This is a genomic window from Bacillus thermotolerans (genome assembly GCF_000812025.2).
GTDB classification, from domain to species: domain Bacteria; phylum Bacillota; class Bacilli; order Bacillales; family Domibacillaceae; genus Quasibacillus; species Quasibacillus thermotolerans.
This window is the reverse complement of record NZ_JWJE02000031.1, coordinates 1-47,282: the sequence shown is the minus strand read 5'-3', so window position 1 is coordinate 47,282 and position 47,282 is coordinate 1. Positions and strand designations below refer to the sequence as shown.

42 protein-coding genes and 1 riboswitch are annotated in these 47,282 nt (G+C 47.9%); of the genes, 31 read left to right on the top strand and 11 right to left on the bottom strand.

Translation table 11 applies throughout. The features are described 5' to 3' along the window. Window positions 1-335: 335 nt before the first annotated feature. Window positions 336-1,364 carry an S-layer homology domain-containing protein gene (locus tag QY97_RS19605; protein WP_052728973.1) on the bottom strand — a complete coding sequence of 343 codons (1,029 nt, stop codon included), beginning with the start codon at window positions 1,362-1,364 and terminating at the stop codon, window positions 336-338. A gap of 410 nt (window positions 1,365-1,774) precedes the next feature. On the opposite strand from QY97_RS19605, the gene QY97_RS12495 reads away from it, so the two are divergent. Together QY97_RS12495 and QY97_RS12490 are read left to right on the top strand one after the other, a co-directional pair. Continuing rightward, complete coding sequence (locus QY97_RS12495; RefSeq protein WP_039234004.1) at window positions 1,775-3,724, top strand: DUF2075 domain-containing protein; 1,950 nt, start codon at window positions 1,775-1,777, stop codon at window positions 3,722-3,724. A gap of 602 nt (window positions 3,725-4,326) precedes the next feature. Then, complete coding sequence (locus QY97_RS12490; RefSeq protein WP_039234001.1) at window positions 4,327-5,010, top strand: hypothetical protein; 684 nt, start codon at window positions 4,327-4,329, stop codon at window positions 5,008-5,010. A 258-nt stretch (window positions 5,011-5,268) separates the two neighbouring features. On the opposite strand, the gene QY97_RS12485 is transcribed toward QY97_RS12490, so the two are convergent. From QY97_RS12485 to msrA, 3 genes are read right to left on the bottom strand one after another with little or no spacing between them, the layout of a single operon-like run. Further along, entirely contained in the window at window positions 5,269-6,336 is a 1,068-nt protein-coding gene (locus QY97_RS12485) for a DUF3900 domain-containing protein (RefSeq protein ID WP_039233998.1), read from the bottom strand. 24 nt (window positions 6,337-6,360) lie between these two features. After that, a complete protein-coding gene (gene pdxR / locus QY97_RS12480; protein ID WP_456297781.1) occupies window positions 6,361-7,794 on the bottom strand; it encodes a MocR-like pyridoxine biosynthesis transcription factor PdxR in 1,434 nt (477 codons plus the stop codon). Window positions 7,795-7,841: 47 nt separating this feature from the next. Beyond that, entirely contained in the window at window positions 7,842-8,384 is a 543-nt protein-coding gene (gene msrA / locus QY97_RS12475) for a peptide-methionine (S)-S-oxide reductase MsrA (protein ID WP_039233993.1), read from the bottom strand. A gap of 167 nt (window positions 8,385-8,551) precedes the next feature. Between msrA and ytvI the strand changes: the two genes are divergently transcribed. From ytvI to QY97_RS12445, 6 genes are all read left to right on the top strand, one after another. Then, window positions 8,552-9,583 carry a sporulation integral membrane protein YtvI gene (ytvI, locus tag QY97_RS12470; RefSeq protein WP_039233990.1) on the top strand — a complete coding sequence of 344 codons (1,032 nt, stop codon included), beginning with the start codon at window positions 8,552-8,554 and terminating at the stop codon, window positions 9,581-9,583. 277 nt (window positions 9,584-9,860) lie between these two features. Continuing rightward, window positions 9,861-10,208 (top strand): DUF4260 domain-containing protein, encoded by a 348-nt coding sequence (locus QY97_RS12465; RefSeq protein ID WP_039233988.1) that lies wholly within the window; start codon window positions 9,861-9,863, stop codon window positions 10,206-10,208. 179 nt (window positions 10,209-10,387) lie between these two features. After that, window positions 10,388-10,586: riboswitch (cobalamin riboswitch) on the top strand. 214 nt (window positions 10,587-10,800) lie between these two features. Then, window positions 10,801-11,892 (top strand): FecCD family ABC transporter permease, encoded by a 1,092-nt coding sequence (locus QY97_RS12460; protein WP_052728972.1) that lies wholly within the window; start codon window positions 10,801-10,803, stop codon window positions 11,890-11,892. 1 nt (window position 11,893) lies between these two features. Next, window positions 11,894-12,694: an ABC transporter ATP-binding protein gene (locus QY97_RS12455; protein WP_039233986.1), complete on the top strand. Its 801-nt coding sequence runs from the start codon at window positions 11,894-11,896 to the stop codon at window positions 12,692-12,694. 45 nt (window positions 12,695-12,739) lie between these two features. Further along, window positions 12,740-13,729, top strand: a complete 990-nt coding sequence (locus QY97_RS12450; RefSeq protein ID WP_039233984.1) for an ABC transporter substrate-binding protein — start codon at window positions 12,740-12,742, stop codon at window positions 13,727-13,729. Window positions 13,730-13,978: 249 nt separating this feature from the next. Further along, on the top strand, window positions 13,979-14,539 hold the full coding sequence (locus QY97_RS12445; RefSeq protein WP_039233981.1) for an MEDS domain-containing protein: 561 nt from the start codon (window positions 13,979-13,981) through the stop codon (window positions 14,537-14,539). 119 nt (window positions 14,540-14,658) lie between these two features. Here the strand turns inward: QY97_RS12445 and QY97_RS12440 are convergent, their stop codons facing one another. Beyond that, window positions 14,659-15,144: a hypothetical protein gene (locus QY97_RS12440; RefSeq protein ID WP_039233978.1), complete on the bottom strand. Its 486-nt coding sequence runs from the start codon at window positions 15,142-15,144 to the stop codon at window positions 14,659-14,661. A gap of 165 nt (window positions 15,145-15,309) precedes the next feature. Continuing rightward, window positions 15,310-16,074: an IclR family transcriptional regulator gene (locus tag QY97_RS12435; protein ID WP_039233977.1), complete on the bottom strand. Its 765-nt coding sequence runs from the start codon at window positions 16,072-16,074 to the stop codon at window positions 15,310-15,312. A gap of 254 nt (window positions 16,075-16,328) precedes the next feature. Between QY97_RS12435 and QY97_RS12430 the strand changes: the two genes are divergently transcribed. The 6 genes from QY97_RS12430 (at window position 16,329) to QY97_RS12405 (ending at window position 24,413) form a co-directional block, all read left to right on the top strand. Further along, the gene (locus QY97_RS12430) at window positions 16,329-18,557 is read left to right on the top strand and encodes a helix-turn-helix domain-containing protein (protein WP_039233974.1); all 2,229 of its coding nucleotides are present in this window, start codon (window positions 16,329-16,331) and stop codon (window positions 18,555-18,557) included. 214 nt (window positions 18,558-18,771) lie between these two features. Next, entirely contained in the window at window positions 18,772-19,908 is a 1,137-nt protein-coding gene (locus QY97_RS12425) for an acyl-CoA dehydrogenase family protein (RefSeq protein WP_039233971.1), read from the top strand. Window positions 19,909-19,935: 27 nt separating this feature from the next. Beyond that, on the top strand, window positions 19,936-20,814 hold the full coding sequence (locus QY97_RS12420) for a 3-hydroxyacyl-CoA dehydrogenase family protein (RefSeq protein WP_039233968.1): 879 nt from the start codon (window positions 19,936-19,938) through the stop codon (window positions 20,812-20,814). Between the two features lie 15 nt (window positions 20,815-20,829). Beyond that, the gene (locus tag QY97_RS12415) at window positions 20,830-21,609 is read left to right on the top strand and encodes an enoyl-CoA hydratase/isomerase family protein (RefSeq protein ID WP_039233964.1); all 780 of its coding nucleotides are present in this window, start codon (window positions 20,830-20,832) and stop codon (window positions 21,607-21,609) included. Window positions 21,610-21,621: 12 nt separating this feature from the next. Further along, the gene (locus QY97_RS12410; protein WP_039233962.1) at window positions 21,622-22,803 is read left to right on the top strand and encodes an acetyl-CoA C-acetyltransferase; all 1,182 of its coding nucleotides are present in this window, start codon (window positions 21,622-21,624) and stop codon (window positions 22,801-22,803) included. Window positions 22,804-22,823: 20 nt separating this feature from the next. Continuing rightward, window positions 22,824-24,413, top strand: coding sequence for a class I adenylate-forming enzyme family protein (locus tag QY97_RS12405; RefSeq protein ID WP_232506293.1), 1,590 nt, complete (start codon window positions 22,824-22,826; stop codon window positions 24,411-24,413). A gap of 626 nt (window positions 24,414-25,039) precedes the next feature. On the opposite strand, the gene QY97_RS12400 is transcribed toward QY97_RS12405, so the two are convergent. The 5 genes from QY97_RS12400 to QY97_RS12380 all read right to left on the bottom strand — a co-directional run bounded on the left by QY97_RS12400 (window position 25,040) and on the right by QY97_RS12380 (window position 31,360). Further along, window positions 25,040-26,545 (bottom strand): tripartite tricarboxylate transporter permease, encoded by a 1,506-nt coding sequence (locus QY97_RS12400; protein WP_039233959.1) that lies wholly within the window; start codon window positions 26,543-26,545, stop codon window positions 25,040-25,042. A 16-nt stretch (window positions 26,546-26,561) separates the two neighbouring features. After that, the gene (locus tag QY97_RS12395; protein WP_039233956.1) at window positions 26,562-27,014 is read right to left on the bottom strand and encodes a tripartite tricarboxylate transporter TctB family protein; all 453 of its coding nucleotides are present in this window, start codon (window positions 27,012-27,014) and stop codon (window positions 26,562-26,564) included. 80 nt (window positions 27,015-27,094) lie between these two features. Next, entirely contained in the window at window positions 27,095-28,087 is a 993-nt protein-coding gene (locus tag QY97_RS12390) for a Bug family tripartite tricarboxylate transporter substrate binding protein (protein WP_039233953.1), read from the bottom strand. A gap of 102 nt (window positions 28,088-28,189) precedes the next feature. Then, window positions 28,190-29,164, bottom strand: a complete 975-nt coding sequence (locus QY97_RS12385) for a tripartite tricarboxylate transporter substrate binding protein (protein ID WP_039233950.1) — start codon at window positions 29,162-29,164, stop codon at window positions 28,190-28,192. 309 nt (window positions 29,165-29,473) lie between these two features. Further along, window positions 29,474-31,360: a sigma 54-interacting transcriptional regulator gene (locus QY97_RS12380; RefSeq protein ID WP_052728971.1), complete on the bottom strand. Its 1,887-nt coding sequence runs from the start codon at window positions 31,358-31,360 to the stop codon at window positions 29,474-29,476. 390 nt (window positions 31,361-31,750) lie between these two features. On the opposite strand from QY97_RS12380, the gene QY97_RS12375 reads away from it, so the two are divergent. From QY97_RS12375 to QY97_RS12295, 17 genes are all read left to right on the top strand, one after another. After that, entirely contained in the window at window positions 31,751-33,547 is a 1,797-nt protein-coding gene (locus QY97_RS12375) for an acyl-CoA dehydrogenase family protein (RefSeq protein ID WP_232506292.1), read from the top strand. 29 nt (window positions 33,548-33,576) lie between these two features. Next, complete coding sequence (locus tag QY97_RS12370; RefSeq protein WP_039233946.1) at window positions 33,577-34,335, top strand: SDR family NAD(P)-dependent oxidoreductase; 759 nt, start codon at window positions 33,577-33,579, stop codon at window positions 34,333-34,335. A 43-nt stretch (window positions 34,336-34,378) separates the two neighbouring features. Continuing rightward, window positions 34,379-34,807, top strand: a complete 429-nt coding sequence (locus QY97_RS12365; protein WP_039233945.1) for a MaoC family dehydratase N-terminal domain-containing protein — start codon at window positions 34,379-34,381, stop codon at window positions 34,805-34,807. A gap of 16 nt (window positions 34,808-34,823) precedes the next feature. Continuing rightward, window positions 34,824-35,231 carry a MaoC/PaaZ C-terminal domain-containing protein gene (locus tag QY97_RS12360; RefSeq protein ID WP_039233942.1) on the top strand — a complete coding sequence of 136 codons (408 nt, stop codon included), beginning with the start codon at window positions 34,824-34,826 and terminating at the stop codon, window positions 35,229-35,231. A gap of 16 nt (window positions 35,232-35,247) precedes the next feature. Then, complete coding sequence (locus QY97_RS12355; protein WP_232506291.1) at window positions 35,248-36,417, top strand: acetyl-CoA acetyltransferase; 1,170 nt, start codon at window positions 35,248-35,250, stop codon at window positions 36,415-36,417. 1 nt (window position 36,418) lies between these two features. Next, window positions 36,419-36,823, top strand: coding sequence for a Zn-ribbon domain-containing OB-fold protein (locus tag QY97_RS12350; RefSeq protein WP_039233940.1), 405 nt, complete (start codon window positions 36,419-36,421; stop codon window positions 36,821-36,823). A gap of 52 nt (window positions 36,824-36,875) precedes the next feature. Next, window positions 36,876-38,456 carry a class I adenylate-forming enzyme family protein gene (locus QY97_RS12345; protein ID WP_039233936.1) on the top strand — a complete coding sequence of 527 codons (1,581 nt, stop codon included), beginning with the start codon at window positions 36,876-36,878 and terminating at the stop codon, window positions 38,454-38,456. An 18-nt stretch (window positions 38,457-38,474) separates the two neighbouring features. Further along, a complete protein-coding gene (locus QY97_RS12340) occupies window positions 38,475-39,125 on the top strand; it encodes an RraA family protein (RefSeq protein ID WP_039233934.1) in 651 nt (216 codons plus the stop codon). Window positions 39,126-39,145: 20 nt separating this feature from the next. After that, window positions 39,146-39,805 (top strand): 4-carboxy-4-hydroxy-2-oxoadipate aldolase/oxaloacetate decarboxylase, encoded by a 660-nt coding sequence (locus QY97_RS12335; RefSeq protein WP_039233930.1) that lies wholly within the window; start codon window positions 39,146-39,148, stop codon window positions 39,803-39,805. A gap of 172 nt (window positions 39,806-39,977) precedes the next feature. Continuing rightward, window positions 39,978-41,162, top strand: a complete 1,185-nt coding sequence (locus QY97_RS12330) for a CaiB/BaiF CoA transferase family protein (RefSeq protein WP_039233924.1) — start codon at window positions 39,978-39,980, stop codon at window positions 41,160-41,162. A gap of 39 nt (window positions 41,163-41,201) precedes the next feature. Beyond that, a complete protein-coding gene (locus QY97_RS12325) occupies window positions 41,202-41,990 on the top strand; it encodes an enoyl-CoA hydratase-related protein (RefSeq protein ID WP_232506289.1) in 789 nt (262 codons plus the stop codon). A gap of 55 nt (window positions 41,991-42,045) precedes the next feature. After that, entirely contained in the window at window positions 42,046-43,050 is a 1,005-nt protein-coding gene (locus QY97_RS12320; protein ID WP_039233922.1) for an amidohydrolase family protein, read from the top strand. Window positions 43,051-43,064: 14 nt separating this feature from the next. Next, window positions 43,065-44,027, top strand: coding sequence for a DODA-type extradiol aromatic ring-opening family dioxygenase (locus tag QY97_RS12315; protein ID WP_039233918.1), 963 nt, complete (start codon window positions 43,065-43,067; stop codon window positions 44,025-44,027). 72 nt (window positions 44,028-44,099) lie between these two features. Then, a complete protein-coding gene (locus QY97_RS12310; RefSeq protein WP_039233914.1) occupies window positions 44,100-45,314 on the top strand; it encodes a Rieske 2Fe-2S domain-containing protein in 1,215 nt (404 codons plus the stop codon). 14 nt (window positions 45,315-45,328) lie between these two features. Further along, window positions 45,329-45,718, top strand: a complete 390-nt coding sequence (locus QY97_RS12305; RefSeq protein ID WP_039233911.1) for a RidA family protein — start codon at window positions 45,329-45,331, stop codon at window positions 45,716-45,718. A gap of 27 nt (window positions 45,719-45,745) precedes the next feature. After that, window positions 45,746-46,417: an RraA family protein gene (locus QY97_RS12300; RefSeq protein ID WP_198402938.1), complete on the top strand. Its 672-nt coding sequence runs from the start codon at window positions 45,746-45,748 to the stop codon at window positions 46,415-46,417. 66 nt (window positions 46,418-46,483) lie between these two features. Next, window positions 46,484-47,209 carry an MFS transporter gene (locus QY97_RS12295; protein WP_083965865.1) on the top strand — a complete coding sequence of 242 codons (726 nt, stop codon included), beginning with the start codon at window positions 46,484-46,486 and terminating at the stop codon, window positions 47,207-47,209. Window positions 47,210-47,282 lie beyond the last annotated feature (73 nt).

Genomic DNA, 47,282 nt, shown 5'->3' with positions numbered 1-47,282 from the left:
CCATGTTATCTCTAGTTGTGTTTCTTAATTATACAAAAAAGTACCCTATAGGTAGACTTTTTTTGGTGTCTACTCTATAGGGTACACTTTAGCCGATCCTCCAATTGGGAATCGGCTTTTTTATGTCTCGAAAATTATAATAGTCTAGTATCGTGCAGGCAAGGTCATTGCAAGGTAACGCGAGGGCTTCAAAGAGGGGAGGCCTAACAAATTTAACATGCTTCGGAATTACTTCAAACCTTGGAATAAAGAATAGTTTAGAAGTGATTCAACACAAAGGCTATGAAATCAACAAATAAAATACCCCATAGGCAGCTACCTATGGGGTATTCATTTTAGAACCATGAACTGCCTATAAAAGTAATAATACTAATTGGTTCATGCTTTTCGTACGCGCTCATCATAACACCATACCGGCCTAAATCGTAATAGATCGTCCAGCCGTCTCCATCGATGTCGTCATACCATTCAGCGTTTGGCTTGCCGAGAACTTGTTGGGCTTTGGCTAGAGTTAAATCCGGATCATACGGCAGGTATTCAATAGCCGTCATTTTAGCATTCGGATTTATATCATCTTCAAAGTAATATATACAACCTCCATAATGCTGACCAAACCCTCCTGCCCAATAAAATTCGTCACGAGGCTGCCCCAGTTTCTTATTAACCATTTTTATCGTTTTTGTATGGTGATAAGGGATGGAGCAAGTACCAACCTGACCGTTCTTCGCTTTCGCTAAAAAGTCTCTTTGAACAGCAAGCTGCCGGAACTTAGGATCCATGGCTCTTGCTAGGAAGACCGAAAACTGGACACGTGTCAGCTGCTGGTTAGGTAAGTATCGGCCTCTTTCATCGATGGTCGTAATCTTATTGGCGGCCATGACGTCAACAGCTCTAAAGAGAGCGGTATTTTGATTAATATCATAAATTGGTCCGGAGTAACTTCCTGAAAGCTTGAACGCTTTCACGAGAGCCAGTGCCATTTCCCCACGAGTCATCGCCCGGTTTGGCTCAAACCTGCTTGATTTCGGGAAAATGCCGGCGTTTGTGACAGCTGCGATTTCCTTATAAGCGTAAAAATTCTTCTTCACATCTCCGAATCCCGGATCTGTTACGTTAGTTGTTTTTAGCTTTAAGGCACGACTCATCATGATAGCTACTTGAGCGCGAGTGACTTTGTCATGCAGCCCAAATGCTCCGTTATTATATCCACTAATAATTCCTTTCGCAGATAAGTATTCTATTTGCTTACTGGCCCAATAGGTGGAGGGCACATCCTTAAAACGGGAGGCTGCTGATGCTTCCTGTCCAAGTGATGTGAATGCGAGAATTGCAGATAAAAAGACTAAAACAGCATACTTTTTCATGGTTACACCCTTTCTGTGTACATAAAGATAATTCCAGAGGCACTATATGAATGGTTAAACTATTTTTCTGCTAGCTCCCAATGAGTCCTTGATTTCTAAATAAGTCTCCATGGCTATGTATTTCTTTAATTATTAAGCATATTTTACTAAATACAAAGACTTATGTATAGTTAATATTTAAATAGTTTAAATAAATGTGGAAATAAGAAATCTATCATGCACATTAGCTTGTTAACGTGTACATAGTACTTTTTTATTGGTGTTACTTGCTTTCATCGGAGGTATTTGGGTATCACAATAAATAAGCCGCGTGTAAACTGAACCATCAGCCCACTGTTGGTTGTCTTACACATTCATTATTCGATCAAGCAAGATTAATGAAGATAGTAAATAAAAAGTGAGGGGACATAATGATTATCTATGAAGCTACAAAAGAAGAGTTTCTAAGTGATGTTTTTGATGATCAATTGGTCAATAATATTTGCAAGAATTATACGGATAAGATTGGGCGAATCAATGAGCGAGAAGTGCGGTCTTGGGATAACTCGATGCAATATATGTATAGAGTATTAAGCGATCAGGAGATTCCTAACGATGCGGGAGTAGCGATTGAGTTCAAAATTCCTCATACATCGAAGCGCGTGGATTTTCTCATATCCGGGTTGGATAGGAAATCGCGTCAATCCGTAGTCATTGTAGAATTGAAGCAATGGGAAAAGGTTGAGAAGGTGCAGGGCAAGGAAGCGATTGTGAAAACGGCTCTTAACCGGGGCCTGCATGAGACGACTCATCCGTCTTATCAAGCCTGGTCCTATGCTGCGTTAATAAAAGACTACAATGAAAATATGCAGCAAAAGGACACGAAGCTTTATCCTTGTACATACCTGCACAATTACTTGAACCAAGGGGCAAAGGACCCTCTTACTGACCCCATTTATGAATATTACATTAAAGAGGCACCCGTCTTTGTTAAAGGGGATTCCGGCAAGCTGCGTGATTTCATTAAAAGGTATATCAAGCATGGGGATAACAAGGAAATTCTGTATATGATTGATAAAGGAAGAATACGCCCGTCGAAGTCACTGCAGGACTCACTAAACAGCATGCTGCAGGGAAATCAGGAGTTCGTGATGGTGGATGATCAGAAGGTCGTTTTTGAAACGGCTTTACAGCTCGCAAATGAAGCCCTGCGGACAAACACGAAACAAGTCTTGGTCGTAGAGGGCGGTCCTGGAACGGGAAAATCAGTTCTCGCCATTAATCTATTAGTAGAGGCAACCAACCGAAGTCTTGTGGCCCAGTATGTAACGAAAAATGCCGCTCCAAGAAACGTCTATGCGACAAAGCTGAAGCAAAACTTTCGCAAGGGGCATATTGATAATTTATTTAAAGGCTCGGGAAGCTACATCCAGGCGCCAAAAGATGAATTTGATGTATTGATTGTTGATGAGGCACACCGGTTAAATGAGAAGTCCGGTTTATTCAGTAACCTCGGCGAAAATCAAATTAAGGAAATCATGAATGCTTCTAAGCTGTCCATCTTTTTTATTGATGAGCGACAGCGGGTGACATTAAAGGACATTGGAAGTATAGAGGCGATTAAGAGGTTTTCAGAGGAGTTAGGCGGCAATATCACAACGATGAAGCTGGAATCGCAGTTTCGCTGCAATGGATCAGACGGCTACATCAGCTGGCTCGATGATGTGCTCCAAATTCGGGAAACCGCTAATGCAAATTATATGGGGACTAACTATGACTTCAGGATATACAAGGATCCAAAAGAGCTGTACGAAGAAATCGAACAGCTCAATAAAAAGAATAATAGGTCACGAATGGTGGCGGGCTACTGCTGGGATTGGGTAAAAGAGGGGAAGGCGAACTCCGACTTTCACGACATCCAAATTCCTGAATACCAGTTTAGCAAGAGCTGGAACCTAAATAACTCCGACACGTGGGCCATTGATGAAGAGTCAGTGAATGAAATTGGCTGTATACACACATGTCAGGGGCTCGAATTCGATTATGTCGGTGTTATCATCGGCGAGGACCTCATTTGCAGGGATGGAGAAGTATTAACGGACCATACAAAGCGGGCAAAGACGGATAATTCCTTACGTGGCCTGAAGAAAATGCTAAAAGAGAATCAGGAAGAAGCGGAAAAGCTGGCAGACGAGATTATCCGTAACACGTATCGAACCTTAATGACCCGGGGGCAGAAGGGCTGCTTTATCTATTGTACCGATAAAGAATTGGAAGAGTACCTCGTGAAGCGGATTAAAGAAGTACAACACAATTATGAAGAAAACGAGTTTTTTAAGGATTTATCGAGGGTTGCTGAGGAGGGAGAAGGTTACAATTAATTAGATATGGAAAGTACATTTTTAAGTTTGCACTAATCAAATTGCAAAAGAAATTATCCATAATCAATGAGTAACAATATATAAAGTAAAGTAGTATTGAGCTAATGTCGGGAAAAGAGTTAAGAAAACAAATCAATTAAAAATTCAATAACGAAAAAGAGTAGCATACTGATTTACTGCTCTTTTTCATATATTTAAGGCTCTGCTATGTATGTGGTATTAAATAGTAAGGTTAAATGTTATTCCGAATCCGGAAAATGTAAATCTGGACAGTCAAAGTTTCCCGAAGTCCTCAAGTTTCATAAGGTGTTATTGAAGAGGATATAACCTTTTGAACCAGTAGAAATTAGGGTCGATATCGTAATTGAATTTCTTAATAAGAATCAGTGCTAATCGAAGGCGGGTGGAGTAATAAGGTAGTTGTACAGTATTCAAGGTGCTATAAGGCTATTTTATGTGAGTTGATGAATTATTATAGTGCACACGGAATAGTAAACTTGGAAGTTATTAGTTGTTTACAACAGAAAAGTAAGTTGCTTTTCACAGACTTCTTGATTTACTTTATTAAATATAATAATCAACAGACGGGGAGGGTGAAGAAGATGGAGCCAGTTGCTTATCTTAAAGACATGCTGGGAATAGAAGAGGGTACAATGGCAGATACAGCAATAGACATTGGTTTGGGAGCAGCACCAGCTATCGGGAAAGTGTATCAGTCATATCAAATGATGAAACTTCAAAAACGAATGAATGAAAACGAACAGCAGTTACAAGTCTTAAAGAGAAAAATCGAACTAAGTGAAAATGAAATTTTCTATAAGCAAGAAGTTTTTCCGCTAATTGTAAAAAAACTAATGGAAGATGATGAAGATTTAAAAGCAAAGGTTATTTTTAATGGTTTAGAACACATAATTGATAATCATTTGAAAGAAATCGAGCGAATTTACCATTATTATGATGTATTATCCGAACTAAGGTATAGTGATATTATGATATTTGTTGAAAAGTACATGCCATATGAAATGAGAAGGTCTTTGGAATTAAATATTAAGCTTCCAAGTGAAAAAGAAATGCGATCAGAAAGGTATAGAGAGCAACAAGCAATCGAAAAATATCAAATCACCAAATTAATTCGATTAGGTTTGTTAGAAGAAGCGATTGTTGAAATAGATGGTGGTAGATTTACTGATGATGATAAAGGAGGAGTTAAATATAAAACAAAGATTTCAAGTTTCGGAAGGCGATTTCTAGAGTTCTTTTCAATCGAAGAATTCGGGGAAGATTAAGTATAATAATTTGCACTGGGAAGGTTGCTTTTTGACGAAAAAATCCTATCCCTCAAAAAGGAGATAGGATTTCTAGCGATAAAAATACTGTTTCAAAAGAGATACTTCGATTAAATAGAAACTTAAAACACCAGCTTTAAGCCTACCTTTTTATATTTTTTGCTGTCAAAACTGTGGTCATAATGCCCCTTGTAACCTCAGTTATCTCAACGTTTTAAATCATTTTTCATTTAAACTTATAACTCTTCAATATTACCCTCAAACCCCACTACCTTGCTTCCTCCGCACCTTCTCAATCACCTCATGCAGATCCTCGGGCTTCAGGAATTCAATAGGGGAGAAGCCTTTTTCAAAGATGACGGAGTCCGCTTCCATGAGGACGACGTAGCGGTTGCCGAGCTTAGCGAGGTGGACGGATTCGCCGAAGTCCGACAGCATGGCGTTCACAGACATGTGGTCGAGCTTCATCTTCAGCTCGAGTTCAGGCGTGTGCTCAGTCAGACGGGTGGCGGCTTCGACGACTTCTTCGGTCGTGAAGCGTTCCTGCAGCTCGCGTTTCGGGCTGTCCGCCCAGACTTCCATCGCTTCCTCGAATTCCGCTCGTTCGGGGCTTTCATCCTCAAAGTCTTCGATCACCGTTTCCCGTACAAAGTCCATGACCTGTGTTTTCACAATTTCAGGCATGGACTGCTCATAATCAATGTACTTTAAGAAGTCCTCGAAGTAGCGGGCGTGGGAGGCCTGGTGAATTTTTAATTCGCCTTCCTCGACCATGCCTTCTTCGGGCATGTACGGGTATTGGATCGACTTCATGTTTTTCGTTGTGATCGCGAGCTCCACGTGCTGGATCAACGACGACGGGTCAGCAATCGAGGCGACCTTTGGTTCGAAGTCGCATTTTAAAATAAAGACGAACGGGTCGTCGAAATACTTTTTCAGCTGGGCCTTCGCGACGATAAAGACGCCGCCGCGTGCGGCAGTTGTCTGCGCGTAAAGCGTCGCAAACTGTTCACTCGCCTCCTGGAACTCCAAAAGCGAGTAGGCGTTTTTCGCTTTGGCGAATAAGTTGTAGTTCGGGTTGGACGTTAAGTCGTGGCCGGGTTCTGCCGTAAAAAAGCCGATTTTCGTCGGGGCTTGTTCGGCTTTGGGGTGCCGGTCGACCTTCCGCTTCGCAATCTTCGTGAACTCCCCGTCCAAAAAGTCCTTTAACGGGCTGTTTTCATAATCATCTTCGCCCAGCGTCTGAAAGAGCTGGGCGCGTTTGTTTTCTCCTTTGTCGTCGACATGAATCACGAAGAAGGATAAATAGTTAATCGTAAAATCCACTCATATCACCTGTTTTTTAATGGTTTACTCGTTTAAGCTCTCTAGAATGATGTCTCGCAGCTTCTCAATGCCTTCCTCGAAATCCTCGGTCGTCGCATAGCCGTAGGAGAGGCGGAGCGCCGGGACGGACTGGTTCGTATAAATGCTGCCCGGGTTCAAAATGACGCCGGCCTCGTATGCCCGCTCGTACAGGTTATGAATGCGCACGCCATTTTTCAGCCGCAGCCACATGAAAAAGCCGCCGGTAGGCACGTCCCATTCCGCGAGGTCGCTCATATACTTGTTGAGCGCATCAATAGCCGCAGCCCGCCGTTTCTTGAGCTCTTCGCGGATAAAGGACAAGTGGTTTTCATACAAGCCGCTTGAAATCCATTCTGCCGCCACAAGCTGGGACAGCGAGCTCGAGCCGTAGTCCGTCTGCATTTTGATCTCAGCGAGCTTATCAATCACTTGTTCCGGTCCAGCGATCCAGCCAATACGGAGACCTGGCGTCAGTGTTTTCGAGAAGCTGCCGATGTATAACACCCGTCCGCTTTCATCTAATGACTGCAGAGTCGGCGGGGGAGGGGCGTCGAGCCAGAGCTCCCGGAAAATATCGTCTTCAATGATCGGCAGGCGCTTCTCCTGACAAATCGAAAGCAGCTCCTTTCGCCGGTCTTCACTCATCAGCGTGCCGGTCGGGTTATGGAAGCACGGGATCGTGTAGAGAATCGACGACGGGCCGCTTGCTTTTTTCTTCGCGAGCGCGTCGGTCTTCAATCCTTCCTCATCGATCGGCAGGCCGGAAAGACTCATGCCGGCTGACTGGAACACCTGAAGGGAATACAGGTAAGAGGGCTGTTCTAACAGGACGGACGAGCCTCTATGCAGAAGGCCGGCCGCAATCAGCTGCAGGCCTTGCAGGGCGCCGGAGACGATCAGGATCGAATCAGGGGAGACGTCCGTTCCTTGCTTCTTCATGTAGCCGCTGATCGCTTCCCGGAGCGGCAAGTACCCTTTCGGCTGTTCGTACCCGAACGGCTCTAAGCTCTCCGCAAGGCGCATCATCACCTGCTGCATGTTATCGACCGGGAAAATGTCCTGGGCGAGCTCGCCTTTGCCTAAATCAATGAACTTCTCCGGCTTTTTCTTTTCCTCGATCTCGACCGCCGGGGCAGAGGGCGGCTTCGGCGGGGTAAAGGCCGCCTGCTTGTCCACGTCAGACGGCGGGCTTGCCGCAAGCAGCGCCCACGTGTTGTTGACGACGATCGTGCCTTTGCCCATGACGCCTTCAATCAAGCCTTCTTTTTTCAGCTCTTCAAGCGCCGCGACGATCGTGGAGCGGTTGACCGAGAACATTTCCGCGAGTTTGCGCTGGCTCGGGATCTTGCTCCCCATCGGCCATTCACCGCTCGCGATGTAGTTTTTTATCGATTGAATGACATGTTCAGATTTCGTTAATTTAGATGCCATAGCTATTTATCTCCCTGTCTTTGATGCTGTTATTATCATATCATTCAGGGAAATTAGTTGCCACGCTCACCGGTCCAGTGAGTTTCAATAAATTCATCACGGCCCGATTTCTCGCGGTCTTTTTTATAATACTCCGGCTGCTTCTTATAGAAGTCCTGATGCTCTTCCTCTGCCGGATAGAAAGTGGACGCTGGCAGGATGCGGGTCACAATTGGTTTATTGAACCGTCCGCTGTCTTCAATCGCTTTCTTTGATGCTTCCGCCAGCTCCTTTTGCTCGGGCGTATGGTAGAAGATCGCCGTCCGGTACGAGTCGCCGCGGTCATGGAATTGTCCGCCGTCATCGGTCGGATCAATTTGCGGCCAGTATAAATCTAAGATGGTTTGGTAAGAAATGAGAGAAGGATCATATGTAATCTCTACTGACTCCATGTGGCCGGTCGTTCCGGATTTCACCTGCTCGTACGTCGGGTTTTCCACGTGTCCCCCTGTATAGCCGGATACCACGCTGTGGACGCCGTCCCACTGGTCAAATGGCTTTACCATGCACCAGAAGCAGCCGCCGGCAAATGTCGCTTTTTCTATATGATTTGTCATATTGTACACCTCTTTGTCAATCAGTTGAAATAATAGTCCATCATACCACTCACCTTAGAAATTTTCCACTTTTCTGCAGAGATAAGAAGTGCTTTAAGAAGAGAAATAGTTTATGATAGAACTATTACATATTTATAAGTTGTGAATGAGGAGCCGACGATGAAAAGATGATCAAAAGATGGTTTACGATTCTTGTTTTAGTTTTACTCATTATTTTCTTACTCCCGTATTCCTTGCCGTTCGTGCTGGCACTGGTTACCGCTATTTTGCTGGAGAACTCCGTAAAATGGTTCATGACGCGGTTTAAATGGCCGCGGTTCCGTGCCGTGCTTGTCACGTTCATTCTGTATGTGCTGTTTATTTTGCTGTTTGTCTGGTTTGTCGTGCAGCTGTTCGTCAGCCAGGTCGTATCGCTGGCACAAAAGGCCCCGGCGTTTGCGAACAATTTCTATGAACAGTCGCTGAAGCAATTTATTCGAGATTCTGAGCAATACTTTAAATCCTTGCCGATTGATGTGTTTGAATCGTTCGAGCAGACACTCGAGGATACGCTCCAGTCAGCGACACAAATGCTTCAAGGACTCGTCGAGTGGCTGTTTGGCCTTGCGGCGGCGATTCCGGGCTTTTTGATCGAGTTTCTCGTGTACTTAATCGCTGTGTTCCTGTTCAGCCTGGAGCTGTCCCGATTACGGATCAAGGCGGAGCGTCACCTGCGGGAAGCGACGAAGGAGAAGATTTATTTAGTCACCTCCCAATTAAACCGGGCAGGGGTCGGCTTTATTAAAGCGCAAATTTTCTTAAGTGTCGCCACTTTCGTTATGGCCTTTGTTGGCTTGTTGATTTTGCAGGTGCCGTATGCGGCGCTCCTGTCGATCGTCATTGTGTTTGTCGATATTCTCCCGATTCTCGGCACGGGCTCGGTGCTTGTGCCGTGGGCGGTCTTCAGCTTCTTCCAGGACAATCAGTTTCTGGGGATCGGGTTAATTATCCTGTTCATCGTGATCACGGTCGTTCGCCGAACGCTGGAGCCAAAGGTCTACTCAAGCAACATGGGAATTTCGCCGCTCGCGGCGCTCGTCAGCTTGTTTGTCGGGTTCAAAATCCTCGGCTTTATCGGCTTCTTTGTCGGACCGGCACTCGTGATTGTGTATGACACGCTAAGAGAAGCCGGCATTATTAAAAGCAAATGGAAGATTTAGCGAGAGGAAGAGAAGCCAGCCGCAGGTTACGCGTAAGTCGTTCCGTTTTTGTGGAGAAACAGTGTAAATAGCCTAGCCAATAGCACCCTGATTAACACCTTGACAATGGATATTGTCATCGTGCCAAATAGGGTGCTATTTTATTTGCCATTTGGTATTCCGAAATATTATGGAAGTTCCGTTCTTTAACGAACGGAGCCGTAATATCTAATAAAGAAGATGTAGTTTATGTAACCAACTATTTACACATGACATGGAAACGTGAGGGGAAACAGAGATGAATAAAATGATGCTACACACGGAAGGGCTGGCCGTTTTAGTGTTAAGTGTATATCTTTATGCTGTGAATGAGTACAGCTGGGGGATGTTTTTCCTATTATTGTTAGCGCCTGATATTTCAATGATCGGGTATTTAGTTAACAATCAAGTTGGAGCGAAATGCTATAATATGTTTCATACTTATAGTTTACCGATTACTATGGTAATAGTAGGTTTACTCCTATCGTATCCATTGGTGCTGGCCGTCGGGTTAATTTGGTCAGCTCATATCGGGATGGATCGGGCCATTGGTTACGGGCTTAAATATTCCACTCATTTTAAAGATACACATTTAAATAGAGTGTAAGTTGTTTTCAAGCGGGGGCTGCCCATTTCCACTCCAGACGCTTCGCTTTCCGCGGGGCGGGCGGTGAGCCTGCGGGAGTCTGCGCGTCTTCCGTTCCAATCAACAAGAGTAATCGGCTTTGCCGATAGGCGAGATTGGTGATTGAACGCCAGCATGGGCCTATGGTAAGATGGAAGAAACTTCATACGGGTTAAACAGGTGCTATGCCTATCGATACAGATAGATAGCTTAAAAGGGAAGTCGGTGCAAATCCGACACGGTTCCCGCCACTGTAATTCGGAGCGGCCTGCGGAATGCCACTGCTTTTATGACAAAAGCGGGAAGGCGCAGGCAGCAAGGAAGATAAGTCAGGAGACCTGCCTGTTTAACAAAACACGAATCGAACTACGGGATATAGGGAGGTGTTTACGGAAAGGATCAATAGCCGCACTTTTACATACAGGCGTCTGCTCTTTAAGGTAAGCATTTAAGCTCTCACGGGTTTAAGTGCTTTTTTTATTGGCTGTTTTTTCGTTTTCTATTCACCCGTTTCGAGTATGAAGTTTTATATGGAAGGCTTACGGCCTTTAATAAGAGGTGATGACAAAGGCATATGGACAAACAGCTGGCGGTAGAAAAAGAACACATAACGGTACGAAAAAAAGTGTCTCTGTATACGGCGGCTGTGCTGCTTCTGGCAGTGTTGGCGGCATCGATGACACTGTCAATCATGATCGGCCCCGTGCCGATTCATCCCGTAACGGTGTGGGAGATTGCGCTGTCTAAAACTCTTCCTCTGGAAGCGTTCATCACGCCGGACTGGTCGGTGGCAGAGGAGAACATTGTATGGAACCTGCGCTTTCCGAGGGTACTGCTCGCGATCATCGCAGGGGCCGGGTTAGCCGTGATCGGCACCGCGATCCAGGCGCTCGTACGAAATTCTTTAGCGGACCCTTACATATTAGGTGTCTCCTCGGGGGCATCGGTTGGGGCCACACTCGTCATTCTTTTTGGCGCGTTTTCGATCTTTGGGCCATACGCGCTCGTTACGGCCGCTTTTTTAGGCTCATTGCTGTCTATGATTCTCGTATTCTTCCTTGCCCAGGTCGGCGGCAAGATTTCAACGGTAAGGCTCTTATTGGCAGGGATCGCCGTTTCTATGATTCTTTCAGCGGTAACCAGCTTTATCGTGATCTCCGCCCCGCAGGAGGAAGGCATTAAAACGGCAATGTTTTGGATGATGGGGAGCTTATCTGGAGCGAAATGGACGTTCATCCCGATTCCTGCCGCTGTCACGCTCATCGGGTTTCTTTTCTTATGGTCCCAGTACCGCTCCTTGAACATTTTGTTAATGGGAGAAGAGGCTGCCGTCACATTAGGCATTCGTCTGGAGCACTTTCGGAAGCTGTTAATTGTCGTGACGGCGCTGCTCACAGGCGTGATCGTGTCGGTATGCGGCTCGATCGGGTTTGTCGGATTAATGGTGCCGCATATTGTCCGTTTAGTGATGGGGTCGGATCACCGGACCGTGCTGCCGATCAGTGCGCTCGTCGGGGCCATTTTCCTCGTATGGGCGGATATATGCGCGAGAACCGTCATTTCGCCTGAGGAAATGCCGATCGGTATTGTGACCGCGCTTTGCGGAGGCCCCTTTTTCCTATGGTTATTAAGAAGAAGCGCGTATTCGTTTGGAGGCGAGAAGTAAAATGAACATATCCGTAAAAAACGTAACTAGCTGTATCGGCGGCCGGGAGATTTTGAAGGACATTGAGTTGAGGGTTCATTCAGGGGAATTCGTCGGCATCATCGGGCCGAACGGGAGCGGGAAGTCGACTCTTTTGAAAAATATATACCGCGTACTAAAGCCGGATGCAGGGGTGATTGAGCTCGAAGGCAAGGACATCTTCAAGCTGCCATCCCGGAAGGTGGCACAGAACGTCGCGGTCGTCAGCCAGGACACACCGTCGTTATTCGACTTTGACGTAGCGGAAATCGTGTCGATGGGGCGCACCCCTCATAAGAAATTTCTTGAAGCGGATTCACGGAAGGACCGTGACATTGTATATGAGTGCCTGGAGAAGGTAGGAATGGCGAAGTATGTGCATACGACATTTTCCTCCTTATCAGGCGGGGAGAAGCAGCGGGTCATGATCGCCCGCGCCCTTGCGCAGGAAGCGAAGGTGCTCGTGCTGGACGAGCCGACGAACCACCTCGATATTCACCATCAGCTGCAAATCTTAAATCTCGCCCGGGAATTGAACGTCACAGTCGCGGCGGCGCTGCATGACTTGAATATCGCGGCTTACTATTGCGACTTTATCTATGTGATGAATCAAGGCGAGATCGTCGAGGCCGGCAAGCCCTTGGACGTGCTGACGAAAGGGATGCTGAGAAGGGTGTTTCAGGTGGAAGCGGATGTGATGATCCATCCGGTGACGAACAAGGTGCACATTACGTATTTGCCAGACGGCCTAGTGAGTCGTCCGGAGCTGGCGGCTTCCCGGTAAGTGGATGAGTGGTATAAAAAAATATAAAGAAACAGGGGAACAGAGATGACAAAGGTAAAGAACCGTGTATTGGTAAGTATGATCATTCTTATGATAGGGATCCTGGCCGCTTGCGGTGAGACAGGAGCGCCAGAGGAAACGAACGCCAAGGCGAGCGGGGAAAAGACGGAACCCGTCACGATTGAAAATATGGGACGTACGATTGTCTTTGAGGAAGCGCCGCAGCGAGCGGTCAGCTTAAACCAGCATGCGACGGAAATTATGCTGGCGCTTGGCTTGGAGGATTCTATGGTAGGAACGGCGTATTTAGATGACGACATTCTTCCGGCGCTGAAAGAAGCGTATGAAAAGGTGCCGGTGCTGTCCGAGCAGTACCCTAGCCAGGAGGTCTTTTTAGGTGCGGAGCCGGATTTTGTTTACGCCGGCTGGAAAAGCGCGTTTGCTGATCAAGCGCTCGGTTCCGTAGAGGAGCTGGAGCAGCTCGGTATCCAAGCGTACACGCAAGCCTCCTCAAACACGAATGCGCCCACGATGGACGATGTGTTTGCCGACATTCAAAATATCGGGCGCATCTTCCGTGTAGAGGAGAAGGCAGAAGCGTTAACCCGTGAGATGCAGGAGAAAATGGACGCAATCCATTCCAAAGTGAAGGATGTAGAAGAGCCGGTCCGTGTGTTCGTCTATGACAGCGGAGAGAAGGAGCCGTTTACCGCGGGGCAGAACTTTTTGAATGAAATGATCACGTTAGCCGGCGGTGAGAACATCTTTCGTGAGATTGAAAAAGGATGGGCGAGCGCTTCCTGGGAAGAGGTCGTAAAGCGCGACCCTGAAGTGATCGTGATTATTGATTACGGAGATACGACGCTTGAACAGAAGAAGAACTTCCTGCTCAACCACCCGGCGCTTCGCGGGGTGACGGCGATTAAGGAAGAACGCTTTATCGTTTTGCCGCTGTCCGCAGCCGCTGAAGGGGTTAGAGGGCCGATAGCGATTGAGGAATTGGCGAAGGGCTTTTATCCTGAGAGGTTTGAATAAGGAACCATCGAACCCTGCTTTGTCACATGAAAGACAAGCAATGCGGCACATATATGAAAAGGGTACATCACGAGTGAGCGTGGTGTACTTTTTTATGTGGATTCAGGATATACAAAAACGTATAATTATTGTACTATGAGACGCATATTACGACGAACGGCCATTCCCAAAGGAGACGGGCTAGAAAAATAAAGGTATGATATACAGTTTTTTGCACAGATAGGCAACAATACATAGGGAGGAGTTATGGTGAGCAAGGCAATTGTAGAGATAATGAAGGATTTGAAAAAAGGGAACAGTGGACATGTTTGTTATTTCTACGATAATGAAATCACTTACATCAACAACGTCGTTTCCTTTATCGTTACGGGGATAAGGAACGGTGACCACATTTTACTTCTCGAAAATGATCGAAATATGCTTCTCATAAACAGGCGGTTAGAAAAAGAACTCAATGAGAAAGAACGAGGGTTCTTGCACTGCATAAATAATTATGACTTTTATTACTTTAATAAGAGCTTTAATCCTCAAACGATTGTTCAGAATTTCTTAGAAAACACCGAACCGCTTCTAGAAGAAGGGGCATCGGTGTGCACCTGGGGACTGATCGAATGGGGAGAAAATGAAGAAATACATCAGTACATCGAGGAATATGAAAAAGAAGTGGACAACATAACCAATGAAAAAGGGATTATTTCCGTATGTGCGTATCATGCCGGGCGAACGCCTGATTCCTTAAAGGAACGGTTAATCAATTGCCACGGGATCGTGCTGACAGATCATGAAGCGGTCAATTTGAAACAAAGCTAAAGAAGAGAGGCGGCAGGCTGAATAAGATAATGAGCGCACCAAACAGCTTGGGGATGCCCAAGCTGTTGTTTTTGAGATTCGCTCTTATTTCATTAAAGCACTCGATGATTAAAGAAGTTTTAATTTTTCGTAAATAATAGATAAAACAAAACGTGGAGAAGGATGGTGACACTAATCAGGTTCAGCCAATTGATGGAGTATTGACTATTTTTCGGCTGGATCACCCCCATAGCGACTATATTCCAAAATAATTTCGTATCCCGCCATCTTTTTTTGCTGGGGATTTCTTCTCCCTTTAACCTCCGATTCTCCTTTCTAGCCCATAGAATCGCAATCACGATGTCCGCTATAGCCCCGGCTGTAACGGCCGTCATAGCGAATTCATCGGATACGTGAAATAATGGCTCCTGTTCTTGATTCTTTTTTTCTTCCGCTTTGCGTTCATGCTCCATGAACTCTTCTTTAAATGTAGGGCTCGATTCAGTGGTGTGAATGGGGGAGGTTGTTTGATCGATATCTGCAAATAGGGCTGTACTAATCAAAGAGGCCATCAATAATACATATCCAGTGAAAAACTCGATGGTCATTTTAGCTGATTTACTCATACTAGAAGCACCTGCCTCATTCGTTAAGTAACTGAATTTTCAAGGTGTTTCAGTATATTTCACCGTACAAGGATTTAAATCCTTGTATTTTGACTCCGTAACAAAAACAGCCTCCTCCCGATCAGCTTGACAATGGATAAGGAGGGGCTGTTTTTTTGGTGTTTGTTATTGTTTTCGATAACCGAACGATTCAGAAATTTCCTCCGCGCACTGTAAGACGTAGCGGCTCGTTTCATGATGAGGGGTTTTCGGAACGTCGGTGGAGAAGCCGACAACCGTTAAAGCGCCGACAAGCTCGCTGTCATACTTGAGGAGCGGGACGCTGAAGGAGCTGACGTGCTTAACTAACGGTTCGGCCGTGTACGCAAAATGCTCCCGCTGAATCTTTGCTTCCTCTTCCTCAAAGGCTGTCCGCTCGGCTTCCGGCAGCTTCTCTAGTGCTGTCTGCTTCCATTCCTTCATTTCATGTTCATGCTGGAAGGCAGAGAAAATCCTTCCGGTGGCGGAATGAAGCGGCAGGCGGTTTCCGATCTGGGCGCCAATGTTCAGCGTCGCATTGGAGCTTGAAATATTGGCAATAACCGGACTGTCCTGTGTCCATACAGCGACCAGGGCGGAGAGCGAGGTATGACGGCTGATGTCTCTTAAATAAGGGGTCACCGTGCCGATCACGTCCTGGCTCCCGATCGCCAGCATCCCGTACTCAATCAGCTTGCTGCCGAGCGAATACGTGCCCTGCTTCTTATCCCGGTAGACGAGCCCTAAATAAGTCAGCGTATTTAAATATTTATATAGATTGCTTTTCGTGATACCGGACAGTTCCTGAATGTCGGTAAATTTTAAAGGATGGTCCTGCTCAGCAATAAGATCCACAATTTGAAAGCCAATTTGCAGGGATTGGATCATGGATGTATTCTTCGGCTTGTTCATCGTTCTGTTCTCTCCTCTTCAACTCTTCCTAAGGAAATTGTCTAGTATTTCAGAAGAAAAAGCAAATGGAATGTGAGCGAATAGTGAACCGGTAGATAGTACACATTTAACTGACCAGTACCGTTTTGAAAAAGAAAGAGACAATGAAAAAGGAAATAGACCGCCCATACAGAATAAGTTACAAACAAGAGTTCTTGTGATGATCAGGCAAGGGCGAGGGGGCATTTTCACGAGTAAAAGGGGATTATTATTCGATGAACCGTTTAAGCAAACGTGAACAATTAGTAGAGAAAATAGAGGGGCATTTGCGAACAACAGCCCGCCGGCTTGTGGGGTTTGATACGCTTGAGGAAACATTGGATCATGCAATCACCTCCTTCTGGGCAGAGCTGCCGTGTGATTTCGTCGCAATCATTTTAAAGGATGGAGAATGGCTGTATCCGAAGGCGTGGAGAGGCGGCAGTGATGGCTTTGAAGCTTCCTTTCCTATTCGGCTGGACCGATGCTCGCCGAACATTCTCGCCGAGGGCTGGGATGTAGAAAAGACAGAAGACGGCTTTCAATGTGACTTTCAGAACATCATGAAGCAAGAACAGATCACGACGTGGTTTACGCTGCCTTTGAAGGATGGGGAGGAAAGTCTTGGTTTTTGTATCATTGGCTTTTATAATTTCGTTCCGTTAATTACGGAAACGGAGCGGATTTTTGTTGAGTTCGGCAAAGACATTGCGACAGCTATGAAGCTGGCCCATATGAAGGAAATTGATACGAAAAAGATGAAAAGCATCAAGTGGTTTAATGAAAACATTTTCCCTGGTTCTTCTTTGGAACAGCTTGTCGAAAAGGTGCTCGAGCTTTGCTGCAGGGGGACGAGAGCGGATGAAGCGTATATTTATTTATATGATGAGCCGCAGCACAGCTTTCTTCTTCAAAGGCCGTATGTAGGCGAAGGAAGAAAGGCGGAAACCATCCCTCTTGCACAGAGCGACACACTAGCACGCCTCTTTCCGTTTCTAGAGAAGCCTGGGGGGAGAGAGCTGACCGTGCTGCTTGTCGTTCATGAGAAAACGATCGGTGTGCTTCATGCGGAAAAAAAGACAAATGGTCTTTTCACAAGTGAGGATATGGAGCTTCTTTCCTTTCTGTGCCACCATGTCGCCGCCCTGCTGGAAAATGCCCGGCTGTACCAGATGGAAAGCGAGCTGAAACAGCGTCTTCAGGCATTCATGGGCCATCAGCAGGAGCTCGTCAAGCAGACATTGGATGGGGAGAGCTTCGATGAGATTTCCCGCACGCTTAGTACGCTTTTTTCGCGGTCCGTTATATTGTTTGACCGCTTTCTGAGACCGATCTCTCATCATTTGCAGGAGGCGGAGGAGCTTCCTTTGTCTGTGCTTCTCGAACAGATTCAGAAGAGACAGGAGCAAGTAAAAAGAATGGGGAAGCGAGGCGAATGGCTGGAACAATCAGACGGAGCCGAGAGAGAGGTGGGTCTCTGGCCTGTTATCGGGGGCGGCGATTTATTAGGGTATCTGGCGGTCTTCATGAATAGAGAGGAGCTGGACGATGTTCTTCGGGTGACGATGGAGCACGCGCTGAACGTCTATGCGATTCAGTTTATTAAGCAGAAGCTTGTCATGGAGACAAAGGAGAAGGTAAAGGACAGCTTTATTAACCAATTATTTCAGGAAACGATAAAAGATCAGGAGAAGATCATTGAGTCAGCGAGCTTATTTAACTGGAACGTATTTGCCCCTCACCGGATTGCCGTGCTGACTATCCACATGAAAGAGACGGCACGAAGAGAGGCGAACCTGTTAGATAAAGAGGCGCGGAAATCGCAGGCGTGGGAGCAAATTAAAGAGCGCCTGACGGCATTTGATTCGGATATCGTGTTGACGCGAAGAGGGGAACAGTTTCTTCTCATTGTCCCGGCGGCGAAGGAAGTAGGGAATGCCAAGGCTTTCTGGCAATCCCTCTATAACACTGTCGGGCCGTTAGGGCTTAGCGATGAGGCCGTGCAGAATGTGTATATAGGTGTGGGCGGTCAAACGGAAAAGCTGACAGACTACTTCTTCTGCTTCAAGCAGGCTCTTCAGGCGCATAACGTCGTCTCCCGCCATTTTCAGGAGGAGGGCTTTGCGCTTTTCGAGGACTTAGGGGCGTATACGCTGTTAAATCATTTAAAGGATTCATCGGTAGCGCTCCTTTTTATTGAGACGTACTTGCAGCCGCTAATCGAGTATATGGATGGCAAGGGAGCGGACTTGTTTCATACACTGCGCATGTATCTGTATCACAATGGAAGCTGGAAGCAGACGATGGAGGCGCTGTTTATTCACCGAAGTACGCTGCGGTATCGTCTGGAGCGGATCAGGGATATTCTTGAATTAGATATTGATGATGCGGAGACGAGGCTGAATTTGATGATCGCCTACAAGCTGTACGACTTATACTATGCGAATGAGCACTCTATCCATTAAACCAGCTCATATAAACAGAGCCTTCTGTATGAAGGGTCTGTTTTTTTTATGTCTCCGATTCGTCAATCATGTACGAAAAACCGTCTTTTCATTCATACACCGTGTACCTATCCGTCTCCTGCTATTCTTTCTATAATCAACCTATCAAACACTTACATAACTTCTCTGGAATTCTTACATCAAACGTTAAGTGAATCTTTGGAGGTGAGGGGTCATGGACTTTCAATTTTCGGATGAGCAGCTGGCGGTCAAGTCATTAGCAAGAGACTTTGTCGATCAGGAAATCGTGCCGCAAGCAAGGCTCTATGATGAAGAGGAACGATTTCCGCACGAGGTGATGCAGAAGCTGAGAGAATGCGGGCTGTTCAACCTGGCGATTCCCGAGCGGTACGGGGGACCGGGCATTGACAAGCTGTCGCACGCGTTAATTGTGGAAGAGCTGGCGAGAGGATGCGCAGGCATTGCGACGTCCGTCGAGGCGAATTCGCTATCTTCTTACCCCATTCTCGTCGGCGGAGATGAGGAGCTGAAAAGAAGCTATTTAACGCTGCTGACAGAGGGGAGCATGTATGCTTCCTTTGCGCTGACCGAGCCGCAGGCAGGGAGCGATGTGAATGGCCTGTCGACAACTGCCCGAAAAGTCGGCGAGGAGTATGTACTGAATGGTGAAAAGTGCTTTATTACGAATGCCAATTACGCCGATTTCTTTGTCGTACTGGCAAAGGAAGCAGGGTACGCAGGCTCGAACCGCTTTATCGCTTTAGTCGTGGATAGAGAATCAGAAGGGGTTCTGATCGGAAAGAAAGAGAAGAAAATGGGCATTCGCGCATCCAATACGGCTTCTGTCATCTTTAACGACGTACGCGTGCCGGTGTTGAACCGGATCGGCGCAGAGGGAGAAGGCTTTAAGATTTTCATGAAAGCGCTGGCTCACGCTCGCCCCATGGTTGGTGCCCAATCCCTTGGCATTGCTCAGGGAGCGTACGAAGAGGCCGTTAAGTATGCAAAGGAACGAAAGCAGTTTGGCCAGCCGATCGCGAACCATCAGGCGATTCAATTTATGCTGGCGGACATGGCAATGAACATTGAAGCAGCGAGGCTTCTTGTCCATAAGGCGGTCGCTTTGCTGCAGGAAGGCCGTCCGTCCGCCTCCCACGCTTCCTACGCGAAATGCTTCGCCGCAGACACAGCGATGAAGGTGGCATCAGATGCGGTACAAATTCACGGCGGCTACGGCTACATTCGCGAATACGCGGTCGAGAAGTATTACCGGGATGCGAAGATCATGCAGATCTATGAAGGAACGAATCAAATTCAGCGGGTCGTCATTGCGAAGGAAATTTTGGCGTAACAGCCTAAAAAAAGAGGAGGAAACGGGATGAGTGTATTAACGGTAGGCGTTGTCGGATCAGGAACGATGGGAGGAGCCATTGCCCATTTAGCCGCTTTATCGGGGAGTCAGGTCATTGTCCGGGATGTGGAGGAAGTCTATCTTCAAAAGGCTCTTCAAGCGATGGAGACATTTATGGATAAGAGCATCGCTAAAGGAAGGATGACGGTGGAGCAAAAAGCAGAGACGCTTGAGCGTGTGACCTTCACCACAAGCCTGGAGGATTTAAAGCCGGCCGATGTCGTCATTGAAGCGATCATTGAAGACCTAGATGCGAAGAAAGCGGTATTTGCAGAGCTCGACCGAATCATGCCGGAGGACGTCATTCTTGCTACGAATACATCTTCTATGTCCATTACCGTCATCGCAGAAGCGACGAAACGGCCGGACCGGGTAGCGGGCATGCATTTCTTTAACCCACCGCAAATCATGAAGCTCGTGGAAGTTGTACGTGGCTACAAAACGAGCGATGAAACGGTTCAGGCGTTAATGGAGCTGGCGCAGCAGCTTGGAAAAGAGCCGATTGAAGTGAAAAAAGACTCGCCGGGGTTTATCGTCAACCGGATTATGATCCCGCAGTTTATTGAAGCGATCCGGCTTGTGGAGGAAGGGGTCGCCTCTGTAGAGGACGTCGATAAGGCGGTCAAGCTGGGTCTGAATTATCCGATGGGTCCATTTGAGCTTCAGGATTTCGGCGGGGTAGAAGTTGGGTTGTTCGTGATGGATTACTTTTATGAAGAGTTTAAAGACGACCGCTTTGCCGCCCCGCTGTCGATCCGCCAGTTAGTCCGGGCGGGAAGGCTTGGAAGAAAGACAGGGGCCGGCTTTTATAACTATGAGAAAGATTTAACGAGCACAACGAAATAAGAAAGGGTGAACGCCATGAAAGTGCAATTACTAGAATGCGTGATCGAAGAGAAGGTGGCGGTTGTTTCGTTAAACCGCCCTCCGTATAATCCGTTAAACTGGCAGCTGTTCGAGGAATTAGGCTATGTCATGGACCGCCTGGAGCAAAACAGCGATGTGCGTGCGGTCGTTCTGACGGGCAAAGGAGACCGGGCGTTTGCCGCAGGCGCCGATGTCCGCGACATGGTTGATTTAACGAGCATCGAAATATTGGAGAAGAACGAACAATGCCGGGCGGTGCTTGAGAAAATGGAGCGGCTCTCAAAACCGATAATTGCCGCGGTCAATGGGGTGGCTTTAGGCGGAGGCAGCGAACTGATTCTCGCCTGCGACTTGCGGGTTTGCTCGGAGACGGCGAAGTTCGGCTTCCCTGAGATAAATTTAGGCATCATTCCCGGCGCTGGAGGCACGCAGCGATTTCAGCGGCTCGTCGGCCAAACAGCGGCGAAGGAACTATTGTATTTTGGGGAAATGATCACGGCAGAAAGAGCGTATGAGATCGGTTTAGTGAACAAGGTCGTGCCGCAGGATGAGCTGTTGGACCTTGCGAAGGCATGGGGGCGGACGCTGGCAGAGAAGCCGGTGATGGCGGTCAGAATGATGAAAAAAGCGGTCAACACAGGAGCGCAGGTCGACTTGAACTCCGCGCTGGATGTGGAGATGGCTTGCTTTGGGAATGCGTTTGCCACGCAGGACCGGATGGAAGGCATGCAGTCGTTCATTGAAAAGAGAAAACCTAATTTTAGCGGAGTGTAAGGGGGAAGCAGGATGGGGAAAGAAGAAATCGTTTTAATCGACGGCGCACGGACCGCCTTCACAGAATTCGGAGGGTCGTTCCGCGATGTCTCTGCGATTGAGCTTGGGGCAGCGAGCGCCAAAGAAGCCATGGTTCGGTCAAAGGTTGATCCCGAGGAAGTCGATCAAGTGGTCATGGGGAATGTCATTCAGTCGAGCTCCGACGCCATCTTCGTCGGGCGCCACGTCGGGCTGAAGTCCGGCGTGCCAAAGAGTGTGCCGGGCCTGACGGTCAACCGCTTATGCGGCTCCGGTTTGCAGGCGATTGTTTCGGCCGCTCAATCCATTCTCGTCGGGGACTCGCAGGTCGCGATTGCTGGCGGGACGGAGAATATGAGCCAGATTCCGCATGTAATCCGGGGCGCCCGCTGGGGAATTCCGCTCGGCCAGGCACCGATGGCCGATTATTTATGGGAAGCGCTGTATGATCCGTACGGAGATTGCACGATGGCGATGACAGCGGAAAATATTGCGGAAAAATATGAAATATCAAGAGAGATGGCGGATGAATATGCAGTCAGAAGTCACGAAAAGGCACTGGCGGCAATCGAAAGCGGGGCGTTTGCGGAAGAAATTGTTCCTGTTGCTGTGAAGACGAGGAAGGATGAGATCATGGTAGATAAGGATGAACATCCGCGTGAGACGGATGTTCAGAAGCTGTGTAAGCTTCCTGCCCGTTTTAAGGAAAACGGGGTCGTGACTGCCGCGAACGCCAGCGGCATTAATGACGGGGCCGCGGCGGTGATTCTTGCTTCTTCGTCCTACGCTGAAAAGAGAGAGCTGAAGCCGCTTGCTCGGCTTGTATCCTGGGGCATTACTGGTGTGGAACCGGAATTGATGGGCATCGGTCCCGTGTCCGCGATCCGGCAGGCGCTGGAAAAAGCGGATATGCGCATTCAGGACTTAGATTTAATTGAAATCAATGAGGCGTTCGCCGCCCAGTATCTTGGCTGTCAGAAGCTGTTGGACTTTGATCCGGAGATCGGGAATGTAAACGGCGGAGCGGTGGCGCTCGGCCATCCGTTAGGAGCCAGCGGAGCAAGGATCTCTCTTTCTCTTATTTATGAGCTGCGCCGCCGCGGAAAGAAGTATGGGGCCTCCTCGCTCTGCATCGGGGGTGGACAGGGAATCGCGGCGATTTGGGAGCTTCTATGATCAGGAGGGAAAGGCAGGGGATGAAGATGGCTAAACAGACAAACGATCCACGTACTGTGAAGGATTTGTTAGAAGCCGCTGTGCGCATTCATCCGGAAAAAGAAGTGATCTGTGACGGCCGCAGGCGCCTCACTTATCAAGAGCTGTTCAAAGAAGCAGCTCTTCTCGGGCGAGGCCTTCAGAAGCTGGGGATTCAAAAAGAGGATCGCGTCGCTGTCTGCCTGCCGAACTGGCATGAATGCATCGTTGCACTATTTGCGATTTCCCGAATTGGCGCCATCCTCGTGCCGTTAAACACGAGCTACCGCACCGAGGAAATCGAGTATATATTAAGAAATTCCGGTGCCAAAGCGGCCTTTTTGGCGAAGGAGTTTCAAGGCATTGATCATCTTCAGCAATTTACAGAGGTGCAGAAGCGTCTTTGCTCCCTGACATCTTTAATTGCCGTCCGCTTTGAAGCATCTGGCTTGGAGAGCTACAGGAAGCTGCTAAACGAAGAAGAAATCTTCGAGGCTGATGGTCCGTCCCTTTCTGCTTCGGAAGACCTTGCCGTGATTCTGTACACATCCGGCACAACGGGCAAGCCGAAGGGAGTCATGCTGACGCATCAAAACCTCGTGTCGATTGCGCAGGCAGCAGCGAAAAAGATGCAATGCACGGAAAGGGATGTGTTTTTAATTCCTGTGCCGCTTTTTCACGTGATGGGCATGATGTTCGTGCTGCGTACCGTTGTGTCCTGTGCCCGTCTCGTGTTAATGGAGACGTTCAAGGCAGAACAGGCGCTGTCACTGATTCAGGAGGAGAAAGTTACCGTGCATCCGGGCGTGCCAACGATGTTTATTTTAGAGCTGAACCATCCTGCTTTTTCTTCCTTCGACCTGTCCTCCTTGCGAACAGGAGAGATGGCTGCTGCTCCGTGTCCAGTGGAAGTTGTCCGGCGGATCCGGTCAGAGATGGGCTGCGACATTCTTGTGGCTTACGGTCTGACAGAAACCTCCGCGAACGTCACGATGACCGACTTTGCCGATAAAGACGAAATCAGAGCAGAAACCGTCGGAAGGGCCTTGCCGGGTGTGGAATTGAAGACGGTCGACAGCAGCAGAAAGGAAACAGCGGTCGGAGAAGTCGGGGAGCTTGCCTGCCGCAGTATAGGGCTCGCCAAGGGCTACTACCAGATGCCTGAGCAGACAGCCGAGGCCTTTGATCAGGACGGCTGGTTTTATACCGGAGACATGGCTGCCATTGATGAAGAAGGGTATGTACGGATTGTTGGACGGAAGAAGGAAATGATTATCCGGGGCGGCTACAATATTTATCCACGCGAAATTGAGGAAGTGTTTTACACTCATCCAAGCGTCTTAGAAGCGGCTGTCATCGGGCTGCCGGATACCGTGCTGGGAGAGATCTCCTGTGCGGTGATTCGTCTGCGTGAGGGGAGAGAGAGAAGCGAAGATGAGCTGAAGGACTTCGCCGGGAGGCATCTCGCTTACTACAAAGTGCCGGATAAAATTTTCTTTAAAAAAGATCTGCCGATGACGGCTTCAGGTAAAATAATTAAAACCGCCCTGAAAAAGGAGATGGAGCAAGTATTAAGTGCCGAATTAAGATAATCATGTACAGGATAATCAGCAGATAAGGAGAGCTGATTATCCTTTTTATTTTGTGGCTTTGTAGTTTCAGAGCATAAGCCCGGTTATAACAAGGGCAATGATCACAATAGCAGCAGAAGTGGATGTCTTTATTATTTCATAGTGCGTGGTTCCTTCCGGATAATGGTTGGAAGCATTGCCGCAACAATTTCCACTCCTCTCATCCGGGTTCATATATTACTTCCCCTATAGTGTTACCAGTCTCACTGTCTTCGGTCTGTTCTTCTTGTCTCCCTTCATAAACCTTTCCTTCCCAAACACCAAAAGGATATGCCCAAGGTCATGCTTGAACAGAGAAAGACATCATGAATATAAGTACTAGTAATAACTAGATGATCCTTTTCATACGTGTCTTCATGGTTAAGCCTTTACTTTAGCATAACGGAAAATTCCCTAACTATTCCATGAATCTAATAACCTTACAAAAACAGCTTCATAAGAAAAGAGAACCCGTTTCTTGGGTTCTCTCAGACTGTAGGCAATCAATAAAAGATAAGAGGTGACGGCGATGCTTTCGACACACACTTCGTTCAGTGAGACCAGCTTTGTATCTCCCTGCACCGATCCGTTTGTAGGTGAATATGTCCCTATATTTCGATGTCGCTCGCTAAGTTCGCTCTTCGATTTTTAATGCCGCTGAATACGCTGAAGATCAAGATAAGAACAGCAATGCCCATAATGACGCCTGAAATCGGGCGGGTAAAGAAAATCCAGAATCCGTTTTGCGAGATCGAAAGCGATTGTAAAAGGGAGGATTCGATTTGTGAGCCTAAAACAAAGGTTAATAAGGCTGCGGCAATGGGAATATCCAGCTTCTTCATTAAATAGCCGATCACTCCGCATATAATCATCAGTGTCACATCCCATAAGCTGTTTCTGACGCTGTACGTACCAAGCAGCGTAATGATTAAAATGAGCGGAAACATGATTTTGTAAGGAACCAAGGCGATTCTTGCCCACATTCCGGCCAGCGGCATATTCATGATCAAAAGGATGACATTTCCGATAAACATGCTGGCAATGACCCCCCAGACAAAATCAGGGTTGCTTGTAAATAGGGCAGGGCCGGGTGTCAGTCCGTGCATGATAAAGGCGCCTAAAATAATCGCCATGACCGGGGAGCTTGGCAGGCCCAGCGTGAACAGCGGGATAAGCGCCGCACCGCTGTGAGCGTTGTTGGCCGTTTCAGGTCCAGCGACGCCTTCAATGGCTCCATTTCCGAAGCGGGAAGGATCCTTCGCTATTTTCTTCTCCGTTGTATAAGAAACAATCGAGGCGATGACAGAGTTCGCTCCCGGGATTAATCCTAGTGTCATGCCAATCCCTGTGCCTCTGCCGATCGATGTCATCGTTGGGCGCCACTCGCCTTGCTCGGGGAGCATGCGCGAAATTTTCTCCGGCTTATCGAGCTTCATGGAGCGTTCCGCGTTCAGCAAAATTTCCGATACGGCGAATAGTCCCATGGCGGCGACGGTGAAATCAACCCCGTCCAAGAGCTCTAACTGACCGTACGTAAAACGGATAACGCCGCTGACCGGATCCATGCCGATCATAGCGATGAATAGCCCGATCACCGCGGCAATCAGTCCCCTGATAAGCGACTTGCCCATTAAGGCCACGAGCATCAGCAAGGCGAGCATCATCATCGCAAAAAATTCAGGCGGACCGAATCGCAAGGCAAAGGAGGAAAGAGCGGGACCGATAAAGGTTAAACCTAATACGGCGACAATCCCGCCGATAAAGGAACCGATGGCTGCCACACCAAGGGCGGTGCCGGCTCTTCCTTGCTTCGCTAATTGATAGCCGTCAATGCATGTAATCAAGGAGGCTGCTTCACCCGGCACGTTCAAAAGAACGGAAGTGATGGTGCCTCCATACATGGCTCCGTAATAAATCCCCGCCAGCATAATAATAGCGGATACCGGCTCCATTCCATAGGTGATCGGAATTAAAAGAGCGGTACCGGCAACGGGTCCGAGACCGGGAAGGACACCGATAAACATCCCGACGGTGACTCCTGCTAAACAAAAGAGCAGATTCCACCAAGTGAAGGCGGTTTCGAACCCTTGGAGTAGTGAGATAACAGAATCCATGTACAATCCCCCCTAACTAAAGTAAAATGCCGTGCAAAGGCAGCGGAACGCCTAGCAAGCTATCGAACAGCCAAAAAAGGAAGATAGATGTAGCTGCAGAGATCACTAGGCTCGTATACCACTTGTAGCCTTTGAAGAACATAAAGAATAAAAAGACGATGCTTGCCGGGATAAACCCGGATAAATAGAAGAGAATCACGAATCCGAATAGGCCAGCTAGAATATACACGATGTTTTTCGCTGCTGCTTTATTCGGCCATTTCTCTTCACTTTTGTTTTTCTGTGTGTAGGATTCGATGATATATAAAATAGAAAGGACAAACAAAAGTCCGCTGATCCAGACAGGGAAGAAGCCGGGTCCGGGTCCGACATCGCTTGAGTATGCATACTCGAAGGATTGGATAAAGATGAGAAGGGAAAGCATAAATAAAACAATTCCTGCCCAAACGCCTCCATTCATTTTTGTCATGACACAGCACCTTCTTTCGTGATTAATAGATTTGTAGAAGGAAAGGGAAGAGAGGGCTGTCTTCCCTTTCCGCTTAAAGCTTATTGAATTAAGCCGGACTTCCTTAGCATATCGCCATCAATCTTATAGTTTTTGTTGAAGTCTTCCTGGAATTCCTCTGACCCTCCGTAATACACTTCCATGCCCATCTTTTCGATCTGATCGGTAACAGCCGGATCCTCTATTGCTTTCTTAAAAGCTTCTTCCAATGTGCTTAAGACGTGAGCTGAAAGGCCTTTCGGTGCGACGACCCCGATCAGCTTGTTTTCTTCAATATTGACGCCTTTTTCGACTAAAGTCGGCGCGTCTACTCCTTCTACCTGTCTGCCGGAAGAGGTAAAGATCGGACGAATCTTGCCGGATTCCCACGGACCTTTCGCATCTGCCAGCGTAGCGACGGCTCCTTGAACGTGTCCACCGAGTAAAGCGGTCATGGCAGGAGCAAACCCTTCATACGGAACGATGTTCATGTTGATGTCTGCTTCATCATTAATCGATTCCAGCAGGCTTTTTGCACCGGCAACTGTTGAAACAGAGAACTTGCCGGGATTCTTCTTCACGTATTCGTACCATTCATCGTAATTTTTATAAGGGGCATCAGCTGATACCCACATAATGCCGTGTGCTTGAGCCGCTCTCATAATTGGCTGGAAGCTGTCGTAGCTGTACGGTGTGTCTCCGTAATGAGGGGCGGTGGTCACCGTGGAGGACGGAATGAATCCGAGCGTGTAGCCATCCGGATTTGCTTTTGCGACCTCTGCGACTCCCATCGTGTTTTTTCCGCCCGGTTTATTGACGACTACGACGGTCGCCTCATTCGGCAAGTACTTAGGAAGAACCTTTTCAAACGTCCGCGCCACCGTATCGTATGAACCGCCAGCAGGAGTAGGGACAACCAGCTGAATAGGTTTAGCCGGATAGTCAGAGGCTTGTCCATTTTCAGCTGCGTTGCCGCTGGCCGGCTGGTTGGCTTGAGAGCAGCCGCCGATGATGAAAGCAAAGATGAGCATTGAAAATACAATTATTTTTTTCATGGAATATCCCCTTTTTATAGAAGTGTCTCCGTTCTGCTTGTTGTGAGAGTGAGAGAACTTGAAAGCGATTCCATTTTTGTTAATGTCCATTGAACCTGTCTGCTATTGAATTTGTCCTGTTTTCCTCAGCATCTCGCCATCGAGTTCAAAGTTCTTGTTTAAGTCTTCCTGGAATTGTTCCGGATTTCCGTAATAGGTATCCAAGCCAAGCTTCTCCAGCTGCTCAGTCACCTCTGGATCTTCGAGTGCCTGTTTGAAAGCGTCATGAAGGATCGTCAGCTGTTCTTCCGGCAATCCTTTTGGCGCGACAAGGCCCATGAGCTGATTCACCTCGATATTGATCCCTTTCTCTTTTAGAAGAGGAACGTCCCCTGTTTTTCTGCCGGAGTAGCTGATGAGCGGCCTGATTTCTCCTGATTCGATCGGTCCTTTCGCATCGACGTTGGAGCCGATCGCTGCTTGAACATGTCCGCCCAGCAGTGCGGTCATCGTTGGAGCGCTTCCATCAAAGGAGACTTTCTTTAATTTTACGCCTGCTTCTTCATTGATCCGGTCGATAATGTGCTGAGAGCCGCTTCCGGCACCAATGGTGACTTCATCGGGGTGCTGCTTGACGTAGGCCAGCCATTCTTCGAAGGTTTGCCACGGTGCGTCTGCTTTCACGTAGATAAATCCTGGCAAGTCCAGCACGCGTATAATGGTCTGAAAGCTGTCGTACGTGTACGGAGTGTTCCCGTAATGAGGCTGGATGGTTAATGTAAACGATGGAGCAAATCCAAGCGTGTAGCCATCCGGTTCGGCTTGGGATACTTCGGCAATGCCCATCGTATTGCCGCCGCCGGGTTTATTGACTACCACCACATTCGCTTTGTTCGGCAAATACTTGGTCACCGCATTCGCTAATGCCCGGGCGACCGTATCATTGCTGCCGCCGGCTGGCGTTGGCACAATCAGCTGAATAGGCTCTTTCGGATACTCGCTGCCTTCATTGGCGGAGCCGACTGATGAGCTGGTCTGGGAACAGCCGCTGACAATCATACATGCAATAAGCAGGGATAGCATCACAATTTTTTTCATATAAACTCCCTTTCTCTCCTGTATAGTTATTTGCACATGTTTCACCCGATTGTTTTGTATTTTCTCGCCCCCTTGTATGTATATAGTGGAAAAGGTACATCTGCCTATATATAAGCAAATAGTGTGCCAGCAGCAAAAGACCATGATATTCCTGATTTCTTTCATTTAAGGGGAGAGAGCGTTTCATTTTGAAACAAAAAAGCATGTCTTTTGTTTCATTTTTTGCACCATCGAAACAAAGGACCTGCTTATTAAAGGTAAAAAGGCAAATAAAAAAGAGAGGATGGAGGCCTCCCATTGAACATGAAGCTAACATTGAAGTTTTTTCAGCTTTCTCCAAAGAGTCGTACGGCTAATCCCCAGCATTTCTGCTGCTTTTTCTCTATTTCCGTTCGTTTTCATGAGTACCTGCTGGATGAGGTCTTTCTCTGAAGAAAAGACTTTTTCCACTTTTTCCTGCTCTAACGAACTGGCATTCATCGTGTACAAAGCTGTATGCAGCATGTCGTAAATCGGTTTTCTTGTTAGTACTTCGTTTTCACATAAGACAAGGAAGCGTTCGGCTACGTTCTCAAGCTCACGCACATTTCCAGGCCAATGGTAGGAGTTTAATAGCTCCATTTCATGCTTGCCAAGCAGATCTCTCAGCTTCGGCTTATGACGAATGAAGTGATGAAACAGCTTTGTAATATCTCCGTAGCGTTTCCGGAGCGGAGGGATGGAAAGCTGGAGGACACTGATCCTGAAATACAAATCCTCTCGAAACGTTCCTTCTTTGATACAGTCGATTAAGCTTTTATTCGAAGCGGCGATGATTCGTACATCGACTGGAATAATCTGATCTCCGCCGACCCGGACGACTTCTTTCTCCTGCAGGACGCGAAGAAGCCTGGACTGCAGATGCAAAGGCAGCTCACTGATTTCATCGAGGAAAATGGTTCCATTATGAGCTAATTCAAACAGGCCGGCTTTTCCGCCTTTTTTTGCTCCGGTGAAGGAACCTTCCTCATAGCCGAAAAGCTCACTGTCAATCAGGCTTTCTGGAAGAGCGGCACAGTTGACCGCAACGAACGGCTGCCGGTTGCGGTAGCTCGCCTGGTGAATGCTCTGGGCAAACAATTCTTTCCCCGTTCCAGACTCCCCGTGGATAAGAATAGAGGAATTGGCCCGGCTGAACTTTTTGGCCTGGTGAATGGTTTCTTTCATCGCGTCGCTGGAGCCGATAATGTCATTAAAGCTGTAGGTCGCGACCATTGGTTTTTGGGTAATGTTTTTGCGGATTTTTCGTTCTTTTTCCTGCAAGTTGACGATGTCATCGAAGGCGATCAGGTGGCCTAAGTGTTCGCCTTGAGCGTGAAGCGGGATGATGTCGGCCATCAGCTTTTTATTTTTGTGCTCGAAAATAACATTGAATTGGGGTTCTCTTAGCTGGGAAATCGGCTGCTTCTTCGTGATGCTTGGGACGACTTCTTCCAGCTTTTTATCATGGACTTGCTTGCTGTCAATACCTAGAAGGCGCTCAGATACGTGGTTGGCGATGTTGATGTTGGAGTGAGGATCCACTGTGATAATGCCGTTTCTGTTAATGGAAATCATTGTATTAAACAAGGTGATGGTTTCTAATTCGTTGCGGTATACTTGCATCACATTCAGTGCATCGCGAATAGCCTCCGCTACAGCCCGGTGCGTGTAATAGAAGATGCCATTCATCCCTAATTTCTTCGCTGCTTCGCACACCCAGCTTCCGCCGATAATATTTTTAACGCCATTGTTGCGAAGATGTTCCAATATATTAAAGGCTTCCTGGATATCATTAAATTGGATTTGTTTGATTTGAACATTGAGGAGATGGGAGATGTCAGACAGCTCTTTAATATCTTCTCCGAAATTCATGATCACTACTTCATCGTCATCTATACTTTGAATGATCTTCAATAAATCAAACCCGTTGATCTTCACAGGAATGACTAAGTTCTTCAGCATATTTTTGAGTGAAATCGCGCTTCGATCCCCGCTGACGACAATGGTAGATGAGTCAAAGTAGGATTCTAGCTCTTTGATCGAGTCAGAAGAGCTGAGAAACTTTAACGGCAGTTCTGTAATCTCGTACTTTACCCAAGATGGAAGGTCGATTAATACCTCCCGCGCTAATTTGGAGAAAGGGGGATAGCCGACAATCGCAATTTTATGCTGCATCATTTCGCCTCCTTTTTATTAGTTAAATAATATGGAATTTTCTTAAGAATCAGAAACTTATCGTTTATTATGAAATATAACTGAAAAATTGTCAAAGAGATTTGAAGCAATATGGAGTATTTCGTTGAATAAAAGAAAAAATACCAGAAAAAGATAAACCGCCCTCTTTCACATGTTTCAATATTTTCACTGTAGCGCCCATTTGAAACAAAATGAAACAGGTTAACGTTTCATTTTGTAACAACAAAGAAACGCTGCGTGCAAAAAGCGTTGATTTAAGCGTATTTTGCTGTTGGCACAGAGCTTGCTTATTACTAAGCGAATTCACTCAGCATATATGTTTTTGAATGTGTATGAAGTGACAGACAAACAGGTAAAGGGGGAAGCATGTTGACAAAGGTAAGCAGCAATTCGAGCCTAAAAGGCGGGGGCTTTATCGCAAACAACGAGGTTAACTTGGAGAACGTCCTCATTCCAGAGGAATTTACAGATGAACAGAAAATGATGATCAAAACAACCGTTGATTTCGTTGAAAAAGAAATCGCCTCTTTAGGGGAGGAAGGACAGAAGTTAAACTACAAGCTGTCCAAAGAAGTGGTGAAGAAGGCGGGGGACGTGGGGCTGCTTGGCGTGTGCCTTCCTGAAGAATACGGGGGGCTGGGCCTAGACGGGATTCGCTTTGCGCTTATTAAAGAAGCGCTAAACCTCGGCCATTCTTCCATGACAGCGACTATTGGCGGCCAGATGGGCATAGGGATGCTGCCGATTATTTTCTTCGGCACACCAGAGCAGAGACAGAAATATTTACCGAGACTGCAGGACGGCACGATCACAACGGCCTTCGCCCTGACGGAGCCGCAATCTGGCACTGACGCTTCCAGTATTAAGGCAACGGCCGAGCTGTCGGAGGATGGCAAGCACTACATTTTAAATGGAAGCAAAGTGTTTATTACGAATGCCGGATTTGCTGATATTTTCGTCGTGTTTGCGAAGGTAAATGGCACAGATTTCACCGCCTTCATCGTAGAGAGGGAGTCAGAAGGGCTAAGCATTGGGCCGGAAGAAAAGAAAATGGGGCTGAAGGCGTCCTCCACATGCTCTATGACGTTTGATAATGTCCACGTGCCTGTAGAGAATGTGTTAGGCAAAATTGGGGAAGGCCATAAGTTTGCTTTCAATACACTGAACTTCGGCCGGCTTTCCGTTGGAGCGGGCTGCCTCGGCAACAGCAAGCATGCGCTGGAGTGCTCCGCTAAATACGCGAATGAACGGGTGCAATTCGGCCAGCCGATTTCTTCTTTTCCGCTGATCGGAAAGAAGCTGGCCGATATCAATATACAAACCTATGTGCTTGAAAGCATGGTGTACCGAACGGCAGGCATGTTCAATGAAAAACTGCAGGAAATTGATTTCAATGATCCGAACCTGGAGGAGAACTCTAGAAGGCTGATCGGCGAGTATATGATCGAATGTGCGATCAATAAAGTGTTTGGCTCGGAAACGCTCGATTTCGCAGCGGATGAAGGCCTGCAAATCCACGGCGGTTACGGCTACATGCAGGAGTACGAAATTGAAAGCATTTACAGAGATGCCCGCATTAAGAGGATTTTCGAAGGAACAAATGAAATGAACCGCATGTTTATCACTAAAATGATCGCGAAAAAGCTGCGAAAAGGCCAGCTTCCAGAGCTTCAAGAGGCGATGGAGAAAGGCGAGGAGGAGCTTCGGAGCCTGATGAGTGTCCATGCAGGCAATCGAGCGCTCGATCAGGAAGAACGGTTACTATCTATCGCGAAAAAAGTGTATCACCTCGCGCTCGCGCAGGCGCTAAAGACATACGGGCATACACTCGAGCAGGAACAGGAAGTGTTAAGTGATTTAGCAGATGTGACGATCCAGGTATACGCGATGGAAAGCGCCTTGCTTCGCACAAGGAAGCTAGTCGATCGAAAAGGGGAACAGGCAGCAGCGAACGCGGTCAATATGACGGTTGCTTTTATTCATGAAGCGTTCGATCAAGTGATTCATTTCGCTAAACACACGATGTATGCCGCGTGCAGCGGAGAGGGGTTAAGCCGCCAGCTGGATCTCTTGCAGGAAGCGTCACGCAAGCCGCCTGTAAATCCAGTTGTGTTAAAACGAAGCATAGCCGAGAAAGTGATTCAAGCGGAGAAGTTTGTTGTTTAAATTGAATGATTTAAAGGGGGAAGAAGAGGATGAGCCGATTAGAAGGAAAGGTAGCGATTGTGACAGGAGCTGGTAAAGGAATTGGTGCAGCAACGGCTAAGCGTTTAGCGAAGGACGGCGCAAAGGTGGCTGTCGTTGATTTAACGGAAGAAGCTGGCATGGAGACTGTACAGGCCATTCGGGAAGCAGGCGGGGAAGCGCTGGCGGTAGCGTGTAACGTATCGAAGGCGGATGAAGTGGAACAGGCGGTTGACCAAATTGTGTCTCATTTTGGCCGGATCGACATTCTTGTCAATAATGCCGGAGTCACGAGAGATAATCTTCTTTTCAAAATGTCAGAAGAGGATTGGGATCTTGTCATGAATGTGCATTTAAAGGGAAGCTTCTTGTTCAGTAAAGCCGCTCAGAAGTATATGGTCGAGCAAAAGTCAGGAAAAATTGTCAACACGACCAGTTTAGGAGCTTCCGGAAAGCGGGGGCAGGCAAACTATTCAACAGCGAAAGCCGGCCTGCAAGCCTTTACGAAAACGCTCGCTATCGAGCTTGGACCATTCAATATTAATGTGAATTGTGTAGGGCCGGGCTTCATTGCAACGGATATGACAAGAGAGACAGCCGAGCGGCAGGGGCTGGATTTTGAAGAAATTAAAAAAGGAGCCAGCAAGACGATCCCGCTGCGAAGGGTCGGCGAACCGGAAGACGTGGCGAACGTGGTGTCCTTTTTAGTTAGTGATGATGCCAGCTATGTAACCGGAGAGATTCTCTATGTCGGCGGCGGCGCTCGCTAAAAGTGAAAAATAATAGATTCATAGAAAGGCAGGGAGAAATCGAATGACGGTCATTGATCGCACGGTGATTGGCAGTAAAAGTGAAACGCTGGAATTTGAAGTGGAAAAAGGGGCGATCCGCGCCTTTGCCCATGCGCTCGGTTCAGATAATCCGATTTACTTTGACGAGGACTATGCTAAGCAGCAAGGGTACGCAAGCTTGGTGGCACCACCAACCTTTCCGTCTACCTTTAGAGTCCCTAAGCCGGGCATTAACGTCGAGTTAAGCCGCACGCTTCATGGAGCACAAGAGTTCATCTATGAACGGCCAATTGTAGCCGGGGATACGCTGCGGTGTACGAACTACCTTGCAGATATTTTTGAGAAGGAAGGAAAAAGCGGAACGATGACGTTCTTTATTTTGGAGACACGCGGCGAGGATCTGTCTGGAAACTTAGTGTACCGTTCAAAGACGACTATTATTTATCGGTAATAAAGGAGGAAGGCAAATGATTAAAGAGTGGAGCGGACTGGAAGTGGATCAGGAGCTGAAACTGGTGACGCCGCCGATTGAGAAGCTGCAGCTAGTGAAATATGCGGGTGCCTCAGGAGACTTCAACATGATTCATACGGATGAGGAAACAGCGAAAAAGGTCGGTTTGCCAGGCATCATTGCTCACGGCATGATCAGTATGGGCGTTCTCGGAGACTTTGCCCAAAAACTAGCCGGCCATCAAGGATTCGTCAGCCGCCTGCAGGTGAAGTTTACCGGCATGGTTCAGCTTCATGAATCGCTTACGTGCCGGGCGAAAGTCGTGAAGAAAGATGAGGAGGCACGGCAAGTAGACTTGCAGATTTCCGCAGAAGTAGCGCCAGGAAAGTACGCCACAAAGGGAGAGGCAACCATTCAATACTAGGCATAACGGATAAGGAATGATTAAGTACGTTTGGAAGGGCGTGAAGGGGATGAAGTCAGAACGGATAGCAGCTATTGTAGGAGCAGCTGAATCAGAGCTTGGCCACCTGCCTGGGAGGAATGTGCTTCAGCTGCAGGCGCAGGCAGCCAAGCGGGCACTGGATGACGCAGGATTTACAAAAGACGATGTAGATGCATTATTTACGACAGCCAGCTGGGGGCATTTTCCACAGCTCATGCTCGGTGAATATTTGGGGATTACCCCTAAGTATACGGGCGGGACAAATATTGGCGGATCCTCTTTTGAATCGCATGTGGCCCATGCGCTCGTGGGAATACAGGCCGGTTTGTTTGATGTGGCGCTGATCACGTATGGAAGCACAAACCGAACGAGCGGCAACCGGCCATCTGCGGCTGGGTTAACGCTGAGTTATGAGGAGCCGTTCGGGATTCCGTCTCCCGTTGGACACTATGCGATGGCCGCTCAGCGGCATATGTACGAGTACGGAACGACCTCTGAGCAATTAGCTGAAATCGCCGTGGCTACAAGGAAGTGGGCAGCCTTGAACGAAAAAGCCTTCAAAAGAGAGCCGGTGACCATTGAGGATGTTTTAAACTCGCCGATGATCGCCGAGCCGCTGCACCTGTTAGACTGCTGCTTAATTACAGATGGCGGGGGAGCGCTCGTCGTTGCATCAGCTGAAGCTGCGGCAAGAGCGAAGAAAAGGCCGGTTTGGATACTGGGGCATGCGGAAACGCAAACACATAACACGGTTACACATATGCCGGATTTAACCGTTACAGGCGCAAAGGATACAGGCCGGCGCGCGATGGAGATGGCCGGCATCACGCATGACGAAATTGATGTGGTTCAAGTGTATGATTCATTCACGATTACGGTCCTTTTAACGCTCGAGTCTTTAGGTTTCTGCAAGCCCGGCGAAGGCGGAGACTTTGTCAGCGGGCAGCGAACAGCTCCGGGGGGCGAGTTTCCATTAAACACGAGCGGCGGCGGATTGTCTTATTGTCACCCTGGAATGTTCGGAATATTCTTGCTTATTGAAGCAGTTCGTCAGCTTCGCGGGGAGTGCGGAGAGCGGCAAGTCAAGGACGCCAAGATTTCACTCGTAAATGGAACGGGAGGCACACTCTCCTCCACATCCACGGTTATTTTAGGGAGGGATTAACATGCAAGGCCAAATACCAAAACCGCTGATCGACAGCGATTCACAGCCCTTTTGGGAAGGGGTGAGGGAAGGCAAGCTCCTGCTTCAAAAATGCGGGGATTGCGAGCGGTATATCTTTTACCCGCGGATCATTTGTCCTCATTGCTTTTCGGAGCATATGACGTGGGAGGAGACGAGCGGGAAAGGAAAAATCCACAGCTATACGGTGATTCATAAAGCCCCGCCTGCCTTTAAGGGAGAGGTGCCTTATGTCGTTGGCGTCATTGATCTGGATGAAGGAGTAAGAATGTTGAGCCGCATTATCGGCGACCGGAATGACCTATCGATTGATCAGCCGGTATCTGTCGTGTACGAAAAAATAGATGACGACCTGACCTTGCCGTATTTCAAGGTCACGGGGGCATGATTGAACAGAAGCGGACATCTATATAGGAATCAATGAAAGGGGGACATGTGAGATGGTTACTTCATGTTATGGATTGTCGGTAGCACAGCTGCTCGAAAAAGCGAATCAGTCCTGTCCTGAGAAGGAAGTGATCTACGACGGGGATCGGCGAATCACCTACAGCGCCCTACATAGAGAAGCGTTAGAAGTAGCGATAGGGCTGCATCGGCTTGGCGTTCGAAAAGGGGACCGCGTAGCCGTTTCTTTGCCCGCCTGGTATGAGTTTATTGTAGCTGTTTTTGCTATCGCTAAGGTTGGCGGGATACTAGTGCCCTTTAATACGAGATATCGTGAGGAGGAGGCCGAGCACATTTTACGGGACTCTGGAGCGAAGGTTGTGCTCTTTACGAAAGAATATGACGGGGTGAATCATTTTGAACAGTTTCAATCGATTCAGAAGAGAGTAGAGAGCCTGCAATATTTGATTACGGTTCGCTTTTATCACAGCGGGTTGATCAGCTACGACGAACTGAGGGAAGCAGGAGTCAATCAAGCGCTTCCTGAAGTGGCGATCGATGTGGAGGAGGATGTCTTTTCCATTATTTATACGTCGGGAACAACGGGCAAGCCGAAGGGGGCGATGTTAACCCACCACAACTTAGTCTCCAGCATGATCAACAGCTGTATCGGCATTAATATTCAAACAGACGATGTGTTCCTGCATGCGAGCCCGTTCTTTCATGTCATGGGCTTAGCCGGTATTTTAAGGCTGGTCGGCAGTGAAACGAAAGCTGTCATATTGGAGAAATATCAGGTGGAAAAGGCTCTTCAGCTCATTGAGCAGGAGAAGGTTACGATCCACTCAGGCGTGCCGACCATTTTTATTCTAGAGCTGAATCATCCGAATTTCTCTTCCTATGACCTGTCCTCCCTGCGTGTCTCCATCATGGCTGGAGCGCCTTGCCCGGTGGAAGTCATTCGCCGGATTAAAGAGGAAATGGGCTGTCCCGTCCTAGTCAGCTTCGGCATGACAGAAACGTCTCCCATCTTAACGATGACCTCCTTTGAGGATGACGAGATCATCCAGGCTGAGACGGTGGGGCGGGCGCTTGCGGGGGTGGAGTTGAAAGTCGTCGATGAGAACCGAAAGGAAGTAAGGGAGAACGAAGTCGGAGAGATCGCCTGCCGTACGGAAGGATTGATGAAAGGGTATTACAACCTTCCGGAAAAGACGAGAGAGGTCATCGATGAAGACCGCTGGTTTTACACAGGAGACCTAGGCACGATTGATGGCGACGGCTACGTCAGAATCATCGGCCGCAAGAAAGACCTCGTGATCCGAGGTGGCTACAATATTTACCCAAGTGAAATTGAAGAAGTGTTTTATACGCATCCTTCCGTAAATGAAGCAGCGATTATCGGCCTGCCGGATACGGTGCTCGGAGAGGTTTCCTGTGCCGCTATTACATTAAAGGAACACGCCGATGCTACCGTGGAGGAGCTGGAGCAATTCATTAAACAGCAGGTCGCGGATTACAAAGCGCCGGATCATATTGTCATTGTGGAGGAGCTGCCGAAAACACCATCGGGCAAGATTATGAAGTTTGTCTTGAAGGATTCAATTGTCAAAGAGAAGGCTGTCGTACTTAGATAAGGAAAGGAAGGGATACGTATGGATCAAGTTGTTGAGCAGTTTCGAAAGCTGTCCATCGCAGCCGTGTCAGATGCACTCGACCGCTTAGGGATTCACGGCACCTGTTTAGGCATTTCCCCGATGAATTACGGCTACAAGATGGTTGGCCGTGCTTACACGGTGAAATACTTGCCGGTTGCCGAGGATAAAGGCTCTGTGGGGGATTACATTGACGAAGTGCCGCCTGGCAGCGTCGTTGTTTTGGATAACGAGGGCCGCCTCGACTGTACAGTGTGGGGAGACATTCTGACATCGGTGGCTCATATGAAAGGGATTTCCGGAACGCTGATTGACGGCGTGTGCCGGGATATTTCATGCAGCCTGGAATTAAAGTACCCAATTTTCAGCAAAGGAGCTTATATGCGCACAGGAAAAGACCGGGTGGATGCGGTCGCCTACAACGTGCCTGTTTCCATCGGGGATGTTCAAGTAAGGCCGGGGGATATCATTTTTGGCTCCGATGATGGCGCACTTGTCATTCACAAGGAGAGAGAGGCGGAGATTTTAAAGGTGGCCCAATTGATCGAAGAAAAGGAAGAAGGCATTCGGAAAGCCGTTATGCAAGGTGTGCCGCTAAAGGAAGCGCGTGAAAAGTACGGGTATCATCAGCTGCAGACAAGACAAGTTTAATAGATAAGGAGCATACGTGTATGAATCATATTGTTGTTCACATTGACCGTCCAGCTAAAGAGGTAATTGCCCGTGCTTCAAGCTTTTCTTCTGCTACGCTGCATGAGGCGGCGGGAAAAAAAGGCGCCCTGCCCTCAGGGATCAAGCCCATTGAGGCAAACATGAAGATTTGCGGCCCGGCGGTTACGGTTCATTCCCCGCCGTGGGATAACCTTATGCTGCATGAAGCGATATTAGCCGCACAGCCAGGCGATATCCTTGTTATTGATGTATCCAGCGAGTACGAAGCGGGCTATTGGGGAGACATTATGACGAAAGCCGCGCAGGCGAGGGGGATACAGGGGCTCGTCATTGACGGCTGTGTAAGAGACGGCCGGGAGATCATCGGCATGAAGTTCCCTGTCTTTTCCCGCGGACTGTGCATTCAAGGAACCGGAAAAGCTGGCGGAGGCTTGATTAATCACCCGATTCGAATGGGAGAGACCATGATTTTGCCAGGGGATCTTATCGTCGGTGACAGTGATGGGATGGTTGTTCTCCCAAAGGGAGAGGTGACAGAGATCGTCAGCAAGGCGCAAAAGCGCGAGGAGGATGAGAAAGAGATTACAAGACAAATTGCCGAAGGAAAATCGACAATGGAGATTTATGGGTGGCGCTCTTCTTTTCATACGCAGGGATAAGCGATAAACGTTGCACGAAATGAAACATTGAAACGAAAGAAACATGAAACGTTTCATAACGAAACAAGCGCAGGCAAAGCAGCTTAAAAAAGCCGGTCAATCCGCGCTTTTTCAGCTGGCACGCTTATTGCTTATTAGTCTAATAACCGATACTACAGGAAGGAGGAGACACATGCAGCCATTGTCAGGAGTAAGAGTCATTGACATTTCTCACGTGCTTGCTGGTCCATATTGCACCATGATCATGGGGGATATGGGAGCGGAGGTCATTAAAGTCGAACAGTATCCTGATGGCGATATGATCCGTGATACAGGCCCATTTATTAACGGTGTCAGCTATAGCTTTACGATGATCAACCGCAATAAAAAAGGAATTAAAGTGAATTTACGAACAGAGGAAGGCCGTGAAATTCTGTACCGGCTGGTGAAGACAGCCGATGTATTCGTCGAAAATTTCCGCCCCGATATTGTGAAGAAGCTTGGAATTGACTATGACACACTGAAGGAGCTAAACCCCGACCTGATCTATTGCTCGATTTCAGGATACGGCCAAACAGGCCCTCTGAGAAATAAAGGCGGGCTCGATATTATGGCACAGGGCATGTCAGGGATTATGAGCATGACCGGCGAGCAAGGCGGCCGGCCCGTGAAGGTAGGGATTCCGATTCACGATATTGGTGCTGGGTTAACAGCTTTATATCACATTCTTTTTGCTCATATACACAAAATGCGGACAGGGGAAGGCCAATACATTGATGTATCACTTGTTGAATCCGCTTTAGTATGGACAGTTTGGGAAGCAGCCGGCTACTTCGGAAACGGAGAGGTCCCCGTCCCGAGCGGCACAAGGCACAGAAGAATGGCGCCTTACCAAAGCTATAAGACAAAAACAGGCTACATTTTGTTAGGCGTTGTCAGTCAAAGGCTGTGGGAGAAATTCTGCAGAGAGGTGGTAGATAAGGAGGAGTGGCTTCATGATCCGCGGTTCGCGACAGTCAGTGACCGCCTTGAGCATGTCGATCAGCTGGAAGAAGCGATTGAAGAAGTCTTCGGGCAGGAGTCATCAGAGTTTTGGCTCGAAAAGCTGGAGAGTGTGGGAATCCCGTCAGGACCGATTTATACGTACGATGAAGTCATGAATCATGAACAAGTACTAGGGCGGGATATGGTAATTGACTATGAACATCCTGTCGCTGGCCCGATGAAGACGCTGGGGTTTCCGGCAAAAATGTCAAAGTCGCCTGCACAGTTTTATTCACCGGCTCCGCAATTAGGAGAACACTCAGAAGCGGTTTTGAGGCAGCTGGATTACAGTGAGGAGGAGATCCAGCAATTTAAAAAAGAGTCTATCATTTAAACAGGGGGACGGTTATGGATCGAAAAGGAGGAGCTCGTGTTGATCAAGGACTATTTGTTCGTAGAAAAGAAAAACCAGATTGCTACACTTTATATTAATCGCCCTGAGAAAAGAAACGCCTTCAATTATGAAATGTGGACGAAGCTCCCGGATCTATTAAAGGATTTAGAACAAGACCCGGAGGTGAAAGTCCTTATCATTCGAGGAGACGCCGATAGCGCGATCTTTGCGGCCGGGGCAGACATTAATGAGTTCACCACGCTGCGTTCAACAGCGACAGGAGAACAGTTATACAACCAGGCGGTGACAGCCGCTGAATCTGCTCTTCTTCACTTCCCAAAGCCGACAATTGCGATGATTCAAGGTTATTGCATTGGCGGAGGGTGCATCATTGCACTGGCCTGCGACTTGCGGTTCAGCTCAGAAAGCGGAAAGTTCGCCATCACGCCAGCTAAAATCGGCCTGATCTATTCCTTTTCAGGTACGAAGAACTTAGTAGATTTAGTGGGACCGGCGAGGGCGAAAGACTTGCTGTTTTCGGGCAGGGAAATTAGCGTCTATGAAGCCTACAGTTATGGATTAGTGGAACGCATTTTAACAGACGAGGAAGTGGAAGAGAAAACCTATGAATATGCGGAAACATTGACAAAGCTGGCGCAAAAGTCCATCAAGGGCGCTAAGAGGATCATCAATGAGATTAAAGGCGGAATGACGCAGGAATCGGAACAAATTCAGGAGCTGACGGTTACTTCCTATGCATCTTCTGATTACCAGGAAGGGGTCAAGGCCTTTTTGGATAAAAGAGCTCCGAATTTCAAAGAAGTGTAACCGCTTTCCAGTAAACTATAGTTGAAAATAGATAAATAGAAGGGAGCAAATCACAGTGATTATCGATATTCACGGACACACGCTTGCACCGCCGGAGGTTTATCAGTTCCAAGGAAGGATGGTAGGGAGCCGGGGGAATCCGTTCGCGGGTTTCCCGAAAATCAGCGATGAATCCATTCATAAACAGCTGAAGAAGCATGTCGGTCTCCTGCAAAGTGTCGGGACGGATCTGCAGTTCATTTCACCAAGACCATATTTAGCGATGCATTCCCTCCAGCCGAGCGGCATGGTTCATAAATGGACGGAATTTGTCAACAACATCATCGCCCGCCAGGTGGAGCTCGAGCCGGATTATTTTCGCGGTGTCGCTGGCCTGCCGCAGTCGCCGGGAGAAGACATTCGTGAATGCTTGCCTGAATTGAAACGGTGTATGGAGGAGTTGGGGTTTGTCGGTGTGCAGGTGAATCCGGACCCGATGGAAGGAGGACATCCAACGCCGCCAGGGCTAGGCGACGAATACTGGTATCCATTATACGAAGCGCTCGTTGAATTGGATGTTCCGATGCTTGTCCACTCTGCCGCCTGCTGTTCTCCGCGGGAGTCCTATACGCTTCACTTTATCAATGAAGAAAGCATTGCGATTATGTCCCTGCTTGATTCGAACGTATTTGAAGATTTTCCAGACTTAAAAGTAGTCGTTTCTCATACGGGGGGAGCGATCCCGTTCCAAATGGGCCGGTTCCGGGCATGGCGGCTGCGGGCAGGGAAGGAAAACTTCGATACGGCTCTGAAAAAGCTTTATTTCGATACATGCAACTATTCAAAAGAAGCGCTGGAGCTGGCCTTTAAGGTGATTGGTCCGGATAACCTCCTTTTCGGTACAGAGCTGCCAGGAACCGGATCCGTCCCGAATCCAGAAACCGGCTATGATTTCGATAACTTGAAGCCGGTCATTGACAGCATAGACTTCTTAACAGAAGAGGATCGTTACAAGGTCTATGAAGGAAACGCAAAAAGATTATACAGCAGGCTGAATGTGACAGCTGCGCAAACAAAATAGTGGAGGTCATGTAAATGGCGAAAATAGTACTTGGAATGGCTGTCTCTCACAGTCCTCAATTAAGCACACCCGCTGATATTTGGGCGATGCATGCAGAGCGTGACAAAACCAATCCGGATATCGACTTTGAAGGCTTATCCAGCCGAGCGCCAGATTGGATTCATGAGCATTTGAACCGTGACGTGTGGGAGCAAAAGTATGAAGCTTGTGAACAAAGCATCCGAAAGCTGAGCGACACGCTGGGCCGTGTGTCTCCTGACATTTTAGTCGTCATTGGCGATGATCAAAAAGAGCTGTTCTTATACGATAATATGCCTGCTTTCTCTGTTTTCTGGGGCAAGGAAATTTATGATCTTCCTCATGACGTAGAGAAGCTACCGCCGTCAATCCGTCCTGCCTATTGGGCAAGGCATGGGGTAGAGCCGGAAGCTTATAAAACGGATGAAGAACTGGGCCGCCATATTATTGAGACACTCATAGATAACGAGTTTGATGTGTCTTCCTTTACCCAGCAGCCGGAGGGCCGTTCAATCGGGCACGCGCATACGTTTGTGCGCCGGCGTCTGCTGCAAAGTAAGCCGATGATCAAGATGGTGCCGGTCACGGTGAATACGTTTTTCCCGCCGAATGTCCCGTCTCCGAAGAGGTGCTATGAATTTGGCCGCGTATTAAAGGAGGCCATCGAATCATGGGAAAGCGATCAGACTGTTGCGATTATCGCCTCCGGAGGGATGACTCATTTTGTCATTGACGAAGAGTTTGACCGCAGTTTTCTGAAAAATCTTGAAAATAAAGACAAAGAAGCTCTCATCTCCATTCCGAAAGAAAGGTTCGTTTCCGGCACGTCGGAGCTGCTCGCATGGATAGCGGCAGCGGGAGCGTTAGAAAGCTTGGATATGAAGCTTGTCAACTATATACCTACTTATCGTTCAACAGCCATGACCGGCTGTGGAATGGGTTTTGCTTATTGGGATTAGTATTCCCTTATACCCTTTAAATAAACAATACTCTGTCAATTATTCTGTAAGAAAAACAAGGAGGTCTTTCGTATGTTATCCAAAGAAAAAAATGATTTGTTAACAAAGGTGACGGGCGATGCTCCAATGGCGAGGTATATGAAACAGTTTTGGGTGCCGGCTGTGCGTGCCGCCAGAGTGAAGGCGAACGGTACACCGATCCGTGTACAGCTGTTCGGAGAAAACTATGTTGTTTTTAGAGGAGCGGATGGGAAGGTCGCTGTTCTTGATGAGAAATGTCCGCATCGCCGGGCCTCCCTTAGCCTAGGGCGCAACGAGGACAATGCCTTAACTTGTTTATATCATGGCTGGAAATTCGATGTGAATGGCAATTGTATCGATGCACCGACAGAGCCGCCGGAAAAAGTGGAGTCCTTTTGCAGAAAGGTGCCCGTTAAATATTATCCGAGCCGGGAAGCGGGCGGGATTATTTGGACGTGGCTAGGAGAAGGACTGCCGACTCAATTTCCCGATTTTGAATTCAACCGCTTGCCTGAGGAGCATTTATTAATCCGCATTGCGGAAATTAACTGCAACTGGCTGCAAGTATTAGAGGGAACACTCGATTCTGCTCACGTATCCATGCTGCACCAGTCATGGGTGGAGAAGGTAGGGGCCACTGTTTCTAAAACGAAGCATGACTTGGCGCCGAGATATGTGGTCGACAGCCAGCCGTACGGCTACCGGGCCGGCGCGCTGAGAAACATGCCGGATGGCTCGAAGTACGTCCGGATTTCGGAGTTTGTCCAGCCTTGGTATTCCTTCATCCCGAAAGCACCGGAGGAGAATCACGTCGGTTCATTTGTGATTCCGGTTGATGACAACAAGTGCGTACAGTGGTTTGTTTTTTATAATCACGAAAGACCGCTCACGTTCGAGGATGTAGCAGTTACAGAAAGACAATTTGGCATTGACCCGAACAAGTCGCCGGATAATTTTTATGAAGGCAACTGGGAGCAGGACCGCTCGAAGCTGGATGACCATTTCACCGGCATGTACGGCGTATTAGTTGAAGACTATGTCATCGCGGAAAGCATGGGAGAGATCTCTGACCGGACGCAGGAATATCTCGGATCAAGCGATCAGTTTATTACGAAGGTCCGCTTCTTCCTTCTCCGCGCATTAAAGGATATGGAGGAAGGAAAGATGCCGCTCGGGCTTGATCAGGAGATCGATTATGCCAGCATACGCTCAACGAATGGGAATTTGCCAGCGGATGCCGACTGGCGGACCGTGCCAAAGTACTGAAATGGGGTGAGAATGTGGCGCAGAGAGAGGTTATCGAGATACCGGGCGTCTCCCATGGGAAAGCACCGATCCCCATGGGAGCAAAAATCGGATCTATTATTTATTCTTCAGCCATTATGGGCAAAGATTCAGCCACCGACGAGCTGCCAGCAGAGCCGGAGCAGCAAATCATGTGTCTCTATCAAAATATTCAATCCTTTATGGAACACGCGGGCGGCTCCACGGACCATATTATCCGCATGTCCGTTTATTTAAAGGATAACCAATACCGCAAGCCTTTTAATGACGAATGGTTAAAAATGTTCCCTGATGAACACGACCGTCCGGCAAGACATATCAGCATCGTAGAAGAGCTTCGAAAGGGCATGGTAGCTCAGGTGGAGCTCGTTGCTGTATTAGATTAGAAGAACAATGGAATAGGAGGAAGAATAGTGACCAAAGATTCTTTCGTTCACCGTTTATCAAAATTGGATTCTAGTGCTATTTCGGATGCACTGGATTCGTTAGGGATGAATGGTGTTGTGACTCGTCTGCAGGCTGTTTCTGTCCTGAAAAAAATTTGCGGCAGAGTGGTGACTATGAAGCTGGTGCCGCAAGGAAACAATCCTCGGCCGTCGAATCGTCACCTCGGCACTGCTGCTGTCGAGGCCGCCTCTGAAGGGGATATTATCGTGGTGGAACACGGCCGAACTGATGTAGCTGGCTGGGGTGGAAACCTCTCCATCGCTGCTCAGCAAAGAGGGGTGAACGGTGTCCTTATTGATGGGGCTTGCCGCGATGCCGATGAAATGAGAAGTATTGGTTTCCCCGTCTATGCCCGCAATGTCGTACCGACCACCGCCAGAGGAAGGATTGTTGAGGAATCCTTTAATCAGCCGATTAGAATCGATCAAGTGGACGTAGCACCAGGAGACCTTGTGTTAGCCGACGGAAGCGGCATCGTCTTTATTCCTGCTGATCAAGCGGAGAAGGTTCTTCAGGCAGCAGAAAAAATTACTGAAAAGGAAGCACTCATGGCAAAAGCGATTATAGCTGGCGAGCCAGTAAGCAAAGTAATGGGGAAAAGCTACGAAACGATGCTTCAAGGAAACATAAACTCATGAATAGATCCTCAAGACGATCCAGCTACCCGTAAGCTGCTGAAATAGGAAAGCAATCGTTCAAACAGTATGATTGCTTTCCTTATCCTGCAATCATTGCACTACACACTGGCTAAGAGCACTACAATGACAGAGGTGGTAAATATGGCTCCTAATAAAGGAAGAACTCAGCAGGTGAACGTTTCTCAAGTTATCGAAGAACGAACGAGCAGGCGTTTTGCGGTCAACTTGATTGTTTTGACCTTTCTGCTCATGATTTTTGAAGGATTTGATGTGTCCAGCCTTTCTTATGTCGCTCCTGTATTGATCGAACAGTGGAATCTTTCTACAAGTTCTTTCGGAATTGTCTTTGGAGCCAGCACATTTGGTCTCATGCTTGGCGGCTTTTTGTTTGGCTATCTTGGAGATAGACTCGGTAGAAAAAACGCGCTGCTGCTAAGCATTGCCACCATCTCCCTCTTTTCACTTCTTACGGTCTTCGCTAATACAATCATGAGCTTGGTGTTTCTTCGTTTCTTAGTAGGACTTGGCCTCGGGGGGACAGTTCCGTTAAGCATTGTGCTCGTGAACGAATATGCACCGAAAAAAGCAAAAGGCAGATGGGTGTCCATTATGTTTATGGGCTTTCCTCTGGGCATGTCGATTGGCGGTGTGCTAAGCGCCTGGCTCTTGACCCACTTTAACTGGCATTCGGTCTTTCTTGCAGGCGGCATTGGACCGCTGTTGTTAATGACGGTGCTTTACTTTAAGCTGCCAGAGTCGCTCTCTTTCCTAGTTGGGGTAACAACAGCGTAGCTGTCATTACCCGCAATAAACAGTAAATATATGTAAAATTGAGAAATGGCTTAAAGTTTTAACTTTAAGCCAT

Excerpts from the sequence above, each read along its gene's own strand:
- QY97_RS12435 (WP_039233977.1), bottom strand. The coding sequence starts at position 16,074 with ATGAACAAGCCGAAGAATACATCCATGATCCAATCCCTGCAAATTGGC.
- QY97_RS12405 (WP_232506293.1), top strand. The coding sequence starts at position 22,824 with ATGAAGATGGCTAAACAGACAAACGATCCACGTACTGTGAAGGATTTG.
- ytvI (WP_039233990.1), top strand. The coding sequence starts at position 8,552 with ATGATCAAAAGATGGTTTACGATTCTTGTTTTAGTTTTACTCATTATT.
- QY97_RS12335 (WP_039233930.1), top strand. The coding sequence starts at position 39,146 with ATGAATCATATTGTTGTTCACATTGACCGTCCAGCTAAAGAGGTAATT.
- QY97_RS12360 (WP_039233942.1), top strand. The coding sequence starts at position 34,824 with ATGATTAAAGAGTGGAGCGGACTGGAAGTGGATCAGGAGCTGAAACTG.
- QY97_RS12490 (WP_039234001.1), top strand. The coding sequence starts at position 4,327 with ATGGAGCCAGTTGCTTATCTTAAAGACATGCTGGGAATAGAAGAGGGT.
- QY97_RS12315 (WP_039233918.1), top strand. The coding sequence starts at position 43,065 with ATGGCGAAAATAGTACTTGGAATGGCTGTCTCTCACAGTCCTCAATTA.
- QY97_RS12380 (WP_052728971.1), bottom strand. The coding sequence starts at position 31,360 with ATGCAGCATAAAATTGCGATTGTCGGCTATCCCCCTTTCTCCAAATTA.
- QY97_RS12425 (WP_039233971.1), top strand. The coding sequence starts at position 18,772 with ATGGACTTTCAATTTTCGGATGAGCAGCTGGCGGTCAAGTCATTAGCA.
- QY97_RS12330 (WP_039233924.1), top strand. The coding sequence starts at position 39,978 with ATGCAGCCATTGTCAGGAGTAAGAGTCATTGACATTTCTCACGTGCTT.
- QY97_RS12410 (WP_039233962.1), top strand. The coding sequence starts at position 21,622 with ATGGGGAAAGAAGAAATCGTTTTAATCGACGGCGCACGGACCGCCTTC.
- QY97_RS19605 (WP_052728973.1), bottom strand. The coding sequence starts at position 1,364 with ATGAAAAAGTATGCTGTTTTAGTCTTTTTATCTGCAATTCTCGCATTC.
- QY97_RS12495 (WP_039234004.1), top strand. The coding sequence starts at position 1,775 with ATGATTATCTATGAAGCTACAAAAGAAGAGTTTCTAAGTGATGTTTTT.
- QY97_RS12400 (WP_039233959.1), bottom strand. The coding sequence starts at position 26,545 with ATGGATTCTGTTATCTCACTACTCCAAGGGTTCGAAACCGCCTTCACT.
- QY97_RS12390 (WP_039233953.1), bottom strand. The coding sequence starts at position 28,087 with ATGAAAAAAATAATTGTATTTTCAATGCTCATCTTTGCTTTCATCATC.
- QY97_RS12415 (WP_039233964.1), top strand. The coding sequence starts at position 20,830 with ATGAAAGTGCAATTACTAGAATGCGTGATCGAAGAGAAGGTGGCGGTT.
- QY97_RS12350 (WP_039233940.1), top strand. The coding sequence starts at position 36,419 with ATGCAAGGCCAAATACCAAAACCGCTGATCGACAGCGATTCACAGCCC.
- QY97_RS12365 (WP_039233945.1), top strand. The coding sequence starts at position 34,379 with ATGACGGTCATTGATCGCACGGTGATTGGCAGTAAAAGTGAAACGCTG.
- QY97_RS12310 (WP_039233914.1), top strand. The coding sequence starts at position 44,100 with ATGTTATCCAAAGAAAAAAATGATTTGTTAACAAAGGTGACGGGCGAT.
- QY97_RS12420 (WP_039233968.1), top strand. The coding sequence starts at position 19,936 with ATGAGTGTATTAACGGTAGGCGTTGTCGGATCAGGAACGATGGGAGGA.
- QY97_RS12430 (WP_039233974.1), top strand. The coding sequence starts at position 16,329 with ATGAACCGTTTAAGCAAACGTGAACAATTAGTAGAGAAAATAGAGGGG.
- QY97_RS12355 (WP_232506291.1), top strand. The coding sequence starts at position 35,248 with ATGATTAAGTACGTTTGGAAGGGCGTGAAGGGGATGAAGTCAGAACGG.
- QY97_RS12395 (WP_039233956.1), bottom strand. The coding sequence starts at position 27,014 with ATGACAAAAATGAATGGAGGCGTTTGGGCAGGAATTGTTTTATTTATG.
- QY97_RS12295 (WP_083965865.1), top strand. The coding sequence starts at position 46,484 with ATGATTGCTTTCCTTATCCTGCAATCATTGCACTACACACTGGCTAAG.
- QY97_RS12340 (WP_039233934.1), top strand. The coding sequence starts at position 38,475 with ATGGATCAAGTTGTTGAGCAGTTTCGAAAGCTGTCCATCGCAGCCGTG.
- QY97_RS12385 (WP_039233950.1), bottom strand. The coding sequence starts at position 29,164 with ATGAAAAAAATTGTGATGCTATCCCTGCTTATTGCATGTATGATTGTC.
- QY97_RS12465 (WP_039233988.1), top strand. The coding sequence starts at position 9,861 with ATGAATAAAATGATGCTACACACGGAAGGGCTGGCCGTTTTAGTGTTA.
- QY97_RS12460 (WP_052728972.1), top strand. The coding sequence starts at position 10,801 with ATGGACAAACAGCTGGCGGTAGAAAAAGAACACATAACGGTACGAAAA.
- QY97_RS12455 (WP_039233986.1), top strand. The coding sequence starts at position 11,894 with ATGAACATATCCGTAAAAAACGTAACTAGCTGTATCGGCGGCCGGGAG.
- QY97_RS12345 (WP_039233936.1), top strand. The coding sequence starts at position 36,876 with ATGGTTACTTCATGTTATGGATTGTCGGTAGCACAGCTGCTCGAAAAA.
- msrA (WP_039233993.1), bottom strand. The coding sequence starts at position 8,384 with ATGACAAATCATATAGAAAAAGCGACATTTGCCGGCGGCTGCTTCTGG.
- QY97_RS12450 (WP_039233984.1), top strand. The coding sequence starts at position 12,740 with ATGACAAAGGTAAAGAACCGTGTATTGGTAAGTATGATCATTCTTATG.
- QY97_RS12370 (WP_039233946.1), top strand. The coding sequence starts at position 33,577 with ATGAGCCGATTAGAAGGAAAGGTAGCGATTGTGACAGGAGCTGGTAAA.
- QY97_RS12440 (WP_039233978.1), bottom strand. The coding sequence starts at position 15,144 with ATGAGTAAATCAGCTAAAATGACCATCGAGTTTTTCACTGGATATGTA.